General features: G+C 67.6%; 51 protein-coding genes and 4 pseudogenes (2 of these 55 running past the window's edge). 24 read left to right on the top strand and 31 right to left on the bottom strand.

Going from position 1 to position 57,671, the window contains the following annotated elements; translation table 11 throughout:
- The 9 genes from AP234_RS10085 to AP234_RS10040 form a co-directional block, all read right to left on the bottom strand.
- Positions 1 to 15: the beginning of a hypothetical protein gene (locus AP234_RS10085; protein WP_055479290.1), read on the bottom strand. The gene continues 468 nt to the left of window position 1, outside the view; 15 of the gene's 483 nt are visible here — the first part of the coding sequence; the start codon lies at positions 13 to 15; the stop codon falls past the left edge of the window.
- A 657-nt stretch (positions 16 to 672) separates the two neighbouring features.
- Complete coding sequence (locus AP234_RS10080) at positions 673 to 1,701, bottom strand: DUF932 domain-containing protein (RefSeq protein ID WP_055479289.1); 1,029 nt, start codon at positions 1,699 to 1,701, stop codon at positions 673 to 675.
- A 160-nt stretch (positions 1,702 to 1,861) separates the two neighbouring features.
- Entirely contained in the window at positions 1,862 to 2,425 is a 564-nt protein-coding gene (locus tag AP234_RS10075; protein ID WP_055479288.1) for a hypothetical protein, read from the bottom strand.
- A gap of 589 nt (positions 2,426 to 3,014) precedes the next feature.
- On the bottom strand, positions 3,015 to 4,532 hold the full coding sequence (locus AP234_RS10065) for an ATP-binding protein (RefSeq protein WP_055479286.1): 1,518 nt from the start codon (positions 4,530 to 4,532) through the stop codon (positions 3,015 to 3,017).
- On the bottom strand, positions 4,529 to 5,611 hold the full coding sequence (locus AP234_RS10060) for a DUF4192 domain-containing protein (RefSeq protein ID WP_055479285.1): 1,083 nt from the start codon (positions 5,609 to 5,611) through the stop codon (positions 4,529 to 4,531). The genes AP234_RS10065 and AP234_RS10060 overlap by 4 nt, the downstream gene beginning before the upstream one ends.
- Before the next feature lie 92 nt (positions 5,612 to 5,703).
- On the bottom strand, positions 5,704 to 6,015 hold the full coding sequence (locus AP234_RS10055; RefSeq protein ID WP_055479284.1) for a hypothetical protein: 312 nt from the start codon (positions 6,013 to 6,015) through the stop codon (positions 5,704 to 5,706).
- 32 nt (positions 6,016 to 6,047) lie between these two features.
- Positions 6,048 to 6,494: a hypothetical protein gene (locus AP234_RS10050; RefSeq protein WP_055479283.1), complete on the bottom strand. Its 447-nt coding sequence runs from the start codon at positions 6,492 to 6,494 to the stop codon at positions 6,048 to 6,050.
- 45 nt (positions 6,495 to 6,539) lie between these two features.
- Positions 6,540 to 6,902: a hypothetical protein gene (locus tag AP234_RS10045; RefSeq protein ID WP_055479282.1), complete on the bottom strand. Its 363-nt coding sequence runs from the start codon at positions 6,900 to 6,902 to the stop codon at positions 6,540 to 6,542.
- Between the two features lie 912 nt (positions 6,903 to 7,814).
- On the bottom strand, positions 7,815 to 8,465 hold the full coding sequence (locus AP234_RS10040) for a hypothetical protein (RefSeq protein WP_200926330.1): 651 nt from the start codon (positions 8,463 to 8,465) through the stop codon (positions 7,815 to 7,817).
- Between the two features lie 1,034 nt (positions 8,466 to 9,499).
- Here AP234_RS10040 and AP234_RS10035 point away from each other — a divergent pair.
- A pseudogene (locus tag AP234_RS10035) lies at positions 9,500 to 14,942 on the top strand (carboxyl transferase domain-containing protein).
- Between the two features lie 551 nt (positions 14,943 to 15,493).
- Positions 15,494 to 16,471 carry an alpha/beta fold hydrolase gene (locus tag AP234_RS10030; RefSeq protein ID WP_063842836.1) on the top strand — a complete coding sequence of 326 codons (978 nt, stop codon included), beginning with the start codon at positions 15,494 to 15,496 and terminating at the stop codon, positions 16,469 to 16,471.
- Positions 16,472 to 16,719: 248 nt separating this feature from the next.
- On the opposite strand, the gene AP234_RS10025 is transcribed toward AP234_RS10030, so the two are convergent.
- A complete protein-coding gene (locus AP234_RS10025) occupies positions 16,720 to 17,112 on the bottom strand; it encodes a hypothetical protein (RefSeq protein WP_055479280.1) in 393 nt (130 codons plus the stop codon).
- A 661-nt stretch (positions 17,113 to 17,773) separates the two neighbouring features.
- Between AP234_RS10025 and dnaK the strand changes: the two genes are divergently transcribed.
- From dnaK to AP234_RS09995, 6 genes are all read left to right on the top strand, one after another.
- Positions 17,774 to 19,651, top strand: coding sequence for a molecular chaperone DnaK (gene dnaK, locus AP234_RS10020; protein ID WP_055479279.1), 1,878 nt, complete (start codon positions 17,774 to 17,776; stop codon positions 19,649 to 19,651).
- A complete protein-coding gene (grpE, locus tag AP234_RS10015) occupies positions 19,648 to 20,265 on the top strand; it encodes a nucleotide exchange factor GrpE (protein WP_055479278.1) in 618 nt (205 codons plus the stop codon). Before dnaK ends, grpE begins: the two co-directional genes overlap by 4 nt.
- A gap of 104 nt (positions 20,266 to 20,369) precedes the next feature.
- Entirely contained in the window at positions 20,370 to 20,810 is a 441-nt protein-coding gene (locus AP234_RS10010; protein WP_055479277.1) for an Hsp20/alpha crystallin family protein, read from the top strand.
- 104 nt (positions 20,811 to 20,914) lie between these two features.
- Positions 20,915 to 21,229 carry a MerR family transcriptional regulator gene (locus AP234_RS10005; RefSeq protein WP_055479276.1) on the top strand — a complete coding sequence of 105 codons (315 nt, stop codon included), beginning with the start codon at positions 20,915 to 20,917 and terminating at the stop codon, positions 21,227 to 21,229.
- A gap of 2,043 nt (positions 21,230 to 23,272) precedes the next feature.
- Positions 23,273 to 24,271 carry an RNA polymerase subunit sigma-70 gene (locus tag AP234_RS10000; RefSeq protein ID WP_055479275.1) on the top strand — a complete coding sequence of 333 codons (999 nt, stop codon included), beginning with the start codon at positions 23,273 to 23,275 and terminating at the stop codon, positions 24,269 to 24,271.
- A gap of 5 nt (positions 24,272 to 24,276) precedes the next feature.
- Positions 24,277 to 25,023, top strand: a complete 747-nt coding sequence (locus AP234_RS09995; protein ID WP_055479274.1) for a DUF6069 family protein — start codon at positions 24,277 to 24,279, stop codon at positions 25,021 to 25,023.
- Positions 25,024 to 25,229: 206 nt separating this feature from the next.
- On the opposite strand, the gene AP234_RS37135 is transcribed toward AP234_RS09995, so the two are convergent.
- From AP234_RS37135 to AP234_RS39455, 3 genes are all read right to left on the bottom strand, one after another.
- On the bottom strand, positions 25,230 to 25,382 hold the full coding sequence (locus AP234_RS37135) for a cyclophilin-like fold protein (protein WP_160330406.1): 153 nt from the start codon (positions 25,380 to 25,382) through the stop codon (positions 25,230 to 25,232).
- Between the two features lie 367 nt (positions 25,383 to 25,749).
- Positions 25,750 to 26,001, bottom strand: a complete 252-nt coding sequence (locus AP234_RS39460) for a hypothetical protein (protein WP_431998365.1) — start codon at positions 25,999 to 26,001, stop codon at positions 25,750 to 25,752.
- A 59-nt stretch (positions 26,002 to 26,060) separates the two neighbouring features.
- On the bottom strand, positions 26,061 to 26,630 hold the full coding sequence (locus tag AP234_RS39455) for a helix-turn-helix transcriptional regulator (RefSeq protein ID WP_431998364.1): 570 nt from the start codon (positions 26,628 to 26,630) through the stop codon (positions 26,061 to 26,063).
- Positions 26,631 to 26,897: 267 nt separating this feature from the next.
- Between AP234_RS39455 and AP234_RS09985 the strand changes: the two genes are divergently transcribed.
- The 3 genes and pseudogenes from AP234_RS09985 (at position 26,898) to AP234_RS34835 (ending at position 28,497) form a co-directional block, all read left to right on the top strand.
- Positions 26,898 to 27,500 carry an alcohol dehydrogenase catalytic domain-containing protein gene (locus tag AP234_RS09985; RefSeq protein ID WP_055479273.1) on the top strand — a complete coding sequence of 201 codons (603 nt, stop codon included), beginning with the start codon at positions 26,898 to 26,900 and terminating at the stop codon, positions 27,498 to 27,500.
- Positions 27,501 to 27,549: 49 nt separating this feature from the next.
- A pseudogene (locus AP234_RS38525) lies at positions 27,550 to 28,308 on the top strand (glucose 1-dehydrogenase).
- Positions 28,309 to 28,356: 48 nt separating this feature from the next.
- Positions 28,357 to 28,497 (top strand): SDR family NAD(P)-dependent oxidoreductase, encoded by a 141-nt coding sequence (locus AP234_RS34835; protein WP_235558065.1) that lies wholly within the window; start codon positions 28,357 to 28,359, stop codon positions 28,495 to 28,497.
- A gap of 72 nt (positions 28,498 to 28,569) precedes the next feature.
- On the opposite strand, the gene AP234_RS09975 is transcribed toward AP234_RS34835, so the two are convergent.
- The 7 genes from AP234_RS09975 to AP234_RS09945 all read right to left on the bottom strand — a co-directional run bounded on the left by AP234_RS09975 (position 28,570) and on the right by AP234_RS09945 (position 33,253).
- Positions 28,570 to 29,445 (bottom strand): ABC transporter permease, encoded by an 876-nt coding sequence (locus AP234_RS09975; protein ID WP_055479272.1) that lies wholly within the window; start codon positions 29,443 to 29,445, stop codon positions 28,570 to 28,572.
- Complete coding sequence (locus tag AP234_RS09970; RefSeq protein WP_055479271.1) at positions 29,442 to 30,011, bottom strand: ABC transporter permease; 570 nt, start codon at positions 30,009 to 30,011, stop codon at positions 29,442 to 29,444. Before AP234_RS09970 ends, AP234_RS09975 begins: the two co-directional genes overlap by 4 nt.
- Before the next feature lie 110 nt (positions 30,012 to 30,121).
- The gene (locus AP234_RS09965) at positions 30,122 to 30,550 is read right to left on the bottom strand and encodes a hypothetical protein (RefSeq protein WP_055479270.1); all 429 of its coding nucleotides are present in this window, start codon (positions 30,548 to 30,550) and stop codon (positions 30,122 to 30,124) included.
- Positions 30,547 to 30,786 (bottom strand): hypothetical protein, encoded by a 240-nt coding sequence (locus tag AP234_RS09960; RefSeq protein WP_055479269.1) that lies wholly within the window; start codon positions 30,784 to 30,786, stop codon positions 30,547 to 30,549. The genes AP234_RS09965 and AP234_RS09960 overlap by 4 nt, the downstream gene beginning before the upstream one ends.
- A gap of 116 nt (positions 30,787 to 30,902) precedes the next feature.
- Positions 30,903 to 31,586, bottom strand: a complete 684-nt coding sequence (locus AP234_RS09955) for a hypothetical protein (RefSeq protein WP_055479268.1) — start codon at positions 31,584 to 31,586, stop codon at positions 30,903 to 30,905.
- The gene (locus tag AP234_RS09950) at positions 31,583 to 32,026 is read right to left on the bottom strand and encodes a hypothetical protein (RefSeq protein ID WP_152990335.1); all 444 of its coding nucleotides are present in this window, start codon (positions 32,024 to 32,026) and stop codon (positions 31,583 to 31,585) included. Before AP234_RS09950 ends, AP234_RS09955 begins: the two co-directional genes overlap by 4 nt.
- Positions 32,010 to 33,253 (bottom strand): IS3 family transposase gene (locus tag AP234_RS09945; RefSeq protein ID WP_235558064.1). Its coding sequence is split into 2 segments (ribosomal slippage): positions 32,010 to 32,971 and positions 32,971 to 33,253, totalling 1,245 coding nucleotides; the frame shifts between segments, so codons are not numbered across the junction. Before AP234_RS09945 ends, AP234_RS09950 begins: the two co-directional genes overlap by 17 nt.
- 222 nt (positions 33,254 to 33,475) lie before the next feature.
- Here AP234_RS09945 and AP234_RS09935 point away from each other — a divergent pair.
- Positions 33,476 to 34,765: a hypothetical protein gene (locus tag AP234_RS09935; RefSeq protein ID WP_055479265.1), complete on the top strand. Its 1,290-nt coding sequence runs from the start codon at positions 33,476 to 33,478 to the stop codon at positions 34,763 to 34,765.
- 1,332 nt (positions 34,766 to 36,097) lie between these two features.
- On the opposite strand, the gene AP234_RS37130 is transcribed toward AP234_RS09935, so the two are convergent.
- Positions 36,098 to 36,244 carry a hypothetical protein gene (locus tag AP234_RS37130; RefSeq protein WP_235558063.1) on the bottom strand — a complete coding sequence of 49 codons (147 nt, stop codon included), beginning with the start codon at positions 36,242 to 36,244 and terminating at the stop codon, positions 36,098 to 36,100.
- Positions 36,245 to 36,329: 85 nt separating this feature from the next.
- Here AP234_RS37130 and AP234_RS09925 point away from each other — a divergent pair, with 85 nt between their 5' ends.
- Positions 36,330 to 36,710, top strand: a complete 381-nt coding sequence (locus AP234_RS09925) for a PLDc N-terminal domain-containing protein (RefSeq protein ID WP_055479263.1) — start codon at positions 36,330 to 36,332, stop codon at positions 36,708 to 36,710.
- Between the two features lie 7 nt (positions 36,711 to 36,717).
- On the opposite strand, the gene AP234_RS09920 is transcribed toward AP234_RS09925, so the two are convergent.
- Together AP234_RS09920 and AP234_RS09915 are read right to left on the bottom strand one after the other, a co-directional pair.
- Positions 36,718 to 37,071, bottom strand: coding sequence for a hypothetical protein (locus AP234_RS09920; RefSeq protein ID WP_055479262.1), 354 nt, complete (start codon positions 37,069 to 37,071; stop codon positions 36,718 to 36,720).
- A 211-nt stretch (positions 37,072 to 37,282) separates the two neighbouring features.
- Positions 37,283 to 37,582: pseudogene (locus tag AP234_RS09915) on the bottom strand (transposase); the annotation flags it as partial.
- A gap of 231 nt (positions 37,583 to 37,813) precedes the next feature.
- Between AP234_RS09915 and AP234_RS39450 the strand changes: the two are divergent.
- The 9 genes and pseudogenes from AP234_RS39450 to AP234_RS09875 all read left to right on the top strand — a co-directional run bounded on the left by AP234_RS39450 (position 37,814) and on the right by AP234_RS09875 (position 47,038).
- Positions 37,814 to 38,116, top strand: coding sequence for an IS3 family transposase (locus AP234_RS39450; RefSeq protein ID WP_055479260.1), 303 nt, complete (start codon positions 37,814 to 37,816; stop codon positions 38,114 to 38,116).
- A 49-nt stretch (positions 38,117 to 38,165) separates the two neighbouring features.
- Positions 38,166 to 38,399: pseudogene (locus tag AP234_RS39155) on the top strand (DDE-type integrase/transposase/recombinase); the annotation flags it as partial.
- Positions 38,400 to 38,939: 540 nt separating this feature from the next.
- Entirely contained in the window at positions 38,940 to 39,338 is a 399-nt protein-coding gene (locus AP234_RS09905) for a hypothetical protein (protein WP_055479259.1), read from the top strand.
- Positions 39,339 to 40,061: 723 nt separating this feature from the next.
- Complete coding sequence (locus AP234_RS09900; protein WP_055479258.1) at positions 40,062 to 40,736, top strand: hypothetical protein; 675 nt, start codon at positions 40,062 to 40,064, stop codon at positions 40,734 to 40,736.
- Between the two features lie 735 nt (positions 40,737 to 41,471).
- Entirely contained in the window at positions 41,472 to 42,206 is a 735-nt protein-coding gene (locus AP234_RS09895; RefSeq protein WP_055479257.1) for a hypothetical protein, read from the top strand.
- Positions 42,207 to 42,217: 11 nt separating this feature from the next.
- Positions 42,218 to 42,601, top strand: coding sequence for a hypothetical protein (locus AP234_RS09890; RefSeq protein WP_055479256.1), 384 nt, complete (start codon positions 42,218 to 42,220; stop codon positions 42,599 to 42,601).
- 158 nt (positions 42,602 to 42,759) lie between these two features.
- The gene (locus AP234_RS09885; RefSeq protein ID WP_083501949.1) at positions 42,760 to 45,336 is read left to right on the top strand and encodes an AAA family ATPase; all 2,577 of its coding nucleotides are present in this window, start codon (positions 42,760 to 42,762) and stop codon (positions 45,334 to 45,336) included.
- Positions 45,337 to 45,418: 82 nt separating this feature from the next.
- Positions 45,419 to 45,691, top strand: coding sequence for a DUF4242 domain-containing protein (locus AP234_RS09880; RefSeq protein ID WP_055479254.1), 273 nt, complete (start codon positions 45,419 to 45,421; stop codon positions 45,689 to 45,691).
- Between the two features lie 468 nt (positions 45,692 to 46,159).
- Positions 46,160 to 47,038, top strand: coding sequence for a metallophosphoesterase (locus AP234_RS09875; protein ID WP_055479253.1), 879 nt, complete (start codon positions 46,160 to 46,162; stop codon positions 47,036 to 47,038).
- Between the two features lie 81 nt (positions 47,039 to 47,119).
- Here AP234_RS09875 and AP234_RS37585 read toward each other — a convergent pair whose 3' ends face one another.
- Positions 47,120 to 47,356: a hypothetical protein gene (locus AP234_RS37585; protein WP_055479252.1), complete on the bottom strand. Its 237-nt coding sequence runs from the start codon at positions 47,354 to 47,356 to the stop codon at positions 47,120 to 47,122.
- On the opposite strand from AP234_RS37585, the gene AP234_RS39445 reads away from it, so the two are divergent.
- The gene (locus AP234_RS39445; protein ID WP_431998380.1) at positions 47,267 to 47,863 is read left to right on the top strand and encodes a CPCC family cysteine-rich protein; all 597 of its coding nucleotides are present in this window, start codon (positions 47,267 to 47,269) and stop codon (positions 47,861 to 47,863) included. The genes AP234_RS37585 and AP234_RS39445 overlap by 90 nt on opposite strands.
- 665 nt (positions 47,864 to 48,528) lie before the next feature.
- Positions 48,529 to 51,213 carry a rifamycin-inactivating phosphotransferase gene (gene rph, locus AP234_RS09860; RefSeq protein WP_235558062.1) on the top strand — a complete coding sequence of 895 codons (2,685 nt, stop codon included), beginning with the start codon at positions 48,529 to 48,531 and terminating at the stop codon, positions 51,211 to 51,213.
- Here the strand turns inward: rph and AP234_RS09855 are convergent.
- The 7 genes from AP234_RS09855 to AP234_RS09825 all read right to left on the bottom strand — a co-directional run.
- Positions 51,177 to 52,175, bottom strand: a complete 999-nt coding sequence (locus AP234_RS09855) for a ribokinase (RefSeq protein ID WP_055479249.1) — start codon at positions 52,173 to 52,175, stop codon at positions 51,177 to 51,179. The two genes, rph and AP234_RS09855, sit on opposite strands and share 37 nt — an antisense overlap.
- A gap of 192 nt (positions 52,176 to 52,367) precedes the next feature.
- The gene (locus tag AP234_RS09850; RefSeq protein ID WP_063842834.1) at positions 52,368 to 53,300 is read right to left on the bottom strand and encodes a nucleoside hydrolase; all 933 of its coding nucleotides are present in this window, start codon (positions 53,298 to 53,300) and stop codon (positions 52,368 to 52,370) included.
- Position 53,301: 1 nt separating this feature from the next.
- Positions 53,302 to 54,051, bottom strand: a complete 750-nt coding sequence (locus AP234_RS09845) for a glutamine amidotransferase (protein WP_055479248.1) — start codon at positions 54,049 to 54,051, stop codon at positions 53,302 to 53,304.
- 35 nt (positions 54,052 to 54,086) lie between these two features.
- Positions 54,087 to 55,157 carry a phosphotriesterase family protein gene (locus tag AP234_RS09840; protein WP_055479247.1) on the bottom strand — a complete coding sequence of 357 codons (1,071 nt, stop codon included), beginning with the start codon at positions 55,155 to 55,157 and terminating at the stop codon, positions 54,087 to 54,089.
- The gene (locus AP234_RS09835; protein ID WP_083501947.1) at positions 55,154 to 56,155 is read right to left on the bottom strand and encodes an ABC transporter permease; all 1,002 of its coding nucleotides are present in this window, start codon (positions 56,153 to 56,155) and stop codon (positions 55,154 to 55,156) included. The genes AP234_RS09840 and AP234_RS09835 overlap by 4 nt, the downstream gene beginning before the upstream one ends.
- Positions 56,152 to 56,931 (bottom strand): ATP-binding cassette domain-containing protein, encoded by a 780-nt coding sequence (locus AP234_RS09830; protein WP_055479246.1) that lies wholly within the window; start codon positions 56,929 to 56,931, stop codon positions 56,152 to 56,154. The genes AP234_RS09835 and AP234_RS09830 overlap by 4 nt, the downstream gene beginning before the upstream one ends.
- Positions 56,932 to 56,948: 17 nt before the next feature.
- Positions 56,949 to 57,671 carry the 3' portion of a substrate-binding domain-containing protein gene (locus tag AP234_RS09825; protein WP_083501946.1) on the bottom strand. 258 nt of this gene lie beyond the right edge of the window, so the window shows 723 of its 981 coding nt (coding positions 259-981); its start codon lies beyond the right edge, outside the window; the stop codon is at positions 56,949 to 56,951.

The following is a 57,671-nucleotide window of genomic DNA, read 5'->3' as shown; positions in this document are numbered from 1 at the left end:
CGTCTCCTCGTTCATCCGACCTTCTCTCGCAAGACTGCCCTATCGCTCGCAGTCGGAGCCGATAGCTAGCTGACATGGTGCCAGTACTGAACTGAACACTAATGCGATGAGGTCGCGGTCCACCGCTAGATCGACCAGCACGAACATCGGGCGCGACCACCCCTTGTTGGAAGCAGTTAGGGTGATCAAGCGAGTGGGCGACATAACTCACGTGATCTTTCAGGTGGAACAGTGATCCCGAGATGCGACAAGCACGCGCACGCCTCCAGCCATGACGCCCCATAGCCTTTCTGCCAGTAAGAACGCACCTCCGGCAGGAACTCCAACTCCGGTATGGCGGCGGACCTTGCGAGCCTCATGAAGCTCGTGATGGCTGAGGCTGCCTGGCCGCTATCCCGCCGTCGCCGCCGAAACGGACGACGCGGCCACCGTGCGCGAAGCGGGTGTCCGAGGCCGTCCTCCCCCCGACGTCGCCGACACCGCCACCGTCGTCTGCGCCAGCCTGGAGGCGGCGCATCAGCACCCCCGCGCGGACAGCACCCCTCGGGCTGGTTCCCGAACCTCCTGCACATTGTCCGGGTCGTCCGGGAGTCCGCTACGGCTCCAGTCCCGCTCACCATACGGCCCCCGGCAGCCGGGGCGGCGGGAGCCGTACGGTTTCAACGTTCAAGGTCACGATGCCGCAGCAGCGGTGAGTGGGCGGTCGACGACCTTGGACAGGGTGAGCAGGGTGCCTTGGTCGAGGTCGTCGATGCCGCCGGTGACGGCGCGAAGCATGTTGCGTTCGGCTCGCTCGGCGCCGCGTACGTTCTGCTCGTGATGCGTAAAGGTGTTCACCGCTTGGACGACGCCCCAGGCTGTGCCGCTCCACGGTGCTACCCGGTGATCGTGGTTCCAGAGCTTGGTCAGGGTGTCGCGCTTGTGTTCGGCCATGGTGCGGCTGCGGCCTCGCTCGTCGGGCATCGGGACGTGGGCGTCCAGGAACTTGTTCCACTCCCGCCGGGTGACCTCGACCTGGCACAGTTCGCGTACGGCCATTGAGAACTCATCGGCCAGCGTGTACACGATGTTCAATGCGTCGCGGGCTTCGGCGAGCCGCAGCCGCGAGTGCCGTGAGTGCTTGATCTTGAGCTGCTGTCCGCGTTCGGCGAGGCCGGCGGCCATCGTGTTGTCGCACACGATGCTGGTCACTGCCCGTTTAAACGTGGTGGCCAATGATCCGTCGAAGGAGGTCGCGCCGAACAGGTGGGGGCGGAACTCCACGCCCTCGGGCGTGACCACGTTCTCGGGAACCTCTACCGACACCCACGCCACCGCCCCGTTCTTCAGCAGCCCGGCGGAGCCGATCGACAGGTCTGAGTCCAGGAGCCGGGAGATGGTGTTGATCAGCCATTCGACGTAGGGATGCGGCTCGTATCCGTCGGAGAAGATGCCCATGACGTGGCCGTTGTCGCTACGCAGGATCGCCTGCCTGCCGGGTACCTGGGCGAGCCCGCCGCGCGGGTCCTCCACGTAGACCGGGCTGGACAATGCCTCCCAGTCGAACAGGCGGCGCTTGACGTCGTCGACGGGGATCGGGCCGGGGTAGTGGTTGGTTTCTTCCTCTTGCATGCTGGCGCGGTAGTGCCAGGCGGTGCCGCGCTTGTCGGTGAAGCCGATCAGGGTGTTGGCGTTGAGCCACTCCAGGGTCTCCTTGGACATGTTCTTCTCCGTTTCGGCGGAAATGGGAAAGGCACCGGCCACGGGCCGGTGCCTTCGGTGTGTTACTTGGGTGTCGCGTGCAGGGGCGGGACATGGCCGGATCCGTTCCGGCCTCCGCTGCCTGGGGGGTTCGGGTGCGCTGCCGGTGTTCGGGTGCCGGTCAGGTGGCGCGGTGCTGTACGGCGTAGGCCATGCGTTCGGTGAGTTCGCGGTCGGCGTCGCGGATCTCGATGGTGCTGGTGGTGGTGTCGCCGTGCACGGTGAACGTGCCGATGGTGTTGCCGAGCCGCCAGCGGATGACCGTTTCGCGTTCCTTCTCAGTGAGTGTCGCGTCCGGCAGCAGGGTCATCAGGGTTTCGGCGAACTCGACGCGGGTGCCGTTCTCGGTCGCCCTGGCGGCCAGCCGTTCACAGCACGCGGCCAGGTCTTTCCGGTAGTCGGGCAGGAGACGGCGCTCGATCCTTTTGGCGATGAATTTGGCCCCGCGGACGGCCGTCACCGTGATCTCGTGCCGTCGCAGGTTGAGGAGCAGGCCCCGGCTTCCGTCGGGGTAGATGCCGAGCACCCTGATGCGCCCGTTCTGGTTCCAGATCGGATGCACGACGAGCCGGACGCCGGCCGGTCCCATCAGGTAGGCGGGATGACCGGGCCGCACCAGCGGGGTAAAGCCTTCAAGGTGTTCGGCGACCTCGAACACCAGCTCATCGACCTCCCATTCATTCAAGGCAGGTCTCCTTTCGCATTTGTTGGTTGGCAAGTATGGGAGCGGGCCGATCTCGCCCGAGAGGAAGCGTCGCGAATTGCCGAATCGGAAACCGGAACCGCGCTTTCCGGTCGCTGATTACTCACACCTAAATACGGGAGGCAGGACGGCTCGAACGTCCACACCTCCGAGATCAACAAGTATGCTGAGCAGCGCGGACAGCTCGAACGGTGGCACGCCTGGCGTCAGGATCGATGGGTGCTGCACCCTCCTACACAGCACCCACCGAACCGTTATGTGCCAGCGACTTGTTTATGGTTACTCTTCGTTGCGGAGCCGTTCCTGTTCGGCCCGGAACCGATAGATGTCGCGGCCGGGTGTAGCGCATTCCTGACAGCGGCAGCCATATTTATGGATGGCGCTGACATGGAAAAGCTGAACACGGCTCTCCCACGGTGTGGGATACAGCGAGTCGTCCAGTTCCACACGGGCGCGGCTATGCTGCTCGTCGACCTCGGTGACCGTCCCTGGGTAGAAGAACGGGGACTCGTAGCTCTCTGACCACCAGGGCCGTATCGGGATGTGGAAGGAGGGCCGGACCAGGACGCGGTCACCGACCTTCAACGTTGTCGGCCCTCTTCCACAGCTCCAGCGCGCCCGCCGCGTCGTCGACGCCGGGCCGGTTGGCTCCGCGCAGGTCCGCCAGCGTCCAGGCCACCCGCAGTAGCCGGGGAAGCCCCTCGACCGTCAGCAGCCCGGTATTCACAGCGGACCGCAGCAGTTCGACGGCCTCCGGCTCGGCGGCGAAGCTGGTGCGCAGCTCCAGCGCGGGAACCTCGGCGTTGGTCCGCCAGGGCGTTTCGGCCAGCCGGTGGGCCGCCCGTACCCGGGCCGCGACTACTCGGGCGGCTACCGCCGCGCTCGGCTCACCCGCCTGCGCCCCACGGTCCCCCCACTCGATCGGGGCGCATACGGCGACACGTGGCAGGAGCAGGGCCAGACGCCCCAGGTAGCGGCGTCTGTCCACCGGTCTGCACGTGCACGCCTGCCCTTCCGGACATGGGCAGCGGCGGGCGTCGAGTACGAGCGTGAACCGTGCCGGATAGCGGACGGTGCGGCCGAGTCCGGTAATGCGGACCTGTCCGGTGTCCATGGGCCGGCTCAGCCCGTCCAGGGTCGGGCGGGCGAACTCGGGTGCGTCGGCCAGGTGGAGCACTCCGCGGTGGGCGAGCGAGACCGCGCCCGGGCGGTTTCCGGCGACGCTGCCGAAGATCGCCGCAGGTGTGGACGTGTGGTGCGGCGAACAGATCGGCACCCTTGCCCCCGGTGCCCGGTCGGATCGTCCGGCCAGTGAGTAGATCTCGGCGACCTCCCGGGCAGCCTCCACCTCCAGCGGCGGCAGGATGCCCGGCAGGCGTTCGGCGAGCATCGAGGCCGGGCCGTCCCCGATCAGGAACAGGTGGTGCCCGCCCGCCGCGCATACCTCCAGCGCGCGGCGGGCGGCCTCGTTGCCGGGAACATCGGCCAGATCCACCCCTGAGGATTGCCCGGGGGGTGCCGGGGGTTCGGGCGGCCGGTAGCGGTAGCCGTCCAACGTCCCCTTGCGCAGCCGTTCGATCACCTCGGCCAGCCTCGTCACGGGGATCACCACGGCGCCGGGTACCTGTGCCGCTTCCGGCGCGCAGCCGGCGGGCACCACCACCGTGGTGATCCCGGCCTGTACGGCGGCGCGGACGGCGGGCAGGACGCCCCTTATGGGGCAGATCCCGCCGTCCAGCGCCAGTTCCCCGAGGAACACCCGTCCGGCGATCCGCTTGGGCGGGATCACTCCGGAGGCGGCCAGGGTGGCCAGGGCCAGCGCGAGATCGGCCGCCGCGTCGTAGACCGGCGGGATCGCCGGGCTGATGCTGACGGTGACCTTGGCGTCCGGCCACGCCGTTCCGCTGTTGAAGATCGCCGAGCGGATCCGCGCACGGGCCGGCCAGACCGACAGTTCGGGCAGGCCAACCAGGTGCAACTCCGCTCCGCCGGGTACGGCGTCGGCCTCGATGTCCACCACGCGGGCATCGAGGCCGACCAGCACCGCCGACCGGGTGGACGCGTACCCCGTCGTCATCCCCTCGGTCACCACCCCTCCGGCAGCACCGGCCGCGTCCCCGCCGGGTACTGCGCCGCCTGGGCGCTGATCTCCTCAGCCATCCCGGCGTGATCGATCCCGGAGGTCACCTCCGGTGGCAGCCCATGGTTCAGGGCGAGCTGGACCAGCCGGGCGAGCCGATAGTCGCCGTCGGCGGACAGGGAGCGCTCGACCGCGACGCGCGCCAGCGGTCCGTCACCGGTACGCAGGGCGATGAACGCCAGCAAGGCGGCGGGGGCGGCGGCGAACTCCGGCTCCACCCGGCAGGTCAGTTCGGTCCACAGCCTGATGTGCGTGTCGTTGTCGTATCGGCCGATGAAGGTCATCGCTCCGTCCCGGACGATGATCGAGGTCAGCAGCACGCCGAGCCAGGCGACCATGTCCGGGGGTAGGTCCTGCCCAGCTTTGACCTTGTCGAGTGCGGCGCCGACCTGCGTGAGCCCCTCCTGATACCAGCCCTGGCCCCCGTCACGGGCGAGCGTGGCACGGACTTGCGTGCATACGGCACGCGTGGCGGCTGTCATCTGCTCGCGGTCTGGTCCGCCGACGGGGGCGAGCGTGGCGACCAGCGCCGCGCGGTCGGGCCGGGCGACGTATCCGGCGAACACCGCCGCAGCGGCGGCCGGGTTGCCGGTGGCGTCGTAGGTGGTGCCGTGCGGGGGGCAGCATTCGGGATCGCGGCAGGAGTACGACCAGTAACGGCCGCCCTCGACCCGTAGGGCGTCGATCACCTCGATGCCGGCGTCGGAGAGTTTGCCGCATACGGCGTCCATTGCCGGGGTGACGTGCCATCCGGGCCCGTACCCGATCAGCAGCACGCGCCCGATGTCGTGGCGGGTGAGCAACTCGGCGAAGTGCCGGGCCATCTCCGGGCTGTCTTCTGAATCCTCCGGCAGGTCGACCCGCACGCTGACGCGCAACCCCCGCGCCCCAGAGTCTGGGTCGTGGCCGGGTTCGAAGGCCATGGCGACGATGCTGCGCTCCGGATGGAATCCCAGCATGTAGGGCACGATCGCGATGAAGTCCGCCGGGCGGCTCAGCCGCACGGTGTGATCCAGGCGAGCGGTCATGGATGTCCTCCAGACATGAGAAAGCCCCCGGCGGCCAATGGCCGGGGGCGAACGAACAAGAACAGAACGAAAAGCTGTAAAGGAAGTACGGGTCAGCAGTGCTCGATGCGGACGCCGCCGCGCGGTCCCAGGAAGATCCGCCGATCGGGGTAGTCCAGCCCGTCGCGAGAGCCGTACATGGTGATCTCGCAGTCCTCCCCCACGCACGGGGTGAGCACCTCGGCGGCTTCACGGTCGGTGAACGCGAACCGCGAACGCTGCCAATAGCCGTGCCGGTAGCGGTCGAGCAGCTTGCTCCGGGCCTCGGCCAGACAGGAGAACTCCTCCAGATCACCCAGTTCCGGCGGGCCGTACCCGCTGCCGCCGTACCACAGACCGAACCAGCGCCCCATGGTGATGATCACCTCCTTTCAAAAGTGGGGGCGCGGAGCCGCTATCAAGCCGCGTCACGGGACGGACACCCGGGCGAGGCGTGGTCGCCCCCGCAGTAGCCGCACCAGTCATCCATGGCGTAGATCGACAGTTCCTCGGCGTACTGTTCGCTCCACTCCCGCTGAGCCGCCGTGTAGGAGTCGAAATAGTCGGCGTCGGTGTCACCCGGTTGCACGGTCAGGAAGCGCAGGACCGTCCGTGCGGCGTTGATCAGCTCATCGGGCGTGAGGACCGCGCCGACGCCCGAGCAGACGTCGGAGGCGGTGAAGATCGTACGGCGGCGCCGCGACAGCCGGTACCGCCAGCGGATCCGGCCCTCATCGGTCCGCCCCGCGGCCTCCAGCTCCAGCAGGTGATCGGCGTCGATCTGCCACGCGGGCACCAGCCGGGAGCTGATGATCCACCCGGGCGGCAGGGTCAGGGCATGCGTCGGGGCATGCGTCATCGCCATGGCGACTCCAAAGAGACTCGGAAAGATGGAATGGAATGGCGGCCGTCACCAGGGGCGACGGCGGGCCAGATGATGCGGTCGTACGGTCGAGCTGACCGCGTGGATCTCGCAGTCCTGGAAATCCAGGGCCGAGATGAAGCAGCGTGAGCAGCGGATCAGCCGCACGCGCGCCCCGGAGGTCCGGTTGGTGTGCGTGGCGTCGATCCACAGATGGGTGCTGGCCAGGCAGCCGAGACAAGTGATCACCTCGGCGCCCGTGGGCATCGGCGTGAGCGCCAGCGTCGCCACATACTCACGTGCACCGCCGGGATCGGCTGCGCACACCAGAGTCGCGGCATCCGGGCGAACCTCGCCCAACGCGATCACCCGCATCACCCGGCCACCGCTGGAGACCGTCAGATCTCCCACAGTCCAACCGGGCGGGCCGGCAGCATTCACCTCCACAGGATCACTTTCCCTTTCGTACGGGTGCCCGTTCGGGCGGCCTACGTCCGTACGGATGCGCGGGAATCACGACAGCAACGTTCCGCGCGTTCGGCGAAGCGTGGTTTAACCGACGCTCGCACCGGCGCGAATTGCTCTCATTTAAATACGGTGGCCGGAACGGCCCGACCGTCCGCACGCGGCAACAATTTCCGCAGCATTGCCGCGCGCGCCGCACTTCGACGGTTTGCCCGTTCCGGCCACCGGTCGCCGTTCTGCGGTGTGATAATTCACATCGTAGAACAGCGTGTGAGAGCGGGTATCACGCGGTACGGGTGAGACGCGTACCGGCGGATTCCGCTCTCACTTAAATACGGGGACCCGAACGACCCGACCGTCCGCACGCGGCAACATTTTTCAACGTCACCGCGCGACATTCGGACAGTCGACCGTTCCAGCCCCCTAGCCGTTCCGCGATGCAGCAACATGCGCCGCAGAACAGCACGTCAGAGCGGGCATCTCGCCGATACGCGTGACACGCGTACCGGCGATTTTCGCTCTCACTTAAATACGGTGACCGGAACCGCCCGACCGTCCGCAGATGGAAACGCTTTTCAGCGTTGCCGTGTCGCGCCGACGGTCGCCGCTCCGGCCACCGTAACCGTTCCTAAAGCGCAGCAACTAGCGCTTCTGAACGGCATGTGAGAGCGGGCATCACGTCGGACGCGTCAGACGCGCACCGGCGGATTCCGCTCTCATCTAAATACGGGGATCGTAGCGGTCCAAACGTCCGCCCCTATCAAGATTCTTTTTCGTCTCAGGTGGAGTGATGGCGCATTCTTGCGGGCACGAGAAAGGGCCCTAGAACGCTTCCTAGAGCCCTTTCGTAAGCTTTTGTCAGTCCTCTGTACTGTGGGTGCCGACGTGAGCTATCGTGCTCCTGACGTCGTCAAGACGCTCCGACAGTTCCCGCCACTCCGCCCGACCGGCGTCACGCACCCTGATCACGTTCCGGCGAGAGCCGTACGTGCCGCCGTAGCGCGCCTGAGCAATGGCGCTCAGGATCCCCGCGCGCCCCAGATCATCAGCCTGAGACGCCGTTTCCATGACGTCGGAAATGATCGGAAAGTCGCGACCGTCGCCGAACGCCTGACGGAAGATGGCCGCGCTGTTCTGGGCGACGCAGAACGCCACAGCGGCCCCCGTGACCGTCTCCGCGCGCGGAACGCCGCGCATGAGCTGAGCCCCGGGTGTGGCGTCGATCTGATCCGCCGGAACATCGATCCTGTAGCCGTTACGCGCGGCGGCATCCCTGACCGCCCACCGCTGCAACGTGGTCCGCGTAATGGTCATCTCGCCACCGTCCCGCCGAACGTAGATCCACGCGGGCATGTCGACCGTGCTTTCGGGTGCCCTCTCACACGACGCGATGATGTCCCGCAGACGCTGCGCGAACAGAAGAACGGCGTCTTGCGTGACGTCGTCTGACACGTCATCCGTGCCGTACGGAGCGTGCCCTTCCTTGACGATGGTCGCGCTTCCGTCCATGCGCTTCCGTGACCTCGTGGCGTCGACCGTCCGGCAGTAGCCGCGTGCGAGCCTCTGAATCTCCGCCCAATCGTTCGGCGTCACTCGCGCCATGTCTTCCGGCGTGAGCTTCTCGCCCGGAACGTTGGAGGGGACGCACTTACCGGGAGCTCCATTCGACATCTTTCGATCTCCGATCTTCAGGGCCGCGAATGAGCGGCACCGTTTCTCTTTCGCAATTCAATTGAACCGCAGAACAGAGACCAACACAACAACATCCCGCACGCCTTTACGATGTTTTCCCTGGCCAAGAGGCGAGGATGAGCCATAGAGAAAGGAGCAAGAGGCGTGAACAAGAGCCAAACAAAAGAGGCAAAATGGACAGTGGCTCACCTTCAAGCCGGCGGGCTAGGAAACGAAATAAGCCAGAGAAGTAACACCGAATGAAATTCAATAATCTGGAGTCATTGAAAATCGCGAGCACGCCTCTCTCGCAGCCCTTCGATCAGGGAGGTTCCCTAGGGAGTTTCCCTATAGAGTCGGGCCGGCGAGAGGCCGCAGCACAAACCGTTGACCAGCGGCGATACTGCTACGATCATGACCAGTCATAAGTGGCGAACCACTGGCCAAGCATTGGCCATACGACTGGCCACTCTCTGAGCTCACCCCACCGCATCCCATGATCGAAACTATCGCGGTAACGTCAGCGCCCGGGCGTCCCCCTCTGACTACCAAGGCCCGAATTCTCGCTGCGGCATCATTGATAATGAGTCCAGCCCTGATCGAGAGCTGATCACTGTCTCGACCGGAACAATTCACGCCTTCGAATCCGAGATAGGCGCGGCTTATTAAGCACTACTGTGACGATCGAACATGCAATCGCATAGCCGATCCGACGCCGCAAGAAAGTCAGCCGATTACCAACCTCGGTGTAGTCGCTACCCTCAGAGTAGATCACAGTCCACTACAGTCAGACCAGTCACCACTTCACCGCAAAGACGAACCGCCTGGTTCGCCGCCATCAATTTGCACCTTGGAGAGAGGGGTTCGGTCGGGTGTTCAGTCGTATTGCCATCGTCAACCGCGGTGAGGCCGCTATGCGGCTCATTCACGCCGTACGGGACATCGCCGCAGAGACCGGGGCACGGATCGAGACCGTCGCCCTGTACACCGATGTCGACCGCACTGCCATGTTCGTGCCTGAGGCTGACATCGCCTACAGCCTGGGTTCCGCGTCGGCCCGCCCGTACCTCGACCTAAAGGTGCTTAAGGGTGCTCTGGTGAAGACCGGTGCGGACGCTGCCTGGGTCGGTTGGGGTTTCGTCGCTGAAGACCCGGCGTTCGCGGAACTGTGTCAGGAGGTTGGGGTTACTTTCATCGGCCCCAGTGCCGAGGCCATGCGCGAACTCGGTGACAAGATCGGTGCGAAGCTGATCGCGGAGAAGGCCGGGGTGCCCGTCGCGCCGTGGAGTCGCGGAGCGGTGGAGTCTCTGGACGCTGCTTTGGCTGCTGCGGCTGAGATCGGCTACCCGCTGATGCTGAAGGCCACGGCGGGTGGCGGTGGGCGGGGTATCCGTGTGATCACCAGTGAGGGTGAGTTGGTCGACGCCTACGAGCGCACCGGCCAGGAGGCCGCGCGGGCGTTCGGCAGTGGCGTCGTGTTCCTGGAGCGCCTGGTCACCGGCGCCCGCCACGTTGAGGTGCAGGTGATCGCCGATGGCCAGGGAACGGCGTGGGCGCTGGGTGTCCGGGACTGTTCGGTGCAGCGGCGCAATCAGAAGATCATCGAAGAGTCGGCCTCTCCGGTGCTCGGCGCCGCGCAGAGCGCCGAGCTCAAAGCCTCTGCCGAGCGGCTGGCCATCGCGGTCGGCTACTGCGGTGCCGCCACTGTCGAGTTCCTGTACCACCCTGGCGAACAGCTGTTCTCTTTCCTGGAAGTCAACACGCGGCTGCAGGTCGAGCACCCGGTCACCGAGTGCACCGCGGGGTTCGACCTGGTCAAAGCCCAGCTATGGGTGGCGTCCGGGAACCGGCTGTTGGGGGAGCCGCCGGTGGAGCGTGGGCATGCCATCGAGGCCCGGCTCAACGCCGAGGATCCCGACCGGGACTTCGCGCCCGCCCCAGGCCGCATCGCGCGGCTGGAGTTGCCGGCCGGACCCGGCATCCGGGTGGACACCGGGGTGGGTGAAGGCGACACCATCCCCGCCGACTTCGACTCGATGATCGCGAAGATCATCGCCCATGGCCGGGACCGTACCGAGGCTCTGGGCCGGTTGCGCCGGGCTCATGGTGATCATCGACGGTGGCGCGACCAACAAGAGTTTCGTGCTCGACCTCCTCGGCCAGCCCGAAGTCATCGATGCAAGCGCTGACACCGGCTGGATCGACCGGGTTCGCGGCGCGGGACGGCTCGTGTCTCACCGGCATTCCGCCGTTGCCTTGGCCGCCGCCGCCATCGCGGCGTACGAGGAAGAAGAACGCGTTGAACAGCAGCGGCTGCTGTCCACGGCCTTCGGCGGTCGCCCGCAGGTGCAGCATGAGCGTGGCCGTCAGCTGGAACTCAAGCTGCGTGGCGTCGGCTACCGGGTGTGGGTCGCCCGGGTCGGCGCGCACCGGTTTCGCGTCGGCTTTGAGTCGGGGGAGGGCGTCCGTACGGCCGATGTCGAACTGAACCGGATCGACCGGCACACCGGGCAGATCGTGGTCAACGGAGCCCGGTACCGGCTGCTCACCGGCACCCACGGTGCCATGCACCTGGTGGAGGTGGACGGCGTCGCCCACCGGGTCAGCCGAGATGAAGGCGGCGTGGTCCGCTCCCCCGCCCCGGCGCTGGTCATCGCCACTTTGGTGGAGGCCGGGGCCGAGGTGGAGGCCGGGGCACCAGTGCTGGTGCTGGAGAGCATGAAGATGGAGACGGTGCTGCGTGCGCCGTTCAAGGCCCGGCTCAAGGAATGTCTGGTCACCGTGGGTAGCCAGATAGAGAGTGGGTCTCCGCTGCTGCGGCTGGAGCCCCTGGCCGAGGACGAGGCCGAGGATGCCGAGACCGCCGAGCAGGTGGAACTGGACCTCCCCGCCGTACCGAAGGAGATCCCGGCCCGTGACCGCGCCCAGCGTGGCCTGGAGGATCTGCGCAGCCTGCTGCTTGGTTTCGACGTGGACCCGCACGACGAAGGCAGGGTGCTAGAGGACTACCTCGCCGCGCGGCAGGCCGCCACCGCGGATGGGCACCGCTTCCTCACGGCGGAACTGTGCCTGCTGAACGTGTTCTCTGACCTCGCCGAGCTGAGCCGTAACCGCCCACCCGCTGAGGAGGTCAGCGGCGAAAGCCACGTGCACAGCGCTCGCGAGTACTTCCACACCTACCTGCAGAGTCTCGAGGTGGAACGCGCCGGGCTGCCGGAAACATTTCAGGCCAAGCTGGCCAAGGCGCTCGGCCACTACGGCATCAATGACTTGGAGCGCACCCCAGAGCTGGAAGCTGCGGTGTTCCGGCTCTTTCTGGCCCAGCAGCGGGCGGCCAGTGACGCCGATGTCATCACTACCCTGCTGCGGGCCTGGCTGCGCGAATCGCCGCCGGACGCCACGCTACGCGAACCCGTCGGCCTGGCCCTGGAACGCCTGGTGGCCGCCACCCAGCTGCGCTTCCCAGTGGTATCCAACCTAGCGCGTGGCGTGGTGTTCGCCTGGCTCAGCCAGCCGCTGCTGCGCCGCAACCGGGCCCGCGTCTACGCCGATGTCCGAAAGCAGCTGCGCTACTTGGACGCGAACCCAGACGCCGCGGACCGCGCCGAGCGGATCGCCGAGCTGGTGCGGACCACCGAGCCCTTGGTCCGGCTGCTCGGCCAGCGCCTCGTCCACAAGGAGCTGGACAACACCATCATGCTGGAGGTGCTGACCCGGCGGTACTACGGCAACAAGCGCCTCGTCGGCGTCCACACCCGCAAGAACGCCGGCTGCACCTTCGTGGTCGCCGAGCGCACCGACTTCACCGTGGTGTCCACCGCCGTCGGCTTCCATGCCCTGGGCGACGCTCTGCGCGGCCTGGCCGAACTGGCGGCTGGTGAGGACGCCCTGGACTCCGACATCTACCTGGCCTGGGACAACCAGCCGGAGGACTCCGCCGACGCGGCCGCCGAACTGGGCAAGGTGGTCAGCGTGCACCCGCTGCCCCCGCAGGTTCGCAGGCTCACCCTGACCGTCGCCGGCCGTGGTGGCGCGGTCATGCACCACCACTTCACCTTCCGCCCCTCGGTTACCGGAATGGTGGAGGAGCGGCTGATCCGCGGCCTGCACCCGTACATCGCCCAGCGGATGCAGATGGAGCGGCTGCGCAAGTTCGACCTCACCCGCCTGCCCTCCTCCGACGAGGAGGTGTACCTGTTCCGCTGCATCGCAAAGGAGAACCCTGCCGACGACCGTCTGGTGGCGTTCACGCAGGTCCGAGACCTGGTGGCACTGCGGGAGCACGACGGCCGCCTGGTCGCCTTGCCCACCGCCGAGGACGCCCTGGCCACCTGCCTGGACTCCATCCGCCGGGCCCAGTCTCGGCGGCCCTCAGCGACCCGGTTCCCCACCAACCGCATCGTGGTCTACGTCTGGCCTCCCAGCGATATCACTCGCGCGGAGCTGGACGTGCTCGCCAAGCCGGTGTTGCCGACCACCACGGGCGCCGGGCTAGAGGAAATCTTGTTCATCGGGCGGCAGCGCGGCGAGACCGGCAAGCTCACCAAGACCGCCATGCGCATCTCCTTCGACGCCACCGGCGGCAGCGAGCTGACCATCAGCGAGCCGTCCGACGAGCCAGTCGAGCCGATCGACGACTACCGGCAGAAGGTGCTGCGCGCGAGCAGCCGCAACACCGTGTACCCGTACGAGTTGACCAAGCTGCTCGGCGACTTCGTCGAGCACGATCTCGACGGCCACGCGCTGGTGCCGGTTGACCGGCCGAAGGGGCGCAACAGCGCGGCGATCGTCGCGGGCGTGGTCACCACGCCGACCCCGCTACACCCGCAGGGCGTCACCAGGGTCGTGCTGCTCGGCGACCCGACGAAGTCGCTCGGCGCGCTGTCCGAACCGGAATGCCGCCGAGTGATCGCCGCGCTGGACCTGGCCGAACGGCTGCGGGTGCCGTTGGAGTGGTACGCGCTGTCCGCCGGCGCCCGGATCTCCATGGAGTCAGGCACGGAGAACATGGACTGGGTGGCCGCCGCGCTCAAGCGGATCGTCGAGTTCACCCAAGACGGCGGCGAGATCAACGTCGTGGTCGCGGGCATCAACGTCGGCGCGCAGCCGTACTGGAACGCCGAGGCGACCATGCTCATGCACACCAAGGGCATCCTGGTGATGACGCCGGACTCGGCGATGGTACTCACCGGCAAGCAGTCGCTCGACTTCTCCGGCGGCGTATCGGCCGAGGACAACTTCGGCATCGGCGGCTACGACCGGGTGATGGGCCCGAACGGGCAGGCGCAGTACTGGGCGCCGAACCTGGCCGCCGCCCGGGACGTGCTGATGTCGCACTACGACCACACCTACGTCGCGCCCGGCGAGAATGCGCCGCGGCGGGCCAAGACGACCGACCCCATCGACCGGGACATCTCAGACTTCCCGCATGTGCTGGCCGACAGCGGCTTTACCCGAGTGGGCGAGATCTTCTCCGCCGAGGCCAACCCGGACCGCAAGAAACCGTTCGATATCCGGACGGTGATGCGGGCGCTGTCCGACCAGGACCACCCGGTGCTGGAACGCTGGGCGGGCATGTCAGACGCGGACACCGCAGTAGTGCAGGACGCACACGTCGGCGGCATCCCGGTGTGCCTGTTGGGCATCGAGTCCCGGTCGGTGCCGCGGCGTGGATTCCCGCCCACCGACGGCCCGGATACGTATACCGCAGGCACGCTGTTCCCACAGTCCTCGAAGAAGGCCGCGCGGGCGATCAACGCGGCCAGCGGCAACCGGCCCCTGGTGGTACTGGCGAACCTGTCGGGCTTCGACGGCTCGCCGGAGTCGATGAGGAAGCTGCAACTGGAGTACGGCGCGGAGATCGGCCGGGCGATCGTGAACTTCCGTGGGCCGATCGTGTTCTGTGTGATCTCGCGGTACCACGGCGGTGCGTTCGTGGTGTTCTCCAAGGCGCTGAATCCGAACATGACCGTGCTGGCCTTGGAGGGCTCCTTCGCCTCAGTACTCGGCGGCGCCCCCGCCGCGGCAGTGGTGTTCTCCGGCGAGGTCGCCGCCCGGACCGCAGCTGACCCGCGGGTGCGGGACCTTGAAGCCCGGATCGCGGCCACTACCGGTGTCGATCGGGCCACATTGAGTGCCGATCTGGACGAACTGCGCGCCGCGGTCCGGGCGGAGAAACTCGGTGAGGTGGCCGGAGAGTTCGACCGGGTACACAACATCGAGCGTGCGGTCGCAGTCGGCTCGGTCGACGCGGTGATCCGAGCCGCCGAACTCCGGCCGAGGGTCATCAAGGCGATCGAGGCCCGGCTGAAGTAAGAGGATCCAGTCGCCGACCGTGAGGTGATCGCGACGGACCTGCACCGGATTCGGGAGCTGTCCTAATTTACCGTCATCCCTTCTTCGCGATCTACTCACGGTGGTGGCCGGGTTCGGCGAGGCATTCACCGAGTTGGGGCTTGACCAACCGCACGTGGTCGGGCCTTCCCCGTTGTGTTTAGAGCGAGCCGGCAATCGCCGCGCGATCTGCCTGCCAAGCCGCGGCAATGGCCCGACACCCGGGGTGTGTTGTTATGCGAAGGATCGGCCAGAAAGGCGGTGGCGAGCCATGAGCGAGACGAAGAAAGGAGGGAGTCCCATCGGTCGATGATGGGGAACGTCATGCCTTTGTCCGCGGTGAGGTTTTGTCTCCTCGGCTGGGAGGTGGTGTGGTGCTCAGGGTAGGGACGATGGCAGCACGGATCCGTGTCTGGGCGAGCAGGCCGGCAGTGTCGGCCCCGTCCGCGCAGGTCATGCAGGACGGTGACGGGAGGATTCCGTCTGCTGTTCGGGCCGGGTTCGTAGAGGGGTGTCCAACGGGTCTCGCCCCGATGACGGTGGCCTATGAGCGGTCCGGAACGGGCGAGCCGGTGGTCCTGCTGCACGGCATCGGGTCACATCGGCAGGTATGGGACCCGGTGACCAGACTGCTGGTCACCGACCGTGAGGTGATCGCGGACCTGCCCGGGTTCGGGCAGTCTCCGGACCTGCGGACGACCTGGCCTCGTGATCTGCACACGGTCGTGGCCGGCTTCGGTGCGGTGTTCACCGAGCTGGGGCTCGAGCGGCCACACGTGGTCGGACACTCCTTGGGCGGGCTGATCGCGCTTCGGCTGGCCCAGACCGGTCTGGTCCGCAGCGTGACCGCGCTCGCACCTGCCGGATTCTGGGACGAGCGCGAACGCCGGTACGTCTTCGCCGTGCTGGCCGCAGCCCGGCAGATCGCGCGACTGCCGGAGCCGATCCTAACGCGGCTGTCCCAGACCTCCCTGGCCCGCGCGGCTGTGGTCGGCACGCTGTATGGGCGTCCCGAGCTGTTTGTGCCCGAAGCTGTGGCCGCGAGCCTGCGGACGCTGCGCCAATCGGCGGGGTTCGATGCCACGCTCCGCGCCGGTCGCGCCTCTGATCTGTTTACCGGTGACATCCCCGACGTCCCGGTGACCATCGCCTGGGGTACCCGAGACCGTCTTCTTTCCGTTCGACAGGCCGCGCGGGTGACCGCCCTGATCCCCGCAGCGCACATGCTGTGGCTGCCCGGATGTGGGCATGTCCCGATGCGTGACTGGCCGGACCTGGTCGCGCACGTCATCCTCCAGGCCACCAATGCGGAGACGGTGACCCGCAGCGCCGCCATGTCGCACGGGCGAGGCAGCGGCGCGCCGCTGCCGAATCCTGTTCAGCCATCAGCGAACCGGACGCGGGCAGCCCCGCGTCGGGCGAAGCGGGTCCTTGACCTTGTCTCGAAGGTTCCGCCGATCGTGTTCCGCCCGATCAGGCAACTGCGCAGATCAGATGGCGGTGCGCTGTAGAGCTGCCCCTGGAGGCCCGGCCGACGTCGGTGCGAGCCGAGCGGGGCTCCTTCGGCGGCGTCCTGGCGGCGCTGGCCTTTGTGCCGGTGCCGGGATGGCCGCGTCGTGGCGATCACGAGCGTGGCCCACGCCGTGCCGGGCAACCCGACCGTTGTGCCCGATCTGGCATCAAGCCGGCGGGCATGACTGGTGGCCGTGCCCGCCTGCGGACACCTGACCTTGCGGCCCCCGGCTGCGCCGCTTGGCGATCAGGGCGGCCGGTCGCCGGGCTGGTCGGGTGCGGTCTCGGGGTGTTCAGGTTGCTGGTGAGCGGCGGCGCTGAGCAGCGGGGCGTGGTGCCGTTCGGGCCGGTCGTCGGCCATGCCCGTGACTTTGCGTCGCGGTGCCTCCGCAATGCCGGGTGGCAGGGGTATCGGCCGGCGGGCCAAGAGCTGGCCCAGCCAGCGGCGGCCGCAGTGCGGGCAGGGTGGTGCACCGTCGGGAGTGTAGGGGGAGGCCACGCCGATTCCGTCACGGGAGAAGTACTCCCAGTCCTCCCCGTGTTCATCCTGGTAGTGCTGAACGTCATAGTCCAGGCTCCACCGGTGCCAGCAGTGCCCGCAGGCGAACGCGACACGCTCCACGGCCAATTCAGTGATCATGTCGTGCCTCCGGTGGTGTTTTTCCCCCGTGTCTTGTCGTTCGGGAAGGCCTCGATCAAGCCAGGCAGTGACGACCGATTCCTCAAGGCAGGCGCCTCTCAGGCCCTGATGGCCGATAGCTGACCGGTGACCTGCGTGGGCTGCTCGGCGCTGCGACGGTATCGATCGTGTTGGCCCAGGTCTGGTCGGCGGTCAGATCGATGCGGCCGCCGCCGATGGCAGGCAGGTCGAATTGGGCCATGACGCTGTCTGCGCGCCGGGGGCGCCATCATCACGGCCGGGCGGGCGAAGGAGGCCGGGGTGAGTAGGTTCCGTTCGCGGAAAGACTCAGCGCGCGTCAGCATCGCCGATCACGCTCCTTCCGATGTGAAGGGGCTCCTTCTCATGACCTGCACTCAACAGCCGGATAACACAATCCGGGCATCTTGACAAGCCTCCTAAGAGATTTTATACAAGTCAAAGAGGAGGTTCCGCGCATACCTGCAGATCATTGGCTGACGAGGGTCATGCAGGAGGTGAGTGCGGTGCCCGGGCGACGCGCACCGTGCTGCCCTGCGGCGGGGTCATGACACGGTGCCGGTGTGGCGCCGGCGGCTGAGCGTACCCGTCGGCCGGTGCCGCTGTGAGCAGGTGGGCCCTCGCCATAGGAAGGAGGCCCGAGATGGCACGAGCGGTCGGTATCGACTTGGGCACGACGAACTCGGTCGTGTGCGTGCTGGAAGGCGGCGAGCCGACCGTCGTCACCAACACCGAGGGCTCGCGGACGACCCCCTCGGTGGTGGCGTTCGCCAAGAGCGGCGAGGTGCTGGTCGGCGAGGTCGCCAAGCGGCAGGCGGTGACCAATGTGGAGCGCACCGCGCGGTCGGTCAAACGCCACATGGGCGAGGTGAACTGGCGCTTCCCGGAGCTGGGGAGCGTGGATGGCAAGCGGTACACCGCGCAGGAGATCTCCGCCCGGGTGCTGCAGAAGCTGAAGCGCGACGCCGAGGCCTACCTCGGGGAGCAGGTCACCGATGCGGTCATCACGGTGCCGGCTTACTTCGACGATGCCCAGCGCACGGCGACCAAGGAGGCGGGGGAGATCGCCGGGTTGAAGGTGCTGCGGATCATCAACGAGCCGACGGCCGCGGCTCTGGCGTACGGCCTGGACAAGGAGAACGACCAGACCATCTTGGTCTTCGACCTGGGCGGCGGGACGTTCGATGTGTCGCTGCTGGAGATCGGCGAGGGCGTGGTGGAGGTGAAGGCCACCGCCGGCGACACCCACCTGGGCGGGGACGACTGGGACCAGCGGCTCGTCGACCACCTGGTCACTCAGTTCAAGAACGGCTACGGGGTGGACCTGTCGAAGGACAAGATGGCGATGCAGCGGCTGCGTGAGGCCACTGAGCGGGCCAAGATCGAACTGTCGTCCGCGTCGGAGACCACGGTCAACCTGCCCTACATCACGGCCTCGTCGGAGGGCCCGCTGCACCTGGACGAGAAGCTGACCCGCGTGCAGTTCCAGCAGCTGACCCAGGATCTGCTGGACCGCTGCATGGGACCTTTCCATCAGGCGGTCAAGGATGCCGGGATCAAGGTCTCCGACATCGACCATGTGATCCTGGTCGGCGGCTCGACCCGGATGCCCGCCGTGGCCGACCTGGTCCGGCAGTTGACCGGCGGCAAGGAGCCGCACAAGGGCGTCAACCCCGATGAAGTGGTCGCGGTCGGTGCCGCGCTGCAGGCCGGGGTACTCAAGGGCGAGGTCAAGGACGTCCTGCTGCTGGACGTCACCCCGCTGTCACTCGGCATCGAGACCAAGGGCGGCATCATGACCCGGCTGATCGAGCGGAACACCACGATCCCGACCAAGCGCTCAGAGGTGTTCACCACCGCGGAGGACAATCAGCCGTCCGTGACCATCCAGGTGTACCAGGGCGAACGCGAGATCGCCGCCTACAACAAGAAGCTCGGCATGTTCGAGCTGACCGGCCTGCCCCCGGCCCCGCGCGGCATCCCGCAGATCGAGGTCACCTTCGACATCGACGCCAACGGCATCATGCACGTCTCGGCGAAAGATCTCGGCACCGGCAGGGAGCAGTCGATCGCCATCACCGGCGGCTCGGCCCTGGCCAAGGAGGACATCGACCGGATGGTGCGTGATGCCGAACAGCACGCTGAGGAGGACCGCCGCAGGCGCGAGGCGGCCGAGACCCGCAACAACGCCGAATCGCTCGTCTTCACGACGGAAAAGATGCTGCGGGACTACCCCGACAAGGTGCCGGCGGACGTGAAGTCCGAGGTGGAAGCCGCACTCGCCGACCTCAAGGAGAAGCTGAAGAGCGAGGACGTCACCGCCATCCGTCAGGCCGCCGACAAGGCCGCCCTGGCCGCGCAGAAGGTGGGTCAGGCGATCTACGCCCAGGCACCCGGCGCCGCGTCCGGTGCGAGCCCGGCCGGCGCGGCTGCCGGTGACCAGCGGGGAACCGCCGAGGAAGAGGAGGTCGTGGAGGCCGAGATCGTCGATGAGGACAAGCGGCAGGGAGGCACACGATGAGCGGCCGGTCCGATTCCCAAAGCGATGGTTCCCGGGGCGAAGGTCGGTCGCGCACCGGCCTGCCGCCGCTGCCTGCCGGGACCGGGGAGAACGAGATCCTGGCTGGCGCCCCGCCGCCGGACAGCGGGACATCCACCGGGCCCCAGGGCGCGCCCGATCGGCCGCCCGCGGCCGATGAGGCAGCGCAGCTGCGGGCGGAACTCGCCGAACGCACCGCGGACCTGCAGCGGGTCAAAGCCGAATACGACAACTACCGCAAGCGGGTCCGGCGTGACCGTCTGGCCCTCCGCGAGATCGCCGTGTCGAACGTGCTGCGCGCCCTGCTGCCCGTCCTCGACGCCGTCGACCGGGCCCGCGAACTCGGCCAGGTCCACGGCGGCTTCCAGCAGGTCGCCGAGGAGCTGGAGGCCGAGCTGGCCGCTTTGGGCCTGCGCTCCTTCGGCGAGGTCGGCGAGCCGTTCGACCCCACACGCCATGAGGCGCTCTGCCACGCATACTCCCCCGAGGTCGACCGCACGACGTGCAGCGAGATCTTGGCCCCCGGCTACCAGGTCGGGGGCTGCCTCCTGCGCCCGGCCCAGGTGGCGGTCACAGAGCCACCCACCGATGGGTGACTCCTACGGCGACACGAGCGGTCTTGCAATCCACGCCCAAGTAACTTATAAGTGGAGTAGGAGCTTTCTTCTACGGTGGATCACATCATGGAGGAGGTTACGCCATGCTTCTCACATCGATCGACCCGTTCGTGCAGGAGTTCGAGCGCCAGTTCGACCGGCTTACCCGTTCGGTCTTCGGCGCGACAGAGGGCGGCCAGGCGGTGATGCCGATGGACGGCATCCGCCGCGCCGACGAGGTGGTCCTGCGGTTCGACCTGCCCGGCATCGACCCGGCCAGCATCGAGGTCACCGTCGACCGCGGCGTGCTGAGCGTCGGCGCGCGCCGTGAGGAGGAGCTCGCCGACGACGACCGGCTGTTCGTCAGGGAACGCGTGACGGGCCAGTTCATGCGCCGCGTCTACCTGTCGGAGTATCTGGACAGCGAACGGATCCAGGCCGACTACGACAACGGCGTCTTGACCCTGCGCATCCCGGTGACGGACAAGGCCAAGGCACGCAAGATCGAAGTACGCGGCTCCGGCGCGAAGGCGATCAGTCGCTGACGATGCCGGCAAAGGGGATCCCCCTTTGAGGCGGGTCCCGGCCAAGAACGGGTGGGCCGGTGCCCTTGTCGGCACCGGCCCGCCGGCGTGATGGAGAGGTGTCGATGTTCCCCCTGCCTATCGACGATGAGCACGCACCGCTGTACTCGGTCGGCCAGGTTGCCGCCATGCTCCAGGTGCAGCAGGCGTTCCTACGGCGCCTGGACGAGTTCGAGGTCGTGCGCCCTCATCGCTCGCCCGGGGGGCAGCGACGCTACTCCCGCCACGACATCGGCCAGGTGCAGTACGTCACCGCGCTCGCCAGCGAGGGAATGACACTGAACGCGATCCGCCGCATCCTGCAGCTCGAGCAGGAGGTCCAGCGGCTCAACGCCGAACTCGCCGAGATGCGCCACCGCCTGGGCAAGCAGGGCCACTGATCCCCCCAGTGATCACCTCTGCGGACGAAGTACGGTATATCGCACGCATTCCCCGCCCCGGGCGGTACCCGCGGTGCTCCAAACAACGGTAAGCAGGCAACGGCCGCGTGACACTTTCCCTCCGAGAACGTCATGGCCACCTCGACCAGGTACGGCCCGGCGAAAAGATCGGCCAGGCTTCGACCCCAGCGCGAGGCACGGCATGCCACCAGGGGGACCACTCCCGATCGTTGGGGTGTGTCCCAACGCGATGCGATGCCCGCGCCACCGGCCGCCTGGTCAGTCATCGAGGCGTGGCTGTGGCAGGTCCTGTCGCTGTCAGGCCCCTGCCCGAGCGTAACCGGCCCAAGCTCATACACCCGCCCCGCACCAGTGCCCATCGGACGCGCCCTACCGGGCCACCTGCCGGTAACCGAACGGGGCTTACCGCGCGCTTCTGTACCCCCACCCTCTGCGCCCTGCGACAGCTGCTCATCAGGCGGCTCAGCGGATTGATCTCGCCTCTCTTACCGGCAAGCCTGCGTTCACGCCTACCACGAGTCCGCCCGCCCCACCCCTTCGGGGATGACCTGCGGTGTGCCCCTTTCCGGCTTACTTGGTCTTTCCCCTTTTTTAGTCGGCCGGCCAAAGCCCGGTGAGGTGCCTTTTCCCCCGAGATGGCACCCACCGGAACTCACCCTGTGTAAGGGGTGGCTTCGCTCTCTTGCATCGCGGAGGCGAGAGAACGAAGCCGGGAGCGATTCGCCGATAAACCACCAGGGCGGTCTTGTCAGCGGCGAGCCCTGCCGGCGTTCGGACGCCGAAGCGCTCGTGATGAACCTCTCACGTCTCCCACCAAGCGCAGATCACGCCGCGTCCAGTTCCTCCTCCGGATTGGTTCAAAGACGAAGGGGCCTGCCCACCACTTGCTGATCTCCGCGGCCTCGTCCTGACCGACGCCCGCGCCCGGACGCAGAGGCGGGGCCCGCCGCCGTCCCCGGTTCTCGGCGAGTTTGGCCAGGTGGGCTTCACGATGGCCAAGCGGATCGAGCAGATCGAGTTCGTCGCCGACCACTCAAAGGTCGGGATGGGGGATGGGCACCGGCGCGAAGACAACGCCTACTTCGTCAAGGACATGGAGGACTGATGGGACGAGGAGATCAGATGGGGAGAGGAGTACCGATGGGAAGCAGACATGCGATGGAGGGCGGCGTCGACGTCGTACGCCGTCCGGAGCTCTTCTCGCTGACGGGGCAGCAGAAGGAATCGGTGCGTGAGCGGATCAGGCCAGCCAGATCACGAACAGGGCGTCGGCGGCTGTGATGGCCTCGTCGTAGACGTTGTAGAGGTCACCCTCCCCGCTCAGCGCAATGCCCACGACGAAAAGTGCGAGCGGCACCAGCAAGGGAGACGATGCCGTACCACACGGTTGTCCGCCTCCAGCGGCCGTCGCTTCACTCGCCTTGAGCGAGCGCGTCAGAGTGCCGGGAGCGGCCACAGTCAGCCCGGCGACGCCATGCCCGAGGACGCCAGAGTTCATTTCAGCAATTTCCGGACCGGCGTTTCGGCCCACCACTGCTCAACATGATCGGGAGACAGCGTCAGCCCGGCTTTGCCGTACATGACTAGACCGTCGGCACGGAGACCCCGGCCTCCCGCGCCACATCACCTATGTGGTGGCGGTCCAGCCGTGCCTGACGAAGAGCCGGCAACCGGCAAATGGCGTAGGCGCTGACGCGTCCCTTGAGGCAGAAGACGGTCGCGTCCAGGCACCACCGCGGCGGCCGAGGCGATGAGCTTGAGCAGCGATGGACCACTGCTTGTCAACCCGAGCGTCTATAGCCGCCGCGTCATCGGGAACCCGGGCGACCCCGGCTCACGCTAGGCGGTCGCGTACCCGCGACCACTCCAGCAGACCCGCGCCCTTTCTCGCCGTACCGCACGGCGTGCTCCGCCACCGGATCCGTCACTGGAGCAGCCATGCCGACCGACCCTGGTGATGAGTTGTCGCGCCCGCACCCGTCATACCTACGACCGGACACGACGAGGCGGAAGGATGATGTGATGAGTGCGGACACGCGGCTGGAGGAGCTGGGCGTGAGCGGTCTGGGCGAGGTCGACGAGCCGGTGTTCTCGGGGCTGGCGGAGCGGCACCGGCGGGAGCTGCACGTGCACTGCTACCGGATGCTCGGGTCGTTCGAGGACGCCGAGGACACCGTGCAGGAGACGTTTCTCCGTGCCTGGCGGCGGCGGGAGACCTTCGAGGGGCGGTCGACGTTCCGGGCCTGGCTGTACCGGATCGCCACCAACGCCTGCCTGGACCTGCTCGCCAAGTGCCGTCCGGAGCCTGCGACCGGCGGCGAGGTGCTGTGGCTGCAGCCCTACCCGGACCGGCTGCTCGATGAGCTGCCCGCGGGCGACGCGGACGAGCCGGAGGCCGTCGCCGTCGCGCGGGAGACGATCGAGCTGGCGTACCTGGTCGCAGTCCAGCACCTCGCGCCGCGCCCGCGGGCCGTGCTGATCCTGCGGGACGTGCTCGGCTGGCCGGCGAAGGACGTCGCGGAGCTCCTCGGGGACTCCGTCAACTCCGTGAACAGCGCGCTGCAGCGGGCCCGCGCCGGCATGCGGGAGCACCTGCCCGCCGAGCGGCAGGACTGGATCGGCGGCGAGGAGGACGCCGGGACGCGCGAGCTGGTGCGCCGCTATACCGATGCCAGCGTGGCCACGGACGTCGTCGGGCTCGCCGCACTGCTGCGGGACGACGTCCGCTGCTCGATGCCGCCCACGCCGGGCCTGTACGTCGGCCGCGACGCGGTGGTGAACGACTGGGTCGAGAGCGGCTTCGAGGGCCTGAAGCACCTGCGCGCCGTCCCCACCTCCGTGAACCGGCAGCCCGCCGTCGCCTTCTACCTCTGGCGGAAGCGGGAGGGCGCGTACCTGCCGCTGACGATCGACGTCCTGCGCGTCGTTGGCGGGGCGATCACCGAGATCGTCACGTTCCACGACGACCAGTTCCCGCGGCTCGGGCTGCCGGAGTGCCTGCCGGCGGACGGCACGGAGTAGCCCGGGTGCGCACGCTCGCGCTGCGGGGTGGCGCGCGTGTCGCGGTGGTCGAGGCCGAGTGGTGCGACGCGTTCTGCGTCGTCACCCGTGGGCGGGTGCAGCTGGAGCTGCGCGACGGCGAGCCCGGGCCGGTCCTCGGACGCGACGCGGGGTTCTGGCTCCGCGGCACCGGCGTCCGCGCCCTGCGAAACCCCGGCCGTCGCACAGCGAGGGTGCGCATCGTCACCCCCAGGGCCAGGACCGTCACATGCCGGTCAACACACCCCTACGCCAGTCAACGAACGATGGAGGATGACATGAACCGCATGAAGGACACCGGGGTCGTCGCAGACCCGGCATCGGGTCAGACCAGCCACACCCACCGACTCCGCCGGCTCGCCGGCACCGGCTTCGTCGCCACGCTCGCAGCGATGGTGGCCACCACCCTCGCCGCTGCGCTTGCCCAGGCCGTCGGCGTCGACTTCGAAATCCCCGACGGTGGCGAGACGATCCCGTTGTCCGGGTTCGCCGTGGTGACCGGCTTCTTCTCGGTCGTGGGCATCGTCATTGCCGTCGCTCTTCTTCGTTGGAGCGCTCGCCCCGCCGAGCGATTCGTGTGGACAGCGGTGTCGCTGACCGCGATCTCGCTGCTCCCGCCCCTCCTCGCCGGGGCGAACACCGCCACCACCACCGCCCTCCTCGTGCTCCATCTCGTCCCTGCGACGGTGATGATCCCCACCCTGGCACGGAGCCTCCGCACCCGGACCGATTGACCGACTATGAGTTTGCGCTGCTATACGTGCGCTTCCAGCCTCTGTGGCAATGGCAATCCTGCTCGGGAAAAGATTAATAACCCGATTTGAGCGCATCCGCAATCAGGCTATCTCCAGTATTCGTCGACGTGTATGCAATGCTTTTCCAGCCCCCGGTAGGGATGCCCGGCAGCTGCGCTGTGATGAAGGGCCAGGCGGTCAGCCGATCAGGGTCTCGGTGACGTCGCCGCCTTGGATTTTGTGCCGCTGAATTCCTCCAGGGACAGGGTCAGCGGGAGCATCGACAGGAAGTCGCGGGTAGTGGCGTTGTAGGCACCGATGACCACGTCCACGGAGACACCGCGCGCGGTGAAGCGCACGACGCTGCCTTCGACCTGGCGGGGAAGGGAGGCGGTGGTTGAAGGTGTCCGGGCCGCGCCGACGTTCGGGGTCTCCGTGACGTCAGCTGGCCGGGGCGACGATACAGAAGAACTCGGTGAGGAGGCTGCGGGGGGCCGGGCCGGTGGCGGCGCCCGCTGAGAGCGAGCAACATCGCGAGCGAGCCGATGAGCACGGTCGTCGGTAGCACGGAACTGGTCCCTTCAGGTGATCGACCGCGACGGCCGAGACGCTCATGGCCGGCTGCTGATCTGCATTTTCGTGTGACTGGGCGCATGGCTGAGGCCGTCCTCACGGGCGCTCGATCCGCTGGAGGCCGCTCTCGTGGGTCCTTGCCGGCAGGCCAGGTTACCGGCCCTGGTGGTGCGGCTGGTCCCCGGGCGGGAGGTGGGAGGCGGCTTCAAGGGTGGCGGCCCAGGTGGCGAGCAGGCGCAGGGCATCGTGGGCGGCGGTGTCCGGGGCCGCGGTGTAGACGGTCAGGTTCAGCCCCGGGTCGGCGTGTAGGTCCATCGACTCATAGTCGAGGGTGAGGTCACCGATGGCCGGGTGGCGGAAGGTCTTGGTGCCCGCGTGGTGGAGACGGACGTCGTGCCGGGCCACAGTCGTCGCTGCGGGTGGACAACTCCCCGATCAGCTGGGTCAGGTCGGCGTTGAAGGGGTCACGCCCGGCCTCGGTACGGCAGCAGCGCGACCGAAGTGTCGGCCGCGACGTCCCAATGCGGGAAGAAGGCGGAGCCGCCAGGGTCGAGGAACTGGAAGCGCGCGATGTTGGCCGGGCCCGGGCGCCGCTGCTGGAAGACGGGCCAGTACATGGCGCGGCCCAGCCGGTTGGTAGCCGGCAGATCCATGCGGCCCTTGCGGATGAGCGCCGGAGCGTCCGTCATCGCATCCAGTATCCGTTGCAGCCCGGGACGCACCTTCCCGGTCCGGCGCCGGGTCCTGGGGCGAGCGCTCGCGGCGTGGGCCAGGTCGAACAGGTGCGCCCGCTCCGCCTCGTCAAGCTGGAGCGCCCGGGCGACGGCGTTCAGGACGTCCTCGGACACGCCGGTGATGTGACCCTTCTCCAGACGGGTGTACCAGTCGGTGCTCACCCCGGCCAGGACCGCGACCTCCTCCCGCAGCAGGCCGGGCACCCGGCGGCGCAGGCCTGGGGCCAGCCCGGCCTGCTGCGGGGTGATCCTGGCGCGCCGGCTGGCGAGGAAGTCACGGATCTCACCTCGGTTGTCCACCTTTCCCACTGTAAGGAGCTGCTGGCCGGCAAAGGGGGTCGAGGTTGTCCCCCCGATAAGCACGACCTCCCGCCCGCGTGAACAAGCCGGTTGGCTGGACAGCACTCGGGGAGCGTCCGCGGCCAACCGGGCAAAGGAAGGCCCTGGACAAGCCCGCCTTCTCCGAGAACGGAGGTGACCGGGCTCGTGCCCAGAAAACAGGTCGTTGACGAAAGACCAGCGCACGACGCGCTCCAGCCAGACTTCAGAATTCCGAAGGGGATCCACATGCATGGCGTAGTACTGCACGCTCCCAGCGACGTCCGTATCGAACAGCGGCCGGACCCGGTGATCGTCGAGCCCACCGATGCAATCATCCGCGTGACGGCGGCCTGCGTGTGCGGCTCCGATCTGTGGCCTTACCGCGGCGTGGAGAAGCTCGACGGGCCGGCCCCGATGGGGCACGAGTACGTCGGCGTCGTCGAGGAGGTCGGCAGCGAGGTCACCACGACCGAACGCGGCGACGATGGCGTGGCCCGGATCAAGGAACTGACCGGCGGGCTCGGCGCGCACAGCGTCATCGAAGCGGTCGGCACCCAGGAGTCCATGACCCAGGCCATCCGCTCCACCCGCCCCGGCGACCACATGGGCTTCGTTGGCGTCTCCCACGACGTCTTCCTGCCGGGCGACGAGCTGTTCTTCTCCCTCGTCCACTTGCACGGCGGCCCCGCGCCGGTCCGCGAGTACCTGCCGAAACTGATCGAGCTGATCTACGGCCGCACGATCGACCCCGGCAAGGTCTTCGACCTGACCCTGCCGCTTGAGCAGGCTGCTGAGGCCTACCGCGCGATGGACGAACGACGCGCCATCAAGGCCCTCCTCACCCCCTGAGACGCCACCGGCAGCCCCTCAACACGACACCAGGTTCAGGAAGGCACCCATGACTCAGCCTGTTCACCGCCGCTTCGAAGGCCAGGCCGCGCTGGTGACCGGCGCGGCCAGTGGAATCGGGCGCGCCACCGCGCTGGCCTTCGCCCGCGAAGGCGCGGGCGTACTGGTCGCCGACGTCGTGGCCGATCAGAACGAGCAGATCGCCCAGCTGATCCGCGACGAGGGCGGGCACGCGCTGGCGGTCACCTGCGACCACGACGTGCGGGCGGCCCTGGACACCATGATCCGCGAGTTCGGCCGGCTCGACATCGCCTTCAACAATGCCGGAGTCGAACAACCGGTCAAACCCCTCACCGACATCACCGAGTCCGAGTGGGACTGCGTCGTGGGCATCAGCCTGAAAGGCGCCTACACCTGCATGAAGCACCAGATCCCGCTGATGCTCCGCTAGGGCGGCGGCGCGATCGTCAACACCTCCTCGGGCGCCGGGGTCAAGGGCTTCAAAGGCCAGGCCGCCTACGCCGCCGCCAAGCACGGCATCATCGGCCTGACCCGATCCGCAGCCCTGGACTACGCCGCCGACGGGATCCGCATCAACGCCATCTGCCCCGGCATCATCGACACCGAGATGATGGGCCGCTTCACCGGCGGCACCCCCGAAGGCCGCCAAAGCGTGATCGACCAGGAACCCGTCGGACGCATGGGCACACCGCAGGAGATCGCCTCGGCGGTGCTGTGGCTGTGCTCGCAACCGGCCGCCTTCACCATCGGCCACGCCCTCGTCGTCGACGGCAGCCAAACCGTCTGACCGGCCCGCATACCGTACCCATCTGTCACCAAAGAGATGCACACTCTTATGAATCCCACCTACGACTTCACCGGCCAGGTCGCCTTCGTCACCGGGGCCAGCCCCGGGATGGGCCTGGCCACCGCCCACGCCTTCGCCGAGTCGGGCGCGGCGGTGGCACTGACCGATCACGATCTGACCGACATGTAACGTGGCCGACAGAAGGTGCACCGAGTTGGGATTCCGACAGACTTGCCCTGGACCGATTGGACGTGATCTGTGTCAGGCAAGGTCCGGCTCGATCAACTGGGCCTGGGACTTGGTCTTGGGGTCGAGTAGGTCGCGAAGGGCGTCGCCGACGAGGTTCACTGCGAGGACGATGACGAAGATGAGCAGGCCGGGCAGCAGGGCGAGCCACCACGCCGTGGTGACATAGGCCTTACCATCGGCGAGCATCGCGCCCCAGGTCGGTGTCGCCGCGTCGACGCCCAGGCCGAGGAAGGACAGCGACGCCTCGGTGACGATGACCACGCCGATCTCAAGGGTGGCCACGACCATGATCGGCGCGAAGGTGTTCGGCAGGATGTGCTTGATCATGATCGCCGAATCGCGTACGCCCAGCATCCGTGCCGAGGCCACGAACTCACGCTCACGCAGAGACAGCGTCTCACCGCGGACCAATCGCACGTAGAGCACCCATTCGCTGGCGATGAGCGCGATGATGACGTTGCGCAGGCCGGGGCCGAGGATGGCCACCACGGCGATGGCGAACAGCAGGAACGGGAAGGCCAGCCAGGCGTCGATGATCCGCATCAGGGCCGAGTCGATCCAGCCGCCGAAATAACCGCTGACGAGGCCGACGAGGACTCCGATCACCACCGACACGGTGACGGCCGCGAGGGCCACGAGTAGCGCCACCCGGGTACCCATGATCAGCCGGGACAGCACATCTCGGCCGAGCAGGTCGGTGCCGAGCAGGTGACCTTCGGACAACGGGGAGAGCAATCGTGCGCCGAGGTCTTGGGCATTGGGATCCTGAGGTACAAGCAGCGGAGCAAAGATCCCAACGAACACGAACGCGACGCACAGCGTCACGGCGATCCGGATCGACCACCCACGCAGCGGCCCGGTACGCAGCATTCTGACCAGGCCTTTCATGCCCGTCGTCCCTTTCCTTGCCGAATGCGTGGGTCGAGAACACCGTGGACGATGTCGGTGCAAAGACTGACCAGGACGAAGAGTGCTGCCATGACGAGGACACCGCCTTGGACGAGGGGGTAGTCCCGGGCCTGGATGGCCTCGATGATGAGCCGGCCGAGTCCGGGCCACGAGAAGATCGTCTCGATGACGATCGCACCGCCCAGCAGTGAACCGATCTTGACGCCCATCATGGTGATCGTCGGCGGCAGGGCATTACGAAGCATGTGCCGGACGACGGTGGTGTGGCTGACCCCCCGCGAACGCAACGCTTCGACGAAGTCAGCGTTCTTCGCCTCGATAAGGCCGGCGCGCAGTACGCGGACGACGGTGGCGGCAAGCGCCGTGCCCAGGGTGATGCTCGGCAGGATGAGGTGCCGGACCGCGGATGCGAAGGCGGCGGGCTCCCCGTTCAACAGGGTGTCGATGAGGACGAGTCCGGTGATCGGCGTGACTTCGTCACCGAAGTCGATCTGCGCGCCGGTGGGAAGCAACTGCAACTGCACCGAGAAGAGAAGGATGAGCATGGGCCTTCAGCCCCTCAGCGGGCGCATTCCTCCGGAATACCCGTCCAGCACGGGATTCCGGGGGAATGCGCCCGCGGAGACGCGCCTCGCTGCCGGACGGGGTCAGAGCGTTACGGCAGAACCTCCAGCCGTACGTCGATGCCCTCATACAGGTGCGGGGTGGCGGTGATGATGCGCCATCCGCGCTGCGTGGCGTGGACGACGGCGTGCGCGGCGACGAGGACCTCGGGCAGCTGCGCGTCGGGGTGGCGCGCCCGGATCGTCTGGGCGTACGGGCCGCTGGCGATCGCGTCGCCGGGGGACAGGGCGCCGGGCAGGACGACGGACAGGCGCAGGAATCGCTCGAGCCGGGGGGCGATCGGGCTGAGCGCGAGGACCTGGACGGCGAGCGCGGGGACGAGCAGGGTGACGCCGTACGTGGAGGACTGGCGGACGAGCTCGCGGCCGTAGACGGATTTGCCCTCGATGAGGTGGGCGAGGGCGTCGAGGTCGAGGACGTGGCCGGACAGATGCCCGGCCGGGGGGATGGCGTCGGTCACGCCGCCGCCTCGCGCCCTTCGGCGAGGCCGGCGTGCAGACGCGCCGCCCGGTTGCGCTCGGCGTCGGTGATGTCGTCCTGCCAGCCGGGGCCCCACAGGTCGGCCATGATCGCCAGGTCGCTGTGGACCCGGTTCTGCTCGCGCAGGGCCTCGGCGATGTAGGCGGAGGCGTTGCCGGATGCCTGCGCCTTGTCCGCGAGGTCGTCGGGCAGGCTGATCGTGATCTTCTTGGTCATACCGGCAAGGCTATACGGTCATACCGGCATGGTCCAGGACCGAGCTCTCGACGCGAGCGTGCCTGCGGCGATGGCGTCCCGTGCAGCGGGCGTCGCCGCTGCACGGACGCCTCCGATCACGAGCGGCCGGCAGTTTCCCACGCCGCGACCACGCGCAGGGTCGTGCCGGCGGACAGGAGCTCGCGCGCGCTTGTACGGGGGCCGGCCGGTCCGGTCAGGACCAGGGTGAGCCCGGCGCGGTGCAGGGCCGTTTCGATATCGGCGGCGAGCTTGTCGCAGCCATCGGGCCAGTCCGCCCGGCCCATGTCGAGATAGACGGCGCCGCCGCGCAGGTGCAGCACGAAATGCTCGTGATCGTCCGCTCCGATGGCCTCCAGCGCGGCCATGGCGGCCCCGTACAGGCCGAGCGCGCCGACCGCGGCCGCGACGTCATGATCGGACAGCCCTTTCGCGGCGGCGGCGGCGATCGCCTCATGGCTGTGGCCCTGCCGGTAGGCCGTGCAGATCCAGCCCATCAGGCTCTCCGTCTGATCGGTCAGCTCCTGGCGGAGGCCGGCGATGTCGTCGGCGGTCGCGGCGAGCTTCTGCATCGGGTCGGACGGACCGTTGAACAGCGCTCGGTCCAGGCCGCGCAACTCCCATCCCGTGCGCGCGGCCAGGTCCTCGTTGCCGAGGTCACCGCGTTCCCACGCCTGCGCGTCCTCCAGATGCGCGGCGGCGTCGAGGGTACGGACGCCGAGGATGTCGCCGAGGCGCCGGGCGTGGGCCTGCTGTTCGGGGGTGAGGGACTTCCAGATCACGGTGCGGTTGACTCCTCACGCGGGTCGAGCATGCCGGCGGTGATCGCGATGGTGCAGCACGCGGCGATCGCCATGCTGGGTTCGTGGTGGCCGTCGCCGTCGACGGCGACCACACCGGAGGTGAACATGCTATTCATCGCGCCGTTGGCCACGCCGGTGAGGAATCCGTGTAAGTGGACGCCGCGGAAGGGCAGGCCGGCGTCGGCGACGGTCTTTTTCATCCGGGTGGCGTGTGTGGCGATTTTCTCGGCCATGACGGGGTCGTGCTCGGCGAGCTCGAGCGCGGCGCGGCCGTAATGAGCGTAGATCCGCTGCAGCGGCCATCCGTCATAGGCGGCGAGCTGGGCCGCTTTCCGGCGCCAGTACCACAGTCTCAGCGACGTCAGCATGCCGGTGTGAACCGCCCCGGCTTCGGTGGAGACCTCAGGGGTTGATTCCAACGGTCTCGTTGGGCTGGTGTTGAGCGTAGTAGAGAGCTTCGTACTCCTCCGGCGGGACGTTGCCGATTGAGGAGTGCAGGCGGGTCGAGTTGAACCACTCGACCCATTCGGCGGTGGCCAGTTCCACCTCGGCCAGGCTGCGCCAGGGCCCGCGGGGTTTGATCAATTCGGTTTTGTACAGGCCGATCTGCGATTCCATCAGCGCGTTGTCCAGCGCATCGCCCACCGTCCCGATGGACGCGTCGATGCCGGCGGTCATCAGGTGGGCGGTGAAGCGGAAACAGGTGTACTGACTACCGGCATCCGAGTGATGTACGAGTCCGGGCCCGGCGGGGCGTCCGGCGCGGTCGCGCCGCCACAACGCCATGTCCAGGGCGTCCAGCACCAGGCCGGCGCGCTTGGACAGCGAGGCCGACCAGCCGACGATCGCGCGGGAGTAGACGTCGACGACGAAGGCGACGTAGACGATCCCGCACCAGGCGTGAACGTAGGTGAAGTCCGCGACCCAGACCGTGTTCGGCCGGAGTGCGCTGAAGTCCCGCTTGACCAGGTCCGCCGCCCGCTGATGGCCAGGATCGGCCAGGGTGGTACGGATCTTCTTGCCGCGGCGGGCCCCGTGCAGACCCAGGGCCCGCATCCGCCGCTCCACCGTGCACCGGGCGACCTGGTGACCCTCGCGCAGCAGTTGCCGCCAGACCTTGCGAACGCCGTAGACGCCATAGTTATCGGCGTGGATCCGCCTGATATGACCATCCAGTTCGGCATCGCGGATCGAGCGAGCCGAGGGCGGACGCGCCTTGGCAGCGTAGTAGGTGCTGGGAGAGATCGACAGGCCATGCTCGCTCAGCACACGGCAGATCGGCTCGACACCGAACACCTCGCGGTGTTCGTCGATGAAGGTCACGAGTGCGTGTGTGGCCGGTCGAGCTCGGCCGCGAAGAAAGCCGAGGCGGCCTTCAGGATCTCATTCGCCCGGCGCAGCTCGGCGTTCTCCCGCCGCAGCCGCTTCAGCTCGGCTGATTCATCGCTGGTCGTGCCCGGCCGGGTGCCTTCATCGATCTGGGATTGGCGGACCCACTTGCGCAGCGTCTCGGCGGTGCCGATGCCGAGCTTGGCGGCGACCGCGTTGATCGCGGCCCACTCGGTCGGGTAGTCCGGGCGGACCTCAGCGACCATGCGCACCGCGCGCTTACGCAGCTCTGCGGGGTAGGGGGACTTGGCTGCCATGACTCGATCCTCTCAAGAGAACGAGCCTCCATCGAAGCCGGAGCGCTTCACCCGTACGAGTGGACGCTGGTAGTCCCCTGCAACCTCAGTCCCAACGAGCGCGAGTTCGTCAACGAGCTGGCGACCGGTCATGAAGTTCGGGTGTCCGCGATGGGCCGCGTGGAACTCGACTCACAGATGATCGGCCTTCCCGACCTGGAAGGCTACTACTAGCGCGACCACTTGAAGGAGGATGCCAAGATCTTCAACCAGGAGAAGGCGATCCTCTTGGGCGGCCCCCGCGACCTAGACGACCGCGTCCTCAACCTCGGTAAGGTCGTAGACAAGTGCGATAGGGATTGGACATTCGACTTCGCCCGACGCGGTGAGCAAGTCGTTCGCATTCTCCGCGGCAAACATCCGCGCGCACACCAGACAAGCCCCATCCATATCACCGTGGAACACTCGCTGAGCGAGGACTCAGAGCTCAGCAAACAAATACGACGGACCCTCGGTTACGGAACCGACGAGAAGGTGGTGTTGCCAGCGGAGATCGTTGAGCGACTGACCATTGATGGTCCCGAATGGCTGAGCGAGACGGTGGAGCACGTTCACGTAGAGCTACTCCCGCATACGATGCCAAGTGACCAAGAAGTCCGCATGGAGCTCAGGATCCTGGACAACAACGGCCGCGCTCTGGCCTCACACCATGCGAAGGTGCAGCACGGCAATACCGGTTATGAGGGGCGCTGTCTCAAGGCCACCTTCTACAACGTGGCCGAGTTGGTCTTCATGTTTCCCCACGACGAGGAACAGCCGACCACACTCTCATATGCATATACGGTGGCTGAAACCAGTCCGTCGGACCTACTACGCGCAATGCGGCTCATCAAGCAACTACACGAGACGTGCACTGGAGAGATCTATCTCAACGGCCAGCGCCTGGGGGTGATTGGCTTCACTGCGAAGGACCACTTCGCTGAGGTACGCGCTCACCTGGATGAGATCCGCCGGTGCGAACAGCTGGCTGAGGATCTGGATATTGTCCAACGCCATTGCGACAACTTCTTTCCGGTACCTGCCGAATTGTCTGGCATTGAACGAGCCGCTCTACGCATGGTGAGGCTTCTGATAGAAGGCAAGTGCGCCGTTCACCCGACAGCACGGCTCTTGACGGCCACCCTCACCGGTTCCGGAAGCGAAGAACTGCGCGTCATCCTCTCGGGGAACCCCCAGAGCCTCCGCTTGGATCTATCCGGGTGCACCGTGGATATTGCTGGCCACGAACTTCTGATCGGCGATGTGATGTTGTTCCACACCCGCGTAATCGCGGTGAATGCCGGGCAAGTCTTGGAGGCGCTTGACGCCGGGTCGGCAGAAGGCTGTGTGCTCAAGCTCCAGCCCGAGGGAGAAGATCACTTCCACGCCTTCATCCCAGCCAAATGGCCTGGTAATCATATGCCTGTTGTCCCCACGCCTTGGGGTCTCCCCGAACTGGTCGAACCCGCAGCCCGAACGGAGTCGGTGGCTTAAGTCGCCCGGCCAGCCCAACGGACTGTCCGCTCCATCGCAGAAGTGGCACGGCGTGTACTGCTGCTTCCGGCGGGCCGATCACCCTTACCTCTCGCCGATGCATGCGCTGACATGCCCACACTCTTCGCCCGAGTGTCGGACTGCGTTCCGATCAAGGGCGTGATCACCCGGTAGCGCGGTGCTCGCACTGGCTGCGGCGGCGACCGTGGCCGGGATGAAGCGCCACACCGCGATAGCCAGCAGGGTTATCGACCTGCCTGCCGATGTGCTGGCCGACCTGTACAGCTATCGGTCGGCCAGCCGTTCGTACCCCTCGCCGTGCCATATCCCGTACACATGAGCAATCACCGAGCAACCACGCGTCCTTGACGATCCATGTTCTGGCATTCTGGATCTCGCGCAGCGTGATGCCGAGGATGGCGAACCAACAGCGCCCCGTTGGGATCTCTGTGCTAAGTCTGAGTCGGATATGAAGACTGGACCTCCTCGGACATACCCTCGAGTAAGGGATCTCCTTTCTGATCAAGGATCCGGAAGGGTTCTGACTCAGGGGACGGCATCGAGTTGACCAGCGAGGCCCGCGCTCTTCACAAGGCGACCCCAGCGGGGGCTTCTTGCGAACTTCTGCGAGATGGCCCTTCCGCTGGGCAACGAGCCGTCCGACCCTCGATTTGCCAGTGCCCATCTCCAGGCTGCTTTCTGGACCTCTCGGCCCTCGCGAGACCCGTTCTCCGAAGGCTCAGAAAGCTTCACCCCTCCCGCGTCGACGTCATTCACGGCAGCGGGACCTACCGGCTCCTTAGCAACGTTCTCGGCCTCGGTCTGACGGAGGAGAAAGGCATGCCGGATCTGCCGCATGAGAGTCTCGTAGGCGCCGACCAGGGCGAAGGACGGCCAGGCCGCTATCACGCGGCCGATGAGAGTGGGCTCGGCGACGGCGACGTTGGCAGCCCAGCGATGCGAGACTCGCCACGATCAGCAGCGTCCATGGGAGGACTCCGCCCCGCCGGCCATGCTGGCTCTCCAGCAGCAGCGCCATGGACGAGCTGACGACCATGCCGTCTACGGACAGGTACGGAACGAGACGACCGCGGCGATCAAAGCCACCAGCAACGCGCTGCCCGTCGACGTCCGTCGGATCCAGAGGTTGGATGGCAACGGCATCATGTTCATCCCTCCGCCGCAGCTTGGAGGGTACGGACACGGCGCTGTGGAAGGGGTCGGACCGTTTCGATCGTGAGTTGTCGAGCGCGAACTACCTGGTCAGAGGCTGTGTCTCCGGTTTCCCTTCTTCTGGGTCCCTCGCCTGGGATTCGCACCTGCGGTGGCCGCTCACACGTGCCGGACACCAATGCTGCCGTCCAGCTGACCGAAGCCGACGGTCTGGTCGGGGCCGTACCAGGTGCCGGTCGGGTCCTGCGGCCTACGCGCGTTCCCTCTCGGGCCGCGAGCCGTCGGGGCCAGCGGCCAGCGCTGCATCGGGAAGATCACCTACCGGGAAAGTCCCGTCAGGCGAAGATTGGATCCACTACGCTCTGCGCGTCTGAAACTGGGAGGATTCGAGATGCCCCTCATTTACGGCGGGTTCGGTCTGGTTCTGCTCGCCTTATGGATCTTCTGCCTGTTCGACGTGATCGTCACGGCGGAGGAGGACTGCCGCAACCTGCCCAAGGGGTTGTGGATCGTGATCGTCCTGTTCCTCCCCGAGGTCGGGTCGATCCTCTGGCTGATCGCGGGCCGGCCGCAGACCGTGACGCGGCCCGGCGGGCTGCCGTACAAGGGCAACACCGGGCGCTTCCCCGAGTACGACCGGCCGGGCCGGTTCGTCCCCTCCAACCCCGACGACGACGAGGAGTTCCTCCGCCGCTGCCGGGAGCGGGCCGAGGAGCAGCGTCGCGCCTACCGCGAGCAGCAGCGTCAGGCGGAGAAGAACCAGGACCAGTAGTGGCGGGCTACGGGGCGAGCCCGATCCGGCGCAGCGTCAGCCAGGCGAAGCCGAGCACGGACCGGTCCCAGGGCAGCGCGAGGACGTCTGCGGAGATCTCGGAAGCACGGTCGCGCGCCTCGGCGAGAGGTTGCAGCGCGGCCTTCGGCAGGTGGTCGCCCAGCCGGGGAGATCGGCCCGGTGCTGGCGGCGCGCGGCTACCGCGGGTGGCCGCCGTCGAGCTGCCCGGGCACGGGCGGTCCGCGGCCGACTCCGAGGCCGACATCGAGTCGTTCGCGGGGTCGCTGCTCGAGTCGGTCCCGGCGCGGCCCGCGCTGGCGATCGGGCACTCGCTGGGCGGCTCGGTTGGCTCAAGTCCCACCAGATTGAATCCCCATCAGCCAAGATCATTGGTGTGCCCGCGCGGGCACACCGGGCCGACAGGAGTGAGTAGAACGCGGCAGAACCCAGCTCAACCCGGTAGGCGCGACCAGCCCGAATAGCAAACCCGCAGGTGAGAACCCTGTTACTGGTCCGGTTCGATTCCCGTCACCCGCTCCAGAGCAATCGTCAATACCTGTGGATCAAGATTTTTAGGCGGCTATCGACTGGTCCTCGATGGCCGGTGAGTCCTCGGGCCGCTCGACGAGCTTGCCGTTGACGAACGTCGCTCCTGCACGGACCAAGGCGACGAGGTGGGGCCCGTTGACCGCACGCCAGCGCTTCTGCGCCGACTCGATGAGCTTGAAGGCCATCGCCAGCCCGGCCGCGCGGGAGCCCGGTCCCTTGGTCACCTTGGTCCGGTGCCGGACGGTGGCGAAGGTGGACTCGATGGGGTTGGTCGTGCGCAGGTGCACCCAGTGCTCCGCGGGATAGTCGTAGAAGGCGAGCAGTTCGGCCGGACGCCGGAGGAACTGGCCAAGGAGTTCGAGCCGACCGCGCAGTCCATCCGGAACTGGGTGCTGCAGGCCGATCGCGATGAGGGCCGCCGCGAGGACGGTCTGACCAGCGCCGAGAAACAAGAGCTGGCCCGGCTGCGGCGGGGAGGCCCGTCAGCTGCGGGAAGAGCGGGAGATCCTGAAGAAGGCCGCGGTTTTCTTCGCGCGGGAGACGGATCGGCCGAGATGAAGTACCGGCTGATCGACGCGGAGAAGACACGCTACGGCGTCTCCCTGCCGGCCCGGGTGCCGGGTGTGTCGCGCCAGGACTACTACGCCTGGAAGAACCGCGGCCCCTCCATGCGGGCCCGTCAGGACCAGGCCCTGACGGAGACGATCACGAAGATCCACGCGGGATCGCGGGGAACCTACGGTTCTCCGCGTGTGCATGCCGAACTGCGCCAGGAGTACGGCGTGCGTATCGGGCGCAAGCGGGTGGCCCGGCTGATGCGCACCGCCCGGCTTGAGGGAGTGCATCGGCGCCGCTAGGCGTGGGCTGACCCACCGCGACCCCGCGGCGAGTCCGGCGCAGGATCTGGTGAAGCGGGACTTCACCGCGCCGGGGCCGAACCGGACCTGGACAGCCGACATCACCTACGTGCCGACCGGCGAGGGATGGCTGTATCTGGCGGTGGTACTGGATGTGTTCTCCCGGCGGATCGTGGGCTGGGCGATGACCGATCACATGCGCACCCAGTTGGTCATCGACGCCCTGGAGATGGGGATCTGGAACCGCCGGCCCGCGCCCGGGCTCATCCATCACAGCGATCAAGGGGCGCAGCTTGGGTTCAAGGGGTCGTCGCAACACTGCCTTGTTGGATCAAGATTAGCTGCTCGTTCAGCGCCTCGGCGGGAGTCTTCCAGCCGAGGGTCTTGCGCGGCCGGCTGTTGAGGGCCGCGGCGACCGCGTCGAGTACGAACGCCGACACAACGCCGAACAAGACCGCTACGCTACCGCATAGCCGCAAACCCCGACCCGTCCACACAACCGGGGCAACTTCACCTCACTCCTGTTTTGCCGTTCTGATTTCGATCAGTATGCCTCCGGCGGGGGCACTCCGGCTCCGGGGTGATCGCAAAAGGCCTGCTCAGCGTTGCTGGCCGTAGCTGGCTGAGGTAGGGGGCTGATCACCCCGCCCGCCAACGACCCGGGACAAGCCGAGCAGACCAAGTCGCCGGGTCCAGGTCGTTCGTCCAGTTGGGCGCTCCACCTGGACCCGGCGGCCTTGGCCCGCTTCCCCTTCGGGCGGGTCGACGGCAGGCGGGGTGCGCACAGGTGCGCATCATCTGGCTCCCTTGCCACAATGACGCCATGTTCAAGGTGATCTACTGGCAAGGCTACTTGCGTGTGAACAAGCAGGCCGGAGCCGAACGAGTGATCGCCAGAATGGGCAAGGCCACGGGAGAGCCCTTCACGCTCCTGTCCTGCGAGCGCTACTGGAAAATCCCGGAGTTGGCCACGGTCCAGATGACTTCCCTGCTCGGGGTGCAGGAGCCGCAGGAGGCCGTGTTCCGTACCCTGCTCACGGCGCAGAGGATCGCCTTCCCCTGGTCCGTCACCTGCCATACCTTTGACGACGGCCTGAGATTCGAAGGCATCGCCGCCAAGACGGTCAATGCTCACTTCACTGTGCCCGGTGTCGACTGGTTGCTGTTCTCCGTGTCCACCGACGAACCTGCACCCTGGCCAGAGCAGGAACAACCCGCGTGACCCTCGTGCTATTAGCGTGCCATTAGGCAGGGTAACGAGGCGACAACCACGGTCACTCATGACCGGCACCACGCCCAGGTCAGCGCCCCTACGTGCGGTGATCCATGCAATTCTCAAGCTGATAGCGCGGTTCGATTCCCGTCACCCGCTCCAAGCACGAAGGCCCAGGTCAGCAGGTATTCTCCGACATGGGCATTGATCGCTTCTAGCGCCTTCTCGATCTTCCGTGCCCGTTACGTGCCCGATCCATCTGAATCTTGCTTGCTCAGCGCATCCTCGGCGAGCTTCCCGACGTCGGCGATGGCCCGGTCCCGCTCCATCGCGATGTGCTACTAGATCAACGCGGCCCGCGTGGTCAAGGACGGCGCTCCGCGCCGCCTCGCGGCTCTTCGCCCGCTCAGCGGCCGGGCATGCGGCCTGGTAGCCGGTCCCGGCCGCCAGTCAACTCGGACCGCCCATAGCGACACAGCTCCCTAGACTCCACGCATGACACGCACCACACCCGCTCCACCCATCGACGTCACAGCGAGGTTCCCCGAGCTAGTCAAATACGCGCGAACCACAGTACGGCTGCACCCCCGACCCGGAACACCAGCCGTTGGGGACAGCCACATCGGTGGGCCGCTCCTATGGCCGGCCCGCGAAGCCTGGCCTACATGCGATGTGCCGATCGTTGGCATCGCTGGTGAGCTCGACCAGCGGCGCCCGGATTCCCCCATATCCATGCTCGGGGTCGCCCAGTTCTTCAAGCGAGACATCCCCGAAATCCCCTTCCCCGAGGGCAAAGACCTCCTCCAGCTTCTCTGGTGCCCGAACGAGCACCAGCAACAGGACATCTGGGGCCCGGCCATCCAGCTCATCTGGCGGCACACGGCAGACCTCACCGATGTCGCGACCGGGCCCGCCGGCCCGGACGTGGCCGCCCTCCGTTCAGACATGGCAACCATCGCCGGGGAGTACTACCTCCCTCGCCCCTGTGTGCTGCATCCTGAACGGGTCACCGAATATCCCTACTCGGAGGAACTTCCCGCGGATCTCGAAGCGGCTCTCGATGAGTGGGATGCAGAGACCGAGGGCGACTATCAGTGCCTGCTTTCCATAGCGCCCGGATGCAAGATCGGTGGGTGGGAGTCCTGGCACCTCACCGACATGTACGAGCTGCCGTGCAACGTCTGCGGAACCGAAACCGAGCCGCTACTGAAACTTGCCAGCTCGGAATGGGATGGCGGCAGCGGCCCGCGATGGCAACCCTTGGAGGAACGCCACCTCACCTCCGACGAACCCGAATACCAGGACGCCCACGAGCCCACCGCACTGAATCTCGGCCGATGGGGCGCCCTGACCATCTTCCTCTGCCCGATGTCCCCCGAGCACGGCTTCCGCATGACCATTCAGTGACGAAAGACCACTGCCATTCGCATCCGGCGAGGGGTGCTCCGGCTCCGGGGCGATCACCAAGAACCTGCTCATCGTGGCTCGCCGTAGCTGGCTGAGGTAGGAGTCCGATCCCCCGCCATCGACCCGGGACTAGCCGAGCAGACCAAGCCGCCGGTCCCGGGGATGGGGGTGCGATCATCATGGCTATGACGTCGATCAGAAAGGGCTATGCCTCGTAGGCGCCCCTCTCAGCTCCGTGCATGTGGGTCGGTGTGCGGAACTCACAGAGTCTCGATCCATCAGGTCCCTGGTCTCGGCCGTCGTCCCATGGTCGAGGTGATCAGGCTTGAGCACACCAGAATGCGGCCGGGCGAGGTAGCCGAGGCGCTGCTTGCGTGGACACAGGCAGTCGTCCCCGGAACCGTCGACCGGATCGCCCCGACATGTATGTGCCCTGAGTGCTGCGGAGTGGCCCCTCGGTGGAGGCTTGAGCAGGCGCTCATGGCTTTGCCGCCATGGGCAAGGCCCTATCTGTACTCATTGATTCTCCCGCTGGATAGGCGGTTTCTCGCCCGGACGTCGCTAAATCCGCATGCGTCGCCTGAATGGCCTTGGTGGCAGCGAAGGCGCCGACTTCCGCGGCTTTAGCATGACCGGACGCGACAGGGCCAAGCTCAGGCAGGTGGGTAACGCTGATGGGAAAGACCTCGACGAGGTCCAGGAACGGCCAGGCGCCCGCTGGCGTACGGAGGCTTCGTGAGCGACGCGTACTCCCCCTTCCATGAGCTGAATCTGCTCAAGGAATTCCAGGACCGACTCGAAGGCCGGTCCTACGCGGGTGACTTCACGCCAATCGACCACGGAGAGAGGATCCGTGGTCTTGACGATCCGGACCTCAAGGAGCGACTGATCTTCTTCGCCCATGCCACCGGTGCCCCTTCGTTGTACGCCCTGTGGCGGTGCGACGACCGGGAAGACCGCGCGGCCCTGCCCGTCATCTTCTGCGGAGACGAGGGTGAGATCTTCATCGAGACGGCCAGTCCGCGTGACCTGCTGCGGATTCTCACTCTCGACGTCGCCCACATCAACGGTGCCGAATTGGAGGAGGAGGATCACACCGAGGCCCATCACGAGTATCTCGCCTGGCTGGACGAGAACTTCGGGCTAAAGCCGTTCCACGACCCCGCCCCGATACACAAGACGGCCTTCGAGCAGTACGGCCGGCCTTTCGCCGAATGGTGGCTGCAGCGCGAACCGGGCTACGCCTCCCTTGCGGAAATGCTCCAGGAACTGGCCTGCCGCTGGCGGCTTGGCTCGGCTCCGGACGGTCCATGTTCTGGATGTGGAGTTCCGGGGTGTGAGATCGAGTGGGGCAAAACCTGGACCATGCACCACTTCTCCCAGGCCAACCCGAAAGGCCCAGGGCAAGGCGATGGACAGGCCGCAGGACAGGCATCGCCAGGCGCTCACCACGGACGGAGGCAACGGTAGCCTGTTCAGACATGCGCACCGTTCGCCCCGAAGGTCCGATCATTTACGTTACCGATGACCCGAACCTGGTCATCAGTGACTTCCTGGGTTATGCGCTCTCGCTGCACAAAATCTCCGGACGTCCTCGCGCTGAGGAACTCGCCGAGCGCTTCTCCCCCGAAGGCAGTGGAATGGCCCTTCCCATCTTCGTGGCCTACCGGGCCACCGAGCCGGATGACATTCCTCCGGAGTTGAATGAGTTGAGTGAGTACGCCAAGGATGACTTTGACCGCATGGAGATCTGGGTGCTTACGCGTCTCCCGCCTGGCCAGCTGTCGGAGTCGGCCGTCGTCGAGGGCTCCGAGTTGCGACACCTGCTGAACGAGGCCCTCGCGCAAACCACCCGATCTAATTAAGAGGCTCGTTTCTACCACCCGTGTCAATTTCAGCGAACCCCAAGGCGACCAAGCCGGACCGCACCGCTTCAGCTTCCCGATCGAGCAGGCTTCGACCCCTCGTGCACGCCCTCGCAGCGAAGGTGGCCCGTCGGGCATGCGCCCCTTAGCATCCCTTTGTGGAGCTGGTGGAACGTGCGGCACTTCTGGTGTCACTACGGGAGCTCCAGTCTGCTGCCGCAGACGGTCGCGGGTGCATGGTCTTCGTTTCCGGTGAGGCCGGCATCGGCAAGACCGCGTTGGTGGACAGGTTCTGTGCCGACCTGCCGTCCAGGACCCTGGTTCGCCGGGGCTACTGCGATGCGCTCGACACCCCGCGCGCACTGGGTTCGCTGTACGATATCGCCCGCACCGCCGACGACGGGTTGAACCGGCTGCTGGCCGCCGGAACCGACCGGCACACCATCTTCACCGCGTTCCTTGATCTGCTCGCCGCCGCTGCGTCGGTCACCGTGGTGGAGGACGCGCATTGGGCCGACGAGGCGACGCTCGATCTTCTGCTGTTCATCGGCCGCCGCGTGAGCGACCTGCCGGCCATGGTGATCGTGACGTACCGGGATGAGGAGATCGGTCGAGACCATCCGTTGCGTCGGATTCTTGGCGATTTGGCCACCGTGCGCTCGGTGCGGCGCCTGTCGGTGCCATCGCTGTCTCGCTCTGCAGTGGTGACGCTCGCCGAACCGCTCGGCCGCGATGGCGACCGGCTCTACGACGTCACCGGCGGCAATCCGTTCTTCGTCAGCGAAGCGCTCGACGCGCCGGAGCACGAGATTCCGGCGACGGTGCGCGATGCGGTTCTGGCCCGCGCCGCCCGGTTGGGCACCCTGGCGCGCCGTACCCTGGACGTCGTCGCCATGGTGCCGGACCGGGCCGAGGTCGCGCTGCTGAAGGCGAGCGGCGGAGCCGACCTCGCCGCCCTGGATGAGTGCGTGCAGGCCGGCATGCTGGTCGTCGAGGACGCGACCGTGCGGTTCCGCCACGAGTTGGCGCGGCTGGCCGTCGAGACGGACGTGCCGGCCGCCCGTCGGCTCGGGCTGCACGCTCAGATCCTGCGATACCTGTCCAGGGTGCCCGACGCCGACCCGGCCCGGCTCTCCTACCATGCCGAGGCTGCGGGAGATCCGGCGGCGGTGCTGCGGTACGCACCCGCCGCGGCCCGGCGGGCGGTCGGCCTCGGGGCACACCGGGAGGCCGCCGCGCACTACGCGCGGGCGCTGCGCCATGCCGCCGGCGTGCCACCGCGGCAGCGGGCGACCCTGTGGGAACATCGGGCTGAAGAGTGCAGTCACACCGGTCAGCTCAGTGAAGCGGTCGAGGCCTCGGCGCGGGCCGTCGACCTGTGGCGGGAGGTGGGCGACACCGAGCGGTGGGGCACCGTGATGGCCCGCCGCGCGGGGACCCTGTGGAACCTCGGGCGCAACGTCGAGGCGTACGAGAGCGCTCGCGCCGCCGTCGCGTTGTTGGAGCCTCTGCCGCCAGGTCCCGGACTGGCCCGGGCGTACACCGAACTGGCGTACCTGCTGATGCTGGCCCGCGACGGCGCCGGCGCGATCGAGGTCGGCTCGGCCGCGATCGAGTACGCGGAGCGTCACGCGACCGGAAACGTGCTCGCCCGGGCGTTGAACGCGGTCGGCAGCGCCTACTGGTTCACCGATCCCGACCGGGCGGTCGAGATGTTGGTGCGCAGCCTCGGCGCCGCTCGCCGGGCCGGCGACGATCAGGCCGTGGCGGCCGCCATGTGCAACCTGGGCTCAGGCGCCGGGGAGGTCCGGCGATACCAGACCGCGGATCACTGGCTGGCCGAAACGGTGACCTGGTGCACCGAGCGGGACCTGGACACGCTGCGCGGCTACGGGCTGGTCTGGCTGGCCCGCACCCGCCTGGAGCAGGGACGGTGGTCAGAGGCGACCACCACCGCCACCATGGTGCTCGACGCGTGTCCCGAGCACGTCCCCACCCGCATCGTCGCGTTGACCGTGCTCGGCCGGTTGCGGACGCGACGCGGCGACCCCGACGCCCGGACACCGCTGGACCAGGCGTGGACGCTCGCCGAGCAGACCGGCGACCTGCAGCGGCTCTGGCCGATCGCCGCCGCAAGGGCCGAGCTTGCCTGGCTACGCGGCTCTCCCGAGCAGATCGAGGAGGCGGTCGGCGACACCTACCGGCTCGCGGTCCGGCTCGGCCACGAATGGGCGGTCGGCGAACTGGGGTACTGGCTGTGGATCGCCGATGCCTCCACACGGCCGGCGGAGGTTGCGGCGAGCCCCTACAAGCTGCAGATGACCGGTGACTGGGCCGACGCGGCCCGGTCCTGGCGTCGGCTCGGCTGCCCGTACGAGGCGGCGCTGGCGCTGGCCGACGGCGACGATACCGATCAGCAACTCGTCGCGTTACGCGAGCTGCAGCGGCTGGGCGGGTGGCCTGCGGCCGAGTTGCCTCGCCTACCACGGCGGACCACCCGAGGTAACCCGGCCCATCTGACCAGCCGTGAGATCGACGTGCTGCGGCTGCTGTCCGAAGGCCTGCGCAACGTCGACGTCGCCGCGCGGCTGCACATCTCGCCGAAGACCGTCGACCACCACGTCTCGGCGATCCTCGCCAAGCTCGGCGTCGCCTCCCGGCAGGCGGCGGCGCGCTGGGTGCGCGACAATCCGGATGCCCTCTCCGAAAATGGGGAACCGACCGGGGAAACATAGGGAACGTTTCCCGATCCCCCGGCTCCGGCGGCCAGGCAAAGTCCTTTCCACAAGTGGTTCTCCCTTTTCTGGAAGGAACAGAATGCCCCGCTACCTGGTCGAACGCACCTTTCCCGACGGCCTGGCCATCCCGACGGACGGCGAAGGCGCCAAGCAGTGCCTGCGCGTGGTGGACGGCAACGCCGAGCACGCCGTGACCTGGGTGCACTCGTACGTCAGCCCCGACAACACGAAGACCTACTGCATCTATGACGGCCCGACCCCGGAGTCGATCCGGATGGCCGCGGAGGCCAACGGTCTGCCGGTGGAGCGCATCACCGAGGTCCGCGTGCTGGACCCGTACTTCTATCACTGAACCGGGCAGCGGCACGATCGAGCCGCGAGTCGTCTCGCCGGTCCGTGCACGGCCACCGCTCGACGCCGCCGCCGACCCGTTCGCAGGAGCGGTCGGGGAGCCGGAGTTCGCCCTCCTCGCGCTCCCCGGCCGCAGCGCGTGACGTTGAAGACTAGCTCGGTGATCCGGGCCCTGGTCTGATGATGTGGCTCGCACCTGACGGGCTGTTGTCGGGTCTCCGGATTCGGAGACCGTTCGGTCCCGGTCGCGCCGCCATCGCGCTGGGCCGGCCGCTCATCGTGACGCTCGATTGACGTTGACGGCTCTCCGGGCGGGTGCGATCCTCGATCCAGCTCGGTCGTCGAGATGGCGGTGGAGCGCTGGGATGTGAGTCACCGGTTCAGGGCCGGTGGTTGACACCGCATCGTTGCGCCGCTCGACCGGGGCCGGGTCATGTCCGAATGGCTCTTTACGGAAGGTCGACAGGCGATGAAGGTCGCTTTCGTGGGCGATGTCCACGGTTGTGTGCTGCACGCGTTGGGTGCGGTGGCGCTGCTCCAGGATCGTCGCGGGATCGGGCTCGACGCCGTGATCCAGGTCGGGGATCTGGGCGCATATCCGTCGCTCGATCGGTTCGACGAGTCCAGCCGCCGCTTCTGGCGGGACCATCCCGCCCAGGGCGACTTCTTTCGGCTGCTGGATCCGTCCCCGTCGTTCGCCGAAGGCGTGCGCCTGGCCCTTGAGCGGGTCCCGTCGGTGCTGTTCGTCAGCGGCAACCATGAGGACCACGACTGGCTGGCCTCACTGCACGAGGCGGCGGGCGCCGAGTCCGTGCCGGTGGACCCGTTCGGCGCCTACCGTCATGTGGCATGCGGCAACGTGGTGGAGGTCGCCGGGCAGCGGGTGGCGTTCCTCGGGCTCGTCGAGGCACCGGGGAAGATGGATCTGGACGAGAGCGCCTACGCGCGGCTGATGGCCGTCGAACCGGGTGGCGTGGACGTCCTGGTCACCCATGACGGTCCGTACGGGATGTCCCGCGACCGGCAAGGGAGCGTGCAGGGTTCGGGCAAGCTGTTGCGACTTATCGAGCACCTGCAGCCGCGCCTGCACGTCAGCGGCCATTACCACCATGCCAACGGCCCGCGCCGCTACGGCCGCACGACCTCCTACGCGCTCGCCCAACTGGTGCAGCCCAAGGCCACCCGGTGGGAGCCGGAGCCGATCAACCCAGGCCAACGGGTGACGGCCGGGAGTGTCGGCCTGTTCGACACTGGGACCGGCGACTTCGAGTACGTCTGTGACGAGTGGCTGGCCGATGTCAGAGGTGACGCGCTCGACCTCGCCGAACTGGTCACCGCTACCCGCTGATGCCGACAAGCACACCTGGCCGGTTTGCTCGCCCTCCGGGGACACAGGAGTTGACGGGGCCGAGGCCGGCGAGGCTGCCGACTACGACAGGCTCCATGCCAGGGCTCCATCGCAGGAACCACGGCGGTTGACCAGGAGGACGGACATCGAGGCGATGGTGGTCAGACCGTCGACCGCGATGAGCATCGCTGCCAGGTGTTCCTCACAGTGACGCAGGCAGGGCTTGCGATGTGCACGCGGGTCAACCGCCACCACATCCCTGCTGACATTGCGGAGTTCGTAGAGTTTCCCGTCATCCTGCAGGTGTTCCATGGCCATGGAACAATGATCACGCTATGTGCTACCGGTCCGTGGAGAAGGGTCATCGGCGGCCGGCCTCCCCATGCGAGAGCTACAGCTTGTATCAGAAGCTCAGGAGGGGTCATTTCCGTTCATGAACGACGTGAACCGACGCCCGAGGAAGTCCAGCGGGGGATTGAGGTGTTCGAGGAGTACGTCGAAGTCGCCACCACCCGCTCGGTACACGCTCCGGAAGGAAGCGGTCCTCACGCCTGTCCCTGCTGCGGTTATCTGACCCTCGACTCGCGCGGCTGGTGCCAGATCTGCCCCGTGTGCTTTTGGGAGGACGACGGGCAGGACGACCACGATGCCGACGACATTCGGCGCGGCGGCCCCAACCATGGACTGAGCCTCACCCGGGCTCGGCTCAACTTCCAGCAGATCGGCGCCTACCACGAGCGAGCCGTCCCCCATGTACGCCCCCCGCGACGCGAGGAGCTCCCCACCGATACAGACCCAGGGCCGCCTACCCACAAACCGGACTGAAGCGCGCGGGCCAGACACATGATCGTCGTGCAGCCCGGGTCAGCTGGTTCGGCGTCCCATGCCTCCAGGTGGAGGGTGGCGGTGTAGTGGAGCGCCTCCGACTCGTCGTCGCGGAACTCCGGGTAGTCAGGGCCACCGTAGAGACAGAGCCCGCCGTACTGCACGTAGAGCTCGTCGTCGAGGTAGCGGAGCAGGCGGGCCAAGAGTGTCCTTTGTGTCGTTGAGGGGTTCGGAGGCAGCAGGCACTACGGGACCGACAGAACTTTCTCCACGCCGGCGTTCCCAGTCCAACCGAGCGCAGCCTGATCCCCTGATCACGGCAGGACAGTCCTGATGAGAACCACGTCAGAGCCATGATCGCGTGCCAGATCGCACGGCGATCAGCGATATTCCCAAGCCGATAGCGCGATTCACGTCACTCGCTCCATGCTTGTGCACACGCTCGGGATCTCTCTTGACCGAACCGGACAATCATGCAGGCGTTTCTCCCACGCCTCGCGGCCTTCGTCATCGGCGGGACAGCTGAGGCAGGAGTGCTCAAGCGCCCGTTCGAACCCCTCTCACCTGAGGGGCCTCGCACGCGGCGCGCACCGCTCCCGCCACTTTCACTGTATAGCAGATGCCGGCGTCTCATGAGGCGTCGAAAAGTGCTTCATACTTGCCCGTTGCGAACCGGCCCGACGAACTACGGAGCGACGGAATTGGGCTACGTGCTGGATTTCGAGCAAATCGACTCGACGAATATCGCAGACGTCGGCGGAAAGGGGGCGCACCTGGGCGAGCTCTCGCGGATCGATGGCATTCGCGTGCCGGAAGGCTTCTGCGTCACGACGGACGCCTTCCGGCGGGTCGTGGCCGAGACGCCGTCGATCGACGCTCGGCTTGACCTGCTGTCGCGGGTGAAACCGGACGACCGCGCGGCGATCCGCACCCTGAGCGCGGATGTCCGCCGCGTCATCGAAGGCGTCGCGGTGCCCGACGATCTTGTGGCGGCGATCGGCGAATCGCTCGCCCGGCTCGGGGAGCAAGCCTCCTACGCGGTGCGTTCCAGCGCGACGGCCGAGGACCTGCCGAGCGCGTCCTTCGCCGGCCAGCAGGACTCGTACCTGAACATCGTGGGCCTGGCGGCGATCCTTCGGCATGTCCGGCTGTGCTGGGCCTCCCTGTTCACCGAGCGTGCGGTGACCTACCGGCGCCGTAACGGCTTTGACCACCGGAAGGTACGGATGGCCGTGGTCGTACAGCGGATGGTGTTCCCGGACGCGGCCGGGATCCTGTTCACCGCGGACCCCGTGACCTCGAATCGGAAGATCGCCACCGTGGAAGCCGGTTTCGGGCTCGGCCAGGCGCTCGTCTCCGGTCTGGTCGCCGGGGACGTCTACACGGTGCGCGACGACCAGGTCGTCACCACAACGGTCGCCGCCAAGCCGCGGTCCGTCCATGCGTCGCCGGGAGGCGGTACCCAGGACGCACCGGTCGAGCCGCGGCGGCAGACGCAGCCGGCCCTGACGGATGCACAGGTCGTGCGCCTGGTGCGGCTGGGCCGGCGAATCGAAGCGCACTTCGGCCGGCCTCAGGACATCGAATGGTGCCTGGTCGACGACGACTTCCACATCGTCCAGAGCCGGCCGATCACCACCCTGTTCCCCGTCCCCACGGCCGATGATCAAGAGAACCACGTCTACGTCTCGGTCGGGCACCAGCAGATGATGACCGACGCGATGAAGCCGCTGGGGCTCTCCCTGTGGCAGCTGACGACCCCACGGCCGATGCACGAGGCGGGCGGACGGTTGTTCGTCGACGTGGCCCCCGCCCTGGCGACACCCGCGGGTCGCGCGAGCCTCCTCGGGACACTGGGCAGGTCCGACCCGCTGATTCGGGACGCGCTGCAGACGGTGCTCGACCGCGGCGATTTCCTCCGCTCGCTTCCGGACGAGGATTCCGGCGCCGCACTCCCCGGTGACGCGCCCACACTCCCCAGTGACGCGCCCACACTCCCCGATGACGCGCCCGCCCCCATCGAGACCGATCCGGCCATCGTCGCCCAGCTGATCCGGAACAGTCAGTCGTCCATCGCCACCCTGCGGCGCGAGATCCGGGCTCTGTCCGGGCCGGCGCTGCTCGACTTCATCCTGGCCGACATCGCAGAGCTGAAGCGCATCCTGTTCGATCCGCAGGGCCTCCAGGTGATCATGGCGGCGATGGAGGCGACCTGGTGGCTCAACGACCACCTCGAGGCCTGGCTGGGTGAGAAGAACGCGGCCGACGCGCTCACGCGATCCGTCCCCCACAACGTCACGTCGGAGATGGGGCTGGCGCTCCTCGACGTCGCGGACACGATCCGACCGCACGCGGACGTCGTGGCGTTCCTGCACCGCGTCGTGGACGAGGGACGGGAGGGCGACGGCTTTCTGGACGAGTTGGCCGGGCCGGCCGGCGGGCGGGAAGCCCGTGACGCCATCCGAGGCTTCCTCGACGAGTACGGCATGCGCTGCGCCGGCGAGATCGACATCACCAGAACGCGCTGGAGCGAGCAACCCGCCACGCTCGTGCCCACCATCCTCGGCAACATCAAGAACTTCGAGCCGGGCGCCGGCAGGCGACGCTTCGAACAGGGACGCCAGGAGTCACGGCGGAAGGAACAGGAACTGCTGACGCGATTGCGCGCTCTACCCGATGGGAAGCGGAAGGCCGAGGAGACCAAGCGGATGATCGACCGCGTCCGCACCTTCGCCGGATATCGGGAGTACCCCAAGTACGGCATGGTCAGCCGCTACTTCGTCTACAAGCAGGCGTTGCTGCGGGAAGCCGATGACCTCGTCCGGACCGGCATCCTACGCGAGAAAGAAGACATCTTCTTCCTCCGGTTCCAGGAGTTGCAGGAAGTCGTACGCACCAACGACGTGGCCGCCGAACTCATCCTGGAAAGGCGCGAGGCGTTCCGGTCGTACGAGGCACTCGTCCCTCCCCGGGTCATCACGTCGGACGGCGAGGTCATCACCGGCCGGTATCGGCGTGACGACGCTCCGCCCGGCGCGCTGGCCGGCCTCCCGGTCTCGGCCGGGACCGTCGAGGGCCGTGCCCGTGTCGTCACGGACATGGCACGGGCCGACCTCGAGGCGGGCGACATCCTGGTCACCGCCTACACCGACCCCGGCTGGACCCCCCTGTTCGTCACCGTCGCCGGACTCGTGACGGAGGTGGGCGGTCTCATGACGCACGGGGCTGTGATCGCGCGGGAGTACGGCCTACCGGCCGTCGTGGGCGTGAAGCAGGCCACCCGGCTGATCCGGGACGGGCAGCGCATCCGCGTTCACGGAACCGACGGGTACGTCCAGTTCCTCGACTGAACCGTGGCACCACCCGTGGGGGCGGGCCCTTCCGCGATGGCGTGCGGGTCGAGCAGTTCGTCCACTGCCTTCCGGTCCGGGAGTGATGGGCTGGCACCGGGCAGTGTGGTCGCCAGGGCTCCGGCGGCCATCCCCCGGCGGATGGCGGTGTCGGTGTCGAGACCGGCGGCGAGGGCCGCGCCGAAGGCGCCGGTGAACGCGTCACCCGCGGCGGTGGTGTCCACAGGGTCGACGGGGTATGCGGGAAAGTGCCGGGTACGCTCCGGGGTGACCGACAGGGCACCGGCCGCGCCAAGCGTGATGAGCGCATGCCGCACGCCGCGATCGAGGAACCAGGCCGCGGCCCGCTCGGCGGACTCGACGTCGACGACCTCCACGCCGGTGAGCGCGCCGGCCTCGCTCTCGTTGGGGGTCACAACGGCGACGTACGGCCAGACGCGGTCGGGGAGCGGCTGCGCGGGCGCGGGATCGAGCACCACTGTCAGGCCGGCCCGCGCAGCCGCCTCGGCGGCGTGACAGGCGACCTCCGTACGGATCTCGAGTTGGAGGAGAAGCACGCTCGCCTTGTCGCGCACGGCCCGGATGCTCTCGTCCACCATGTCCGCGCTCAGGTCGGAGTTGGCGAGAGGAGTCATGACGATGTCGTTCTCACCCGACGCGTCGACCCTGATGTGAGCGATGCCCGTGCGGTCGCCGACGGAGCGGATCTCCGACGAGGCCACCCCCTGGGAACGCAGCGCCGACAACACGATCTCGCGGAACGGGTCCTCGCCGACGCAGCCGACCAGCCACGTGGGCGCTCCCGCGCGGGCGGCGGCGACCGCCTGGTTCGCGCCCTTTCCACCGAGGACCAAGGTGACGTCGTCGCCGAGAACCGTCTCTCCCCGGCGGGGCAGCCGACGGCTGAACGCTGTGACGTCCACGGTGATGCTCCCGACGACGACGACACCTCGCGGTCGCATGACGGGTCCTCCTGTCTCAGGCTCTTTCAGAAAATGGTGAACCGAGGTCGCGGCGTACGGCGATCTTCCCGGGAGGCCGCTGGAGGCGGAATCGTGGTCGGCGTGTTCCGCCGCCTTGTTCCCGGGCGTTGGCCCCAGGCGTGCCCGGGGCCGCGGCGGCTGCCGTACGCCGCGACCGACCTCCCAGGAGGCCTATCCGAGCGCCTTGATCGCGCCGATCATGAGATCCCAGAAGCGATCCCTGTCCAGCCCGATCCCGACGTTCGCGTTGGGCTCCCAGCCCATGCGGCGGTGCAGGTCCGCCACCGTCGTCCCCCGGGTGTGCCGGCCGTCCAACTCGATCCGCAGGCCCACCCGCTCGGAGGTGAGGACCGCGGGATCGATCAGGTACGCCACGGTGATCGGGTCGTGCAACGGCGGAGCGGAGAAGCCCCAGGTCTCGTGATAGGTGGAACCGAAGAACGTGAGCAGTTCCACGCAGACACCGGCGAGCGGTGTGCCGAGCGCCTCGATCCTGGCGAGCACGTCGGCGGTCACCAGCGCCTGATGGCTGACGTTGAGCCCGACCCACGTCGTCGGCACGCCGCTGTCGAGCACCTCCGCCGCCGCCTCCGGATCGGCGTACACGTTGAACTCCGCGTAGGGCGTGTGGTTGCCGCGATCCGTCGAGCCTCCCATGATCACGATTTCCCTGATCCGCTCGCGGTCGCCCGGGTGGCGGCGCAGCAGCGTGGCGATGTTCGTCAGCGGGCCGATCGCCACCACGGTCACCGGCTCGGCGGCCGCCGCCAGCGTGTCGTGGATGAGGTCCACGCCGTGGCGGGGGTCGAGCGGGACGCTCGGTTCCCCGAACGCCGGGCCGTCCAGGCCGCTCTCCCCGTGCACGTAGTCGCCGATCTCCAGCGGCGCCGCCAGCGGCCGGTCGCAGCCCGCCGCGACCGGCACCCCGGTGACGCCGGCCAGGCTCAGCATCCGCCGCGCGTTGAGCGCGGTCTTCTCCACCGTCTGGTTCCCCGCGACCGTCGCGACCGCGCGCAGCTCGATCGCCGGGTGAGCCGCCGCGAGCAGGATGGCCATGGCGTCGTCATGGCCGGGGTCGCAGTCGAGGATCACCGGAATCGGCACGTCAGATCTCCTTCGCCAGCCAGCGGACCGCCCGGGTGAACAGGGTGCGGTAGCCGTCCCAGGTGACGAACTCGTCCGGGCACCAGTGCGGCGCGATGTCGGAGGCCCAGGCGAGCGTGCGGCCCGCCCCGGCCTGCCGTACGGCGAGCAGGGGGTCGCCGCCGACCGTGGCGAGCAGCGTCGCGTCCTCGGGCAGCTCGAAGCGGTTGTAGCCGAGCAGGCCGGGCCACTGGGCGGGCAGTCCGGCCACGATGGGGTGTGCGTCGTCGGCGAGCAGGCCGGGCACGCCCTGCGGGGTCTCGACGCGGTCGTCGTAACGGGAGATCCGGGCGGGGAGCACCCGTTCGACCGCCGTCCCTGCGTAAGCGGCCTTCGCCTCGAAGCCCTGGAAGCTCAGGTAGCCACCGGCCATGGCGAGGCCGCCGCCCTGCTCCACCCAGTCGGCCAGCAGCTCGATCCGGTTGACGGTCTTCTCGCTGGCCAGCCACGTGTCCGGGTGAAGCAGGATGCTGTTGGCCCCGATGTCGGAGAGCACGATCACGTCGTACGCGGCCAGCGCCTCGGCCGTGCCGGGGAACAGCGCCGGCACGTCGTGCCCGGGAAGGTGGTCGACGTCGATGCCGTCCGCGACCAGGGCGTTACGCAGCGGTTCGATCCCGGTGTGGTAGGTGGTCGAGGTGAACGAGTCGAAGCCCTTGTAGTGGGTCGACACGCTCACCCAGGATTCGCCGGCGACCAGCACGCGGGTCATGGAAATCGTCTCCTTCGTTTTCTCTTCGTGTGTCATCAGTGGCCGCACGCGGCGGCGAGGAAAAGCTCGCGCGGGTTCCCTACGAGCAGCCGGGTCGTGTCATCGGCGGTCAACCCGTGGCGGTGCAGACGGGGGACGAAATGGGTCAGGATGTGGGCGTAGCCGGTCCCGCCGTACCGGACGAGCATGGTCTTCAGGAACACGTCCTGGGAGAGCAGGACCCGGTGCCCCAGTCCGGCGCGGACGAGCCAGGCCACGGCGGCCGCATTCTCCTCATCGCACGGGGACTGGCCCTCGCCTGGATAGAAGTAGTCCATGCCGCACATGTCGTAGCCGAGGTAGGCGCCTCGCAGGGCGAGGGACACCTGGTAGTCGCGGTCCGCCCCGGTGGGGTTCAGATGCGAGAGCACGGTTCCGGGGAGCCGGCCGCCCTCCTCGGCGATGATGTCGAGCACGCGGTGGCCGTGCCGTACCCATCCGGGGAGGTGGACCGAGAGCGGCACACCGGTGCGGGCCTGCGCCCGGGCCGCGCCGCGGAGCACCTTCTCCTCCTCAGGGGTGAAGCCCGGCGAGACGCCGATCTCGCCGATCACCCCGGCGCGCACCCTGCCGCCCTCGATGTCCACGCCCTCGGTCAGGTCGTGCTCGATCTCGTCGGCGATGTCAGCGGCGGTCATCGAGCGGACCCGGTCGGGATGGGTCCGCTCCAGGTAGAAACCGCAGCCCATGACGACGTTCAGCCCGGTGGCGCGGGCGATCGCGACCAACTCGGCGGGCGCGCGCCCGATGCCGACGGGAGTCACCTCCAGCAGCGTTCTCCCGCCACGCTCCGCGAACCTGCGCACCTCGTCGATCGCGATCTCCGTATCGTCCAGCGACACGTTGTCCCGGGAGAGGTACGGGTCCTGGCGGAGCCTGCCGAGGAACTCCATCCGCACGGGTTGGCGCGCGATCAGGCCGCCCTCGGCGTCGCCCTCCATGGGAGGGTGCCAGGCACGGGCGCCGTCGTTGCGCAAGTGCTCGTGGCAGAGCGTGATCCCGAGGTCGTCGGGGGAGACTCGGCCGAGCACGGTCGTCACGGCCGAGACCGGGGCGGGGGAGGTCATTTCCGTATCGCCCCGAACTTCGCCCACACCTTGCTGTTGGCGAAGATGGCCAGCAGCAGGATGCCGCCCTGGACGATCTGCACGTAGAACGGCGAGACGTGCAGCAGCACCAGGCCGTTGGCGATCACGCCGAGCGTGAGGGCGCCGAGGATCGTGCCGAGCATGCTCGCCCGGCCGCCGAAGAGGCTGGTGCCGCCGAGCACGACGGCCGTGATGACCTCCAGTTCGAAGCCGGAGCCCGCGTTGGACGAGCCGGAGCTGAGACGGGTGGCGATCAGCACGCCCGCCACCGCTGCCGCCGCGCCGGTGAGCACGTATACGGCCAGCCCGACTTTCCGTGTGTTCACGCCGGTACGGCGCAGCGACTCGCCGTTGGAGCCGAGGCCGATGACGTAGCGGCCGAACGGCGTGCGGGTGAGTACGAGCCAGCCGACGAGCGCGACGACCACGGCGAGGATGGCGGGGATGGGCACCCCTGCGATGCGGCCCTGGCCGATCTGGACGATCCACAGATCTCCGTCGATGGGCGTCGAATAGCCCTCGGTGGCGCGCAGCGCCGTACCGCGCATGATCGACAGCATCGCGAGCGTGACGATGAACGGCGGGATGTGCTGGTAGGAGGAGAACCATCCGTTCACGAACCCGATCAACGCGCCGAGCGCGATGATCGCGATCAGGGCGACCGTGGGGTCCCACCCGTTCTGCAGCACGATCGCGAGCAGCGACCCGGACAGCGCGACCGTGGAGCCGACCGACAGATCGATGCCGGCGGTGCCGATCACGAAGGTCATCGCGGTCGCGACGATCAGCGTGGGGGCGATCTGCCGCATGAGGTTGAACAGGTTGCCCGTCGTGGCGAACCGATCGGCGGTGAAGGCGAAGAAGATCAGTAGGGCCACCAGCACGACCGCGATCGCGATCGTCTGCGCGTGTCGGCCGATGTGGGCGCTGGCACGGGCCGACCTGGTGGTCACGACCCGCTGACTGGTGACGGTCACCGTCGCCTCCCCTCCTTCTCTTCCGTGTCATGGGCGACGATCTCGGACACGAGCCGTTCGAGGCTGGTGCTCCGGGCGTCCAGGTCGGCCCGAAGCGTGCCCTCGTACATGACGCACAGCCGGTCGCAGACCCGGAAGAGATCCTGCAGACGGTGCGTGATGAGGATCACCGAGACGCCCTGGGCGGAGACCGTCTTGATCAGCTCGAGGACGGTCTCGACCTCGGCGACGGCGAGCGCCGCCGTCGGCTCGTCGAGAATGAGCAGTTTGGGGCCGAAGGTCACCGCCCGGGCGATGGCGACCGCCTGGCGCTGGCCGCCGGACAGCCCGCCGACGGGGATGTCCGTCAGCGGGATCCTGATGTTCAAGGCGTCCAGGTGGCGACGTGCGTCCGCGTGCATCTTGCGTACGTCGAGCAGCATCCCGCCGGCCTTGCGCGGCTCCCTGCCGAGGAACAGGTTCCCGGCCACGTCGATGTCGTCGCAGAGCGCGAGGTCCTGGTAGACCATCTCGATGCCCAGTTCGCGGGCGTCTTTCGGGGTGGCGAAAGAGACCGTCCGGCCGTCGAAGACGATCTCGCCGGAGTCCGGCACGACGGCGCCGGCCAGCACCTTCATGAGGGTGGACTTGCCGGCCGCGTTGTCGCCGACGAGCCCGACCACCTCTCCCGGGCCGACGCGCAGCGTCACGCCGCGCAGCGCGTCGACCATGCCGTAGCGTTTGCGGATGTCGCGCATGACCACCCGATCCACGCGACCCGCCTTCTGATCGGTCATGCGAGTCCCTTCGCCGCTCACTTGAAGGTGGCGCGATACGGGTCGACGTTGTCCTTGGTCACGATGGTCACGGGCACGTCGATCTGCTTCTTGGGCTGGGCGCCGCCGACCAGGGCCTTGGCCTCCTTGACGGCCTCGTAGCCCTCGGTCTTCGGATCCTGCTGCACCACACCGGCGACGAACCCCGCGTCGATCCCGGTGATGGCCTCCTTCGTCAGGTCCCAGCCGAAGACCTTGACCCGGTCGGCCGCGTTCTGCGACTTCACCGCCGCGACCGTGCCGAGGAGGGCCGGCTCCCCCGTGGCGTACACGATGTTCATGTCGGAACGGGAGGTGAGCAGGTTCTCGGCGGCCGTCATCGCGGTCTCCTGCTTGTTCTGTCCGTCGACGGTCTGCACGATCTCGGCGCCCGCGCCCTCGACGGTCTTGTTGAACTCGTCCTTGCGGATGTTCTGGATGAAGGAGTTCAGCGCCCCCACCACGCCGATTTTCGGCGCGGTCAGACCCTGCTCCTGGGCCCACTTGTTGACGAACTCGCCCGCCTGCTTGGCGGCGGCGGCGTTGTCCACGCCCACCTGGGTGTCCACGGCGGGCGAGTCGACGATGGCGTCCACGGCGACGACCTTCAGCCCGGCGTCCTTGGCGATCTTCACGGCGGGCTTGATGCCCTCGACGTCGATGGCGACCACGATGACCGCGTCGAACTGCTGCTGAACGAAGTTGTCGATGGCCTCGTTCTG

This window comes from Sphaerimonospora mesophila (assembly GCF_001417795.1).
GTDB classification, from domain to species: domain Bacteria; phylum Actinomycetota; class Actinomycetes; order Streptosporangiales; family Streptosporangiaceae; genus Sphaerimonospora; species Sphaerimonospora mesophila.
This window is presented reverse-complemented; position numbering and strand designations above follow the sequence as displayed.

What these genes read in the sequence shown, in the direction of transcription:
- AP234_RS09925 (WP_055479263.1), top strand. Translation starts at nt 36,330, where the DNA reads ATGCCCCTCATTTACGGCGGGTTCGGTCTGGTTCTGCTCGCCTTATGG.
- dnaK (WP_055479279.1), top strand. Translation starts at nt 17,774, where the DNA reads ATGGCACGAGCGGTCGGTATCGACTTGGGCACGACGAACTCGGTCGTG.
- AP234_RS10080 (WP_055479289.1), bottom strand. Translation starts at nt 1,701, where the DNA reads ATGTCCAAGGAGACCCTGGAGTGGCTCAACGCCAACACCCTGATCGGC.
- AP234_RS09985 (WP_055479273.1), top strand. Translation starts at nt 26,898, where the DNA reads ATGCATGGCGTAGTACTGCACGCTCCCAGCGACGTCCGTATCGAACAG.
- AP234_RS39445 (WP_431998380.1), top strand. Translation starts at nt 47,267, where the DNA reads ATGTGCACGCGGGTCAACCGCCACCACATCCCTGCTGACATTGCGGAG.
- AP234_RS10060 (WP_055479285.1), bottom strand. Translation starts at nt 5,611, where the DNA reads ATGACCGCTCGCCTGGATCACACCGTGCGGCTGAGCCGCCCGGCGGAC.
- AP234_RS39450 (WP_055479260.1), top strand. Translation starts at nt 37,814, where the DNA reads ATGAAGTACCGGCTGATCGACGCGGAGAAGACACGCTACGGCGTCTCC.
- grpE (WP_055479278.1), top strand. Translation starts at nt 19,648, where the DNA reads ATGAGCGGCCGGTCCGATTCCCAAAGCGATGGTTCCCGGGGCGAAGGT.
- AP234_RS10050 (WP_055479283.1), bottom strand. Translation starts at nt 6,494, where the DNA reads ATGGCGATGACGCATGCCCCGACGCATGCCCTGACCCTGCCGCCCGGG.
- AP234_RS09970 (WP_055479271.1), bottom strand. Translation starts at nt 30,011, where the DNA reads ATGCTCATCCTTCTCTTCTCGGTGCAGTTGCAGTTGCTTCCCACCGGC.
- AP234_RS09960 (WP_055479269.1), bottom strand. Translation starts at nt 30,786, where the DNA reads ATGACCAAGAAGATCACGATCAGCCTGCCCGACGACCTCGCGGACAAG.
- AP234_RS37585 (WP_055479252.1), bottom strand. Translation starts at nt 47,356, where the DNA reads ATGGCCATGGAACACCTGCAGGATGACGGGAAACTCTACGAACTCCGC.
- AP234_RS10040 (WP_200926330.1), bottom strand. Translation starts at nt 8,465, where the DNA reads ATGGACGGAAGCGCGACCATCGTCAAGGAAGGGCACGCTCCGTACGGC.
- AP234_RS37130 (WP_235558063.1), bottom strand. Translation starts at nt 36,244, where the DNA reads ATGCAGCGCTGGCCGCTGGCCCCGACGGCTCGCGGCCCGAGAGGGAAC.
- AP234_RS09855 (WP_055479249.1), bottom strand. Translation starts at nt 52,175, where the DNA reads ATGCGACCGCGAGGTGTCGTCGTCGTCGGGAGCATCACCGTGGACGTC.
- AP234_RS09875 (WP_055479253.1), top strand. Translation starts at nt 46,160, where the DNA reads ATGAAGGTCGCTTTCGTGGGCGATGTCCACGGTTGTGTGCTGCACGCG.
- AP234_RS09900 (WP_055479258.1), top strand. Translation starts at nt 40,062, where the DNA reads ATGCTCGGGGTCGCCCAGTTCTTCAAGCGAGACATCCCCGAAATCCCC.
- AP234_RS09905 (WP_055479259.1), top strand. Translation starts at nt 38,940, where the DNA reads ATGTTCAAGGTGATCTACTGGCAAGGCTACTTGCGTGTGAACAAGCAG.
- AP234_RS09975 (WP_055479272.1), bottom strand. Translation starts at nt 29,445, where the DNA reads ATGAAAGGCCTGGTCAGAATGCTGCGTACCGGGCCGCTGCGTGGGTGG.
- AP234_RS09845 (WP_055479248.1), bottom strand. Translation starts at nt 54,051, where the DNA reads ATGACCCGCGTGCTGGTCGCCGGCGAATCCTGGGTGAGCGTGTCGACC.
- AP234_RS09840 (WP_055479247.1), bottom strand. Translation starts at nt 55,157, where the DNA reads ATGACCTCCCCCGCCCCGGTCTCGGCCGTGACGACCGTGCTCGGCCGA.
- AP234_RS09830 (WP_055479246.1), bottom strand. Translation starts at nt 56,931, where the DNA reads ATGACCGATCAGAAGGCGGGTCGCGTGGATCGGGTGGTCATGCGCGAC.
- AP234_RS10010 (WP_055479277.1), top strand. Translation starts at nt 20,370, where the DNA reads ATGCTTCTCACATCGATCGACCCGTTCGTGCAGGAGTTCGAGCGCCAG.
- AP234_RS10030 (WP_063842836.1), top strand. Translation starts at nt 15,494, where the DNA reads ATGACGGTGGCCTATGAGCGGTCCGGAACGGGCGAGCCGGTGGTCCTG.
- AP234_RS10025 (WP_055479280.1), bottom strand. Translation starts at nt 17,112, where the DNA reads ATGATCACTGAATTGGCCGTGGAGCGTGTCGCGTTCGCCTGCGGGCAC.
- AP234_RS09890 (WP_055479256.1), top strand. Translation starts at nt 42,218, where the DNA reads ATGCGCACCGTTCGCCCCGAAGGTCCGATCATTTACGTTACCGATGAC.
- AP234_RS10000 (WP_055479275.1), top strand. Translation starts at nt 23,273, where the DNA reads ATGAGTGCGGACACGCGGCTGGAGGAGCTGGGCGTGAGCGGTCTGGGC.
- AP234_RS34835 (WP_235558065.1), top strand. Translation starts at nt 28,357, where the DNA reads ATGAATCCCACCTACGACTTCACCGGCCAGGTCGCCTTCGTCACCGGG.
- AP234_RS10005 (WP_055479276.1), top strand. Translation starts at nt 20,915, where the DNA reads ATGTTCCCCCTGCCTATCGACGATGAGCACGCACCGCTGTACTCGGTC.
- AP234_RS09880 (WP_055479254.1), top strand. Translation starts at nt 45,419, where the DNA reads ATGCCCCGCTACCTGGTCGAACGCACCTTTCCCGACGGCCTGGCCATC.